The sequence below is a fragment of the Periweissella fabaria genome (assembly GCF_918814575.1).
GTDB classification, from domain to species: Bacteria; Bacillota; Bacilli; order Lactobacillales; family Lactobacillaceae; genus Periweissella; species Periweissella fabaria.
The window spans coordinates 1-57,671 of record NZ_CAKKNS010000004.1; the positions used below are offsets into that span (position 1 = coordinate 1).

48 protein-coding genes, 1 tRNA gene, 1 rRNA gene and 1 pseudogene (1 of these 51 running past the window's edge) are annotated in these 57,671 nt (G+C 37.8%); 10 read left to right on the forward strand and 41 right to left on the reverse strand.

The window, feature by feature from the left end; genetic code table 11:
* Nucleotides 1–54: 54 nt before the first annotated feature.
* Both LQZ75_RS05030 and LQZ75_RS05035 read right to left on the reverse strand, forming a co-directional pair.
* Nucleotides 55–1,623: ribosomal RNA gene (locus tag LQZ75_RS05030) — 16S ribosomal RNA — on the reverse strand.
* Nucleotides 1,624–2,160: 537 nt separating this feature from the next.
* Nucleotides 2,161–3,996 (reverse strand): APC family permease, encoded by a 1,836-nt coding sequence (locus LQZ75_RS05035; protein ID WP_230096745.1) that lies wholly within the window; start codon nt 3,994–3,996, stop codon nt 2,161–2,163.
* Nucleotides 3,997–4,219: 223 nt separating this feature from the next.
* On the opposite strand from LQZ75_RS05035, the gene LQZ75_RS05040 reads away from it, so the two are divergent.
* Entirely contained in the window at nt 4,220–4,855 is a 636-nt protein-coding gene (locus tag LQZ75_RS05040; RefSeq protein WP_230096746.1) for a deoxynucleoside kinase, read from the forward strand.
* Nucleotides 4,856–4,930: 75 nt separating this feature from the next.
* On the opposite strand, the gene LQZ75_RS05045 is transcribed toward LQZ75_RS05040, so the two are convergent.
* The 4 genes from LQZ75_RS05045 to LQZ75_RS05060 all read right to left on the reverse strand — a co-directional run bounded on the left by LQZ75_RS05045 (nt 4,931) and on the right by LQZ75_RS05060 (nt 9,585).
* The gene (locus LQZ75_RS05045; RefSeq protein WP_230096747.1) at nt 4,931–5,347 is read right to left on the reverse strand and encodes a universal stress protein; all 417 of its coding nucleotides are present in this window, start codon (nt 5,345–5,347) and stop codon (nt 4,931–4,933) included.
* A 190-nt stretch (nt 5,348–5,537) separates the two neighbouring features.
* Nucleotides 5,538–7,319 carry an ABC transporter ATP-binding protein gene (locus LQZ75_RS05050; RefSeq protein ID WP_230096748.1) on the reverse strand — a complete coding sequence of 594 codons (1,782 nt, stop codon included), beginning with the start codon at nt 7,317–7,319 and terminating at the stop codon, nt 5,538–5,540.
* A 1-nt stretch (nt 7,320) separates the two neighbouring features.
* Nucleotides 7,321–9,033, reverse strand: coding sequence for an ABC transporter ATP-binding protein (locus tag LQZ75_RS05055; protein ID WP_230096749.1), 1,713 nt, complete (start codon nt 9,031–9,033; stop codon nt 7,321–7,323).
* 87 nt (nt 9,034–9,120) lie between these two features.
* The gene (locus tag LQZ75_RS05060) at nt 9,121–9,585 is read right to left on the reverse strand and encodes an 8-oxo-dGTP diphosphatase (RefSeq protein WP_230096750.1); all 465 of its coding nucleotides are present in this window, start codon (nt 9,583–9,585) and stop codon (nt 9,121–9,123) included.
* Nucleotides 9,586–9,724: 139 nt separating this feature from the next.
* Here LQZ75_RS05060 and LQZ75_RS05065 point away from each other — a divergent pair, with 139 nt between their 5' ends.
* Nucleotides 9,725–10,054 carry a VOC family protein gene (locus tag LQZ75_RS05065; protein WP_230096751.1) on the forward strand — a complete coding sequence of 110 codons (330 nt, stop codon included), beginning with the start codon at nt 9,725–9,727 and terminating at the stop codon, nt 10,052–10,054.
* Nucleotides 10,055–10,201: 147 nt separating this feature from the next.
* Nucleotides 10,202–10,456, forward strand: coding sequence for an NUMOD4 domain-containing protein (locus LQZ75_RS05070; protein WP_230096752.1), 255 nt, complete (start codon nt 10,202–10,204; stop codon nt 10,454–10,456).
* 51 nt (nt 10,457–10,507) lie between these two features.
* On the opposite strand, the gene LQZ75_RS05075 is transcribed toward LQZ75_RS05070, so the two are convergent.
* Nucleotides 10,508–11,449, reverse strand: a complete 942-nt coding sequence (locus LQZ75_RS05075) for an alpha/beta hydrolase (protein WP_230096753.1) — start codon at nt 11,447–11,449, stop codon at nt 10,508–10,510.
* A gap of 170 nt (nt 11,450–11,619) precedes the next feature.
* On the opposite strand from LQZ75_RS05075, the gene LQZ75_RS05080 reads away from it, so the two are divergent.
* From LQZ75_RS05080 to LQZ75_RS05090, 3 genes are read left to right on the forward strand one after another with little or no spacing between them, the layout of a single operon-like run.
* Nucleotides 11,620–13,425, forward strand: coding sequence for a M3 family oligoendopeptidase (locus LQZ75_RS05080; protein WP_230096754.1), 1,806 nt, complete (start codon nt 11,620–11,622; stop codon nt 13,423–13,425).
* A gap of 16 nt (nt 13,426–13,441) precedes the next feature.
* Nucleotides 13,442–13,849 (forward strand): helix-turn-helix domain-containing protein, encoded by a 408-nt coding sequence (locus LQZ75_RS05085; protein WP_230096755.1) that lies wholly within the window; start codon nt 13,442–13,444, stop codon nt 13,847–13,849.
* Between the two features lie 19 nt (nt 13,850–13,868).
* Entirely contained in the window at nt 13,869–14,711 is an 843-nt protein-coding gene (locus tag LQZ75_RS05090) for an SAM-dependent methyltransferase (protein WP_230096756.1), read from the forward strand.
* An 89-nt stretch (nt 14,712–14,800) separates the two neighbouring features.
* Here the strand turns inward: LQZ75_RS05090 and LQZ75_RS05095 are convergent, their stop codons facing one another.
* The 15 genes from LQZ75_RS05095 to LQZ75_RS05165 form a co-directional block, all read right to left on the reverse strand.
* Nucleotides 14,801–16,687: a M13 family metallopeptidase gene (locus tag LQZ75_RS05095; protein WP_230096757.1), complete on the reverse strand. Its 1,887-nt coding sequence runs from the start codon at nt 16,685–16,687 to the stop codon at nt 14,801–14,803.
* Nucleotides 16,688–16,863: 176 nt separating this feature from the next.
* Nucleotides 16,864–18,663, reverse strand: a complete 1,800-nt coding sequence (locus LQZ75_RS05100; protein WP_230096758.1) for an oligopeptide ABC transporter substrate-binding protein — start codon at nt 18,661–18,663, stop codon at nt 16,864–16,866.
* A 286-nt stretch (nt 18,664–18,949) separates the two neighbouring features.
* Nucleotides 18,950–20,743, reverse strand: a complete 1,794-nt coding sequence (locus LQZ75_RS05105) for an oligopeptide ABC transporter substrate-binding protein (RefSeq protein ID WP_230096759.1) — start codon at nt 20,741–20,743, stop codon at nt 18,950–18,952.
* A 245-nt stretch (nt 20,744–20,988) separates the two neighbouring features.
* Nucleotides 20,989–21,933 carry an ABC transporter permease gene (locus LQZ75_RS05110; protein ID WP_230096760.1) on the reverse strand — a complete coding sequence of 315 codons (945 nt, stop codon included), beginning with the start codon at nt 21,931–21,933 and terminating at the stop codon, nt 20,989–20,991.
* A gap of 15 nt (nt 21,934–21,948) precedes the next feature.
* The gene (opp4B, locus tag LQZ75_RS05115; protein ID WP_230096761.1) at nt 21,949–22,908 is read right to left on the reverse strand and encodes an oligopeptide ABC transporter permease; all 960 of its coding nucleotides are present in this window, start codon (nt 22,906–22,908) and stop codon (nt 21,949–21,951) included.
* A 1-nt stretch (nt 22,909) separates the two neighbouring features.
* The gene (locus LQZ75_RS05120) at nt 22,910–23,869 is read right to left on the reverse strand and encodes an ABC transporter ATP-binding protein (protein WP_230096762.1); all 960 of its coding nucleotides are present in this window, start codon (nt 23,867–23,869) and stop codon (nt 22,910–22,912) included.
* A gap of 23 nt (nt 23,870–23,892) precedes the next feature.
* Nucleotides 23,893–24,882 (reverse strand): ABC transporter ATP-binding protein, encoded by a 990-nt coding sequence (locus tag LQZ75_RS05125; RefSeq protein ID WP_230096763.1) that lies wholly within the window; start codon nt 24,880–24,882, stop codon nt 23,893–23,895.
* Between the two features lie 240 nt (nt 24,883–25,122).
* On the reverse strand, nt 25,123–25,785 hold the full coding sequence (locus LQZ75_RS05130) for an amino acid ABC transporter permease (RefSeq protein ID WP_230096764.1): 663 nt from the start codon (nt 25,783–25,785) through the stop codon (nt 25,123–25,125).
* Nucleotides 25,786–25,800: 15 nt separating this feature from the next.
* Complete coding sequence (locus LQZ75_RS05135) at nt 25,801–26,436, reverse strand: amino acid ABC transporter permease (RefSeq protein ID WP_230096765.1); 636 nt, start codon at nt 26,434–26,436, stop codon at nt 25,801–25,803.
* Nucleotides 26,429–27,268, reverse strand: a complete 840-nt coding sequence (locus LQZ75_RS05140; RefSeq protein WP_230096766.1) for a transporter substrate-binding domain-containing protein — start codon at nt 27,266–27,268, stop codon at nt 26,429–26,431. Before LQZ75_RS05140 ends, LQZ75_RS05135 begins: the two co-directional genes overlap by 8 nt.
* Before the next feature lie 33 nt (nt 27,269–27,301).
* The gene (locus tag LQZ75_RS05145) at nt 27,302–28,039 is read right to left on the reverse strand and encodes an amino acid ABC transporter ATP-binding protein (protein WP_284707487.1); all 738 of its coding nucleotides are present in this window, start codon (nt 28,037–28,039) and stop codon (nt 27,302–27,304) included.
* Nucleotides 28,040–28,219: 180 nt separating this feature from the next.
* Nucleotides 28,220–29,017, reverse strand: coding sequence for a DUF6681 family protein (locus LQZ75_RS05150; RefSeq protein WP_230096767.1), 798 nt, complete (start codon nt 29,015–29,017; stop codon nt 28,220–28,222).
* A gap of 18 nt (nt 29,018–29,035) precedes the next feature.
* Nucleotides 29,036–29,524 carry a hypothetical protein gene (locus tag LQZ75_RS05155; protein WP_230096768.1) on the reverse strand — a complete coding sequence of 163 codons (489 nt, stop codon included), beginning with the start codon at nt 29,522–29,524 and terminating at the stop codon, nt 29,036–29,038.
* Nucleotides 29,525–29,610: 86 nt separating this feature from the next.
* The gene (locus tag LQZ75_RS05160; protein WP_230096769.1) at nt 29,611–30,177 is read right to left on the reverse strand and encodes a guanylate kinase; all 567 of its coding nucleotides are present in this window, start codon (nt 30,175–30,177) and stop codon (nt 29,611–29,613) included.
* A gap of 186 nt (nt 30,178–30,363) precedes the next feature.
* Nucleotides 30,364–31,770, reverse strand: coding sequence for an APC family permease (locus tag LQZ75_RS05165; RefSeq protein ID WP_230096770.1), 1,407 nt, complete (start codon nt 31,768–31,770; stop codon nt 30,364–30,366).
* A 421-nt stretch (nt 31,771–32,191) separates the two neighbouring features.
* Between LQZ75_RS05165 and LQZ75_RS05170 the strand changes: the two genes are divergently transcribed.
* Nucleotides 32,192–34,600, forward strand: coding sequence for a Xaa-Pro dipeptidyl-peptidase (locus tag LQZ75_RS05170; RefSeq protein WP_230096771.1), 2,409 nt, complete (start codon nt 32,192–32,194; stop codon nt 34,598–34,600).
* Nucleotides 34,601–34,711: 111 nt separating this feature from the next.
* On the opposite strand, the gene LQZ75_RS05175 is transcribed toward LQZ75_RS05170, so the two are convergent.
* From LQZ75_RS05175 to LQZ75_RS05185, 3 genes are all read right to left on the reverse strand, one after another.
* Nucleotides 34,712–35,260: a biotin transporter BioY gene (locus LQZ75_RS05175; RefSeq protein ID WP_230096772.1), complete on the reverse strand. Its 549-nt coding sequence runs from the start codon at nt 35,258–35,260 to the stop codon at nt 34,712–34,714.
* A complete protein-coding gene (locus LQZ75_RS05180; protein WP_230096773.1) occupies nt 35,253–36,215 on the reverse strand; it encodes a biotin--[acetyl-CoA-carboxylase] ligase in 963 nt (320 codons plus the stop codon). The genes LQZ75_RS05175 and LQZ75_RS05180 overlap by 8 nt, the downstream gene beginning before the upstream one ends.
* Nucleotides 36,216–36,324: 109 nt before the next feature.
* Nucleotides 36,325–37,230 carry a proline iminopeptidase-family hydrolase gene (locus LQZ75_RS05185; protein WP_230096774.1) on the reverse strand — a complete coding sequence of 302 codons (906 nt, stop codon included), beginning with the start codon at nt 37,228–37,230 and terminating at the stop codon, nt 36,325–36,327.
* 132 nt (nt 37,231–37,362) lie between these two features.
* On the opposite strand from LQZ75_RS05185, the gene LQZ75_RS05190 reads away from it, so the two are divergent.
* Nucleotides 37,363–38,217: an alpha/beta hydrolase gene (locus LQZ75_RS05190; protein WP_230096775.1), complete on the forward strand. Its 855-nt coding sequence runs from the start codon at nt 37,363–37,365 to the stop codon at nt 38,215–38,217.
* A 72-nt stretch (nt 38,218–38,289) separates the two neighbouring features.
* Here LQZ75_RS05190 and LQZ75_RS05195 read toward each other — a convergent pair whose 3' ends face one another.
* From LQZ75_RS05195 to LQZ75_RS05245, 11 genes are all read right to left on the reverse strand, one after another.
* The gene (locus tag LQZ75_RS05195; RefSeq protein WP_230096776.1) at nt 38,290–38,925 is read right to left on the reverse strand and encodes a DUF421 domain-containing protein; all 636 of its coding nucleotides are present in this window, start codon (nt 38,923–38,925) and stop codon (nt 38,290–38,292) included.
* A 4-nt stretch (nt 38,926–38,929) separates the two neighbouring features.
* Nucleotides 38,930–39,379: a DUF3290 domain-containing protein gene (locus tag LQZ75_RS05200; protein WP_230096777.1), complete on the reverse strand. Its 450-nt coding sequence runs from the start codon at nt 39,377–39,379 to the stop codon at nt 38,930–38,932.
* A gap of 84 nt (nt 39,380–39,463) precedes the next feature.
* Entirely contained in the window at nt 39,464–39,889 is a 426-nt protein-coding gene (locus tag LQZ75_RS05205) for a type II toxin-antitoxin system PemK/MazF family toxin (RefSeq protein ID WP_230096778.1), read from the reverse strand.
* 1 nt (nt 39,890) lies between these two features.
* Entirely contained in the window at nt 39,891–41,012 is a 1,122-nt protein-coding gene (alr, locus tag LQZ75_RS05210; RefSeq protein ID WP_230096779.1) for an alanine racemase, read from the reverse strand.
* A 26-nt stretch (nt 41,013–41,038) separates the two neighbouring features.
* On the reverse strand, nt 41,039–41,395 hold the full coding sequence (gene acpS / locus LQZ75_RS05215; protein WP_230096780.1) for a holo-ACP synthase: 357 nt from the start codon (nt 41,393–41,395) through the stop codon (nt 41,039–41,041).
* A gap of 198 nt (nt 41,396–41,593) precedes the next feature.
* A complete protein-coding gene (cshA, locus tag LQZ75_RS05220) occupies nt 41,594–43,192 on the reverse strand; it encodes a degradosome RNA helicase CshA (RefSeq protein ID WP_284707488.1) in 1,599 nt (532 codons plus the stop codon).
* Nucleotides 43,193–43,611: 419 nt separating this feature from the next.
* On the reverse strand, nt 43,612–44,142 hold the full coding sequence (locus tag LQZ75_RS05225; protein WP_230096781.1) for a phosphatidylglycerophosphatase A family protein: 531 nt from the start codon (nt 44,140–44,142) through the stop codon (nt 43,612–43,614).
* Nucleotides 44,143–44,222: 80 nt separating this feature from the next.
* Nucleotides 44,223–45,464: a sensor histidine kinase gene (locus LQZ75_RS05230; RefSeq protein WP_230096782.1), complete on the reverse strand. Its 1,242-nt coding sequence runs from the start codon at nt 45,462–45,464 to the stop codon at nt 44,223–44,225.
* On the reverse strand, nt 45,457–46,146 hold the full coding sequence (locus LQZ75_RS05235; RefSeq protein WP_230096783.1) for a response regulator transcription factor: 690 nt from the start codon (nt 46,144–46,146) through the stop codon (nt 45,457–45,459). The genes LQZ75_RS05230 and LQZ75_RS05235 overlap by 8 nt, the downstream gene beginning before the upstream one ends.
* 143 nt (nt 46,147–46,289) lie before the next feature.
* Nucleotides 46,290–47,228 (reverse strand): nucleoside hydrolase, encoded by a 939-nt coding sequence (locus tag LQZ75_RS05240; protein ID WP_230096784.1) that lies wholly within the window; start codon nt 47,226–47,228, stop codon nt 46,290–46,292.
* Between the two features lie 71 nt (nt 47,229–47,299).
* Complete coding sequence (locus LQZ75_RS05245) at nt 47,300–47,812, reverse strand: TetR/AcrR family transcriptional regulator (protein WP_230096785.1); 513 nt, start codon at nt 47,810–47,812, stop codon at nt 47,300–47,302.
* Nucleotides 47,813–47,919: 107 nt separating this feature from the next.
* Here LQZ75_RS05245 and LQZ75_RS05250 point away from each other — a divergent pair, with 107 nt between their 5' ends.
* Nucleotides 47,920–50,514 (forward strand): efflux RND transporter permease subunit, encoded by a 2,595-nt coding sequence (locus LQZ75_RS05250; protein ID WP_230096786.1) that lies wholly within the window; start codon nt 47,920–47,922, stop codon nt 50,512–50,514.
* 56 nt (nt 50,515–50,570) lie between these two features.
* Here LQZ75_RS05250 and LQZ75_RS05255 read toward each other — a convergent pair.
* Nucleotides 50,571–51,933: pseudogene (locus tag LQZ75_RS05255) on the reverse strand (cytosine permease).
* 228 nt (nt 51,934–52,161) lie between these two features.
* Here LQZ75_RS05255 and codA point away from each other — a divergent pair.
* Nucleotides 52,162–53,397, forward strand: coding sequence for a cytosine deaminase (codA, locus tag LQZ75_RS05260; protein WP_230096787.1), 1,236 nt, complete (start codon nt 52,162–52,164; stop codon nt 53,395–53,397).
* A gap of 148 nt (nt 53,398–53,545) precedes the next feature.
* On the opposite strand, the gene LQZ75_RS05265 is transcribed toward codA, so the two are convergent.
* From LQZ75_RS05265 to LQZ75_RS05280, 4 genes are all read right to left on the reverse strand, one after another.
* Nucleotides 53,546–53,629: transfer RNA gene (locus LQZ75_RS05265), tRNA-Leu, on the reverse strand.
* An 81-nt stretch (nt 53,630–53,710) separates the two neighbouring features.
* Nucleotides 53,711–54,160: a SprT family protein gene (locus LQZ75_RS05270; protein ID WP_230096788.1), complete on the reverse strand. Its 450-nt coding sequence runs from the start codon at nt 54,158–54,160 to the stop codon at nt 53,711–53,713.
* A complete protein-coding gene (locus LQZ75_RS05275) occupies nt 54,153–56,312 on the reverse strand; it encodes a Tex family protein (protein WP_230096789.1) in 2,160 nt (719 codons plus the stop codon). Before LQZ75_RS05275 ends, LQZ75_RS05270 begins: the two co-directional genes overlap by 8 nt.
* Before the next feature lie 90 nt (nt 56,313–56,402).
* A protein-coding gene (locus tag LQZ75_RS05280; protein ID WP_230096790.1) for an LTA synthase family protein crosses the window boundary here: on the reverse strand, nt 56,403–57,671 show its 3' portion. It continues 936 nt past the right edge of the window; only the last 1,269 of its 2,205 coding nucleotides appear in the window; its start codon lies beyond the right edge, outside the window; it ends in the stop codon at nt 56,403–56,405.

Here is a 57,671-nt window from a genome sequence, read left to right on the forward strand (position 1 = left end):
CTCTCAAAACTAAATAAAGTTTTAACAATGCGTAAGTTTCCGTATTATCCTTAGAAAGGAGGTGATCCAGCCGCAGGTTCTCCTACGGCTACCTTGTTACGACTTCACCCTAATCATCTATCCCACCTTAGGCGGCTGGCTCCCGAAGGTTACCCCACCGACTTTGGGTGTTACAAACTCTCATGGTGTGACGGGCGGTGTGTACAAGGCCCGGGAACGTATTCACCGCGGCGTGCTGATCCGCGATTACTAGCGATTCCGACTTCATGTAGTCGAGTTGCAGACTACAATCCGAACTGAGAATGGCTTTAAGAGATTAGCTTACCCTCGCGAGTTTGCGACTCGTTGTACCATCCATTGTAGCACGTGTGTAGCCCAGGTCATAAGGGGCATGATGATTTGACGTCATCCCCACCTTCCTCCGGTTTATCACCGGCAGTCTCATTAGAGTGCCCAACTTAATGCTGGCAACTAATGATAAGGGTTGCGCTCGTTGCGGGACTTAACCCAACATCTCACGACACGAGCTGACGACAACCATGCACCACCTGTCATTCCGTCCCCGAAGGGAACTCTTAATCTCTTAAGATAGCGAAAGATGTCAAGACCTGGTAAGGTTCTTCGCGTTGCTTCGAATTAAACCACATGCTCCACCGCTTGTGCGGGCCCCCGTCAATTCCTTTGAGTTTCAACCTTGCGGTCGTACTCCCCAGGCGGAATGCTTAATGCGTTAGCTGCGTCACTAAAGGGCGGAAACCCTCTAACAACTAGCATTCATCGTTTACGGTGTGGACTACCAGGGTATCTAATCCTGTTTGCTACCCACACTTTCGAGCCTCAGCGTCAGTTACAGTCCAGAGAGCCGCCTTCGCCTCTGGTGTTCTTCCATATATCTACGCATTTCACCGCTACACATGGAGTTCCACTCTCCTCTACTGCACTCAAGTCATCCAGTTTCCGATGCAATTCTACGGTTGAGCCGTAGGCTTTCACATCAGACTTAAATAACCGCCTGCGCTCGCTTTACGCCCAATAAATCCGGATAACGCTTGGGACATACGTATTACCGCGGCTGCTGGCACGTATTTAGCCGTCCCTTTCTGATAAGATACCGTCACTCAATGAATAGTTACCCTCACTGACGTTCTTCTCTTATAACAGTGTTTTACGAGCCGAAACCCTTCATCACACACGCGGCGTTGCTCCATCAGACTTTCGTCCATTGTGGAAGATTCCCTACTGCTGCCTCCCGTAGGAGTTTGGACCGTGTCTCAGTTCCAATGTGGCCGATCAGTCTCTCAACTCGGCTATGTATCATCGCCATGGTGAGCCATTACCTCACCATCTAGCTAATACACCGCGGGACCATCTCTTAGTGATAGCAGAACCATCTTTCAAACTTTCATCATGCGATGAAAGTTATTATACGGTATTAGCATCTGTTTCCAAATGTTATCCCCTGCTAAGAGGTAGGTTTCCCACGTGTTACTCACCCGTTCGCCACTCGCTGCATTGCAATTAAATTGAAGCAAGCTTCTCAATAATTGCCACAGCGCGTTCGACTTGCATGTATTAGGCACGCCGCCAGCGTTCATCCTGAGCCAGGATCAAACTCTCATTTTAAAAATGATGTCTGTTGACTCATTTGTTATCCGCTTCAAACATCGGGGAGATGTTTGAAGCATAATTTACTAGCGAAATTGACATTCGCAAATTTGTTTAACTCTGAAATCTAGTTTCAAAGTACTTACACATTTGATTGTCAAAACTTTATTCAGTTTTCAAAGATCTACGTTGCCGTTAACAACTTAATATGTCGTAACAATATTCATTAATAATACTTGATGTTTCAAACAATGTCAACACCTTTTTGAAATTGCTTTGAAATCAAAATTTGATGTTTGTTATTTGTTATTTGTTTGAGACAACTTAAATATAATACCGCGTCCCTAAATAAAAGACAACCTTTTTTTGAATTTATTTTATTTTAATCATTATTCCCAGATTAAACGTCACATAATTAGCCCTTACATCAGGTAAATTTTACCTGCAGTACCCATTTTACAATTAAGTTCATGAACTAAATAGCAACAAAAAAGATCGGAAGAACATTTCTTCCGACCTTTTGAAATTTATTTTAGTAACACTCAATACTTAAAATTATTCTTTTAAGTGATAGTAATACGTTGAAATCGTCACATCATCTCGTGTATTTAACACTGCCCGTAATCGAAAACTAGTTTGGTTATGCAAAATATTTTGCCAACCCTTCTTCGGCGTAAATTGTGGCACGATAATCGTTGTTGAATGATTTCGTTCCTTAGCCTTTTTAGCAATGACATCTACAAAGCGCACTGTTGGAGCCGCAATTGAACGATATGATGAATGGATATCAACATAGCGTACATCAGGAAATTCCGCCTTAAATTCTGCGGCAGTCCGATGTTCTTTGGTCGGATCGGTATCAAATGAAACGTGCATTGCAACAACATAGTCCCCAATTGAGCGCGCATAGTCAATAGCCCCTGCTGTAACTCGAGTTACGTTTGAAACCAAGACAATTACTGTTGACCCAGAATAATTAACCCGTTGAATAGGTTGTTCTGAAACTAAGCGTAATTGACGAGCGACATTCCGATAGTGTTTGTTGATTTTTAAGAACATGTAAATAAGTGCTGGCATGATAATTAAGTATGGCCAAACGTTGGTGAAGTGTAGCGCAAACAAAATTAAAACTAAAACACCTGAGATAATGGCACCAATCGCATTAATAACTGACTTAGTAATCCATCCCCGACCACGTTCGCGATACCAGTGAATAATCATTCCTGATTGACTCAACGTAAACGGTACAAACACCCCCACAGCATACAATGGAATTAACTTATCAGTTTGCCCATTAAAAATGGCAATCAAGATAATCGCCCCAACAGCTAAAGAAACAATCCCATTTGAGTAACCTAAACGATCACCTTTATCCATGTACATATGTGGCATAAACTTGTCTTTAGCTAAGTTATACGCCAACATTGGAAACGCTGAGAAACCAGTATTAGCCGCAACTGCCAAAATCATCGCTGTTGCTAGTTGTAATAGATAGAAGAAAATTCCATGACCAAATGTTTTAATCCCAATTTGAGCTAAAACCGTCACATGTCCATTAGGCCGGATACCATACCAATATGATAAGAATGTAATCCCGGCAAAAAAGAAAGCCAAAATTGTAGCCATGATTGCTAATGTAGCTGCCGCATTTTTAGGTTTGGGATCTTTAAAATTAGGCACAGCATTACTAATTGCTTCTACTCCGGTTAATGAAGATGAACCACTAGAAAACGCCCGTAAAAATAATACAATACTCATCCCGGCAAATGAATGTCCCACTGCTAATGGCGCAGAAAATTCAACATGACCGGTCACAATATTGTAAAATCCGATGATAATCATCAACGAAATCATCACAACAAAGGAGTATACTGGCACCATTAAAAATGATGCTGATTCACGAACCCCACGTAGATTAAGGCACATTACTAAAATCACAATGACAATCGAAATCGGTACTGTTTGTCCTTGCAGCGCTGGAATTGCAGACGTAATCGCCTCTGTCCCAGCTGTTACAGATACCGCAACTGTTAACATATAGTCAACTAGCAATGAACCACCCGCAACTAAACCCAGGTTACGCCCCCAATTGGTTGAAGCGACCATATACGCACCACCACCACCAGGATAAGCGTGAATAATCATGCGATATGATAACGTAATTGCTGCTAATAAAATTAACACCAACATCGCAACTGGAATTTGAAACCACATTGCTGAAGCAGATACGGCCAAAAGCACCGCAGTAATTTGTTCAGTCCCATACGCAACTGATGACAACGCATCAGATGATAATAAGGCCAACGCTTTAAACTTCGATAAAGATTGGTTACCTTCATCCAAAGTTTTCAACGGCTTCCCAATAATCAGTCGTTTTAGATAACGCCACATTATAAAAGTTCTCCTTAGAAACAATTTAGAGCGCACATTAAATTTGTGCTAAATAATATCAATACCAAGGCAATTTTACGCTTTTTACCTATATAAGCAACCCCTTGTTAGCAACATAATTACTCTGTAACTAAAATACGGGATTAAACGCTAGATTGCAATTGTAGTCGTTGATAATTTCAGCTACAATTAATTATGAATTTTTTAGACAAGGAAGGACATTATGGTGATTATTACAGCTGGTATGATTGGTGTCGGAAAAACAACATTAACAGGTCTCATTGCAGACCATCTTGACACACAAGCATTTTTTGAACCCGTAGGAGAAAATCCGGTACTCCCACTTTTTTACGCAAATCCAAAACAATATGCCTTTTTATTACAAATTTATTTTTTAAATAAACGTTTTGGTATGATTAAATCTGCTTTAGCAGACAACAACAATGTCCTTGATCGTTCAATCTATGAAGATGCGTTATTCACCAAAGAAAATAATAAAGAAGGTAATATTTCTGATACTGAATTAGATGTTTACCTCTCATTATTAGATAACATGATGGCCGAATTACAACAATTACCTAAAAAGGCTCCTGATTTATTAGTGTATGCAGAAACTGACTTTGAAACGATTCTTTACCGCATTCGTAAACGTGGGCGTGATTACGAACAATTTGATAATAATGAAGAACTTCGTGATTATTATTTCAAAATGTGGAGCGCTTATAAGCAATGGTTTGATGAGTATGACGTTTCACCAAAACTTAAAATCGATTTACAAAAATATGATTTAGAATTACCCGAAAATCAAGCAATTGTCCTCAAAATGATTGACGATGAATTAGCTAAAGTTCGTTCATAATAAAAAAGGATGCATTAGCATCCTTTTTTATTTGTTTATTTATGCCCGGACAACTAAGACGTCAACGTTAGCATGTTACACAATAAAGTGTGCGTTTGAACCAATCAAAACCCGTTCAACAACGTTGGTCCCAGTTGCCCCAATAACTACTAAGTCAGCATCGTATTTAGTCACTAAATCTTCAGCGAGTGCTGTTTTAGAATTGCCCTTTGTTACTTCCAAAATAACATTTTGAATACCTGCCGCTTTAGCTTGTTGTACTAAGACTTCACCGCTATCTTGTAGGCGTCCTAACATATCAACCTCAGCAGCTTTGTTAATATAAGATGCCCCTAATGCCATCCCCATTCCAACGTAACGATCAGAATTTAAAATACTAGCAATGATTAAGGTTGCTTCATTTTGTTTTGCCAATTCCACCGCTCGGTCAAATGCTTCTCGAGCTTGTGATGAACCATCAACTCCAACGAGAATCTTTTGATATCTTTTCATAAGTAACCCCCCATTACAATAATCAGTACCTTACAAACTTAATAAGTAAGCATTCCGTATTTTGAGCTCACTTATCTACTCACATTATAACGCTTTTGTCATTATTAACTAATATATTTACATACAAAAAGGCCCAGCTTAGATACTCCTTAGTAGTTATCCAAGCTGGACCTTTTTTATTTAATTAAGTTTACTCAAAAACCATTTGGTTATTATACAATTCGGCGTAAAATCCATTTTCAGCCAGCAACTCATGGTGGTTACCTTCTTCAATGATATTACCGTCCTTGAGAACAACAATCTTATCGGCATTTAAAATAGTCTTCAAACGGTGCGCAATTACAAAACTAGTCCGACCTTTAATCACGTTATCCATTGCTTTTTGAATGCGGGCTTCTGTGACCGTATCAACATTAGACGTTGCTTCATCTAAAATCAATAAATCCGGATTAGTTAAAATTGTCCGCGCAATTGAAATCAATTGCTTTTGACCAGTTGAGAAAACTGAATTTTCATCCGTAACTTTCGTATCATAGCCATCTTCTAAGCTCATGATAAAGTCATGAATATTGGCTTCTTCAGCTGCGGCATACATTTGCTCATCAGTTGCATCAGGCTTACCAAAAACAATATTATCTCGGATTGTACCACTAAAGAGAACTGATTCTTGCAAGACAATCCCAACGTGATCGCGTAATGAATCAATATCCATTTCACGGACATCCACACCATCAAACTTAACCGAACCACCCGTAACATCATAGAATCGATTAAGTAAATTCATCACCGTAGTTTTCCCAGAACCAGTTGGCCCCACTAAGGCAACCATCTGACCTTTATCAACTTCAATTGAAATACCGTGTAAGATTTCACGATTAGCATCATAGCCAAAATGAACGTCATCTAACATAATCTTACTCTTGAGATTATCAATATGTTTCCCATTAGTTGGATTAATTTCATTTGGTTCAACCATCACTTCATTAATTCGACGAGCCCCTGTTAAAGCAAGTTGTAACATGTTATACATTGAGGTTAATTGGGTAATTGGTTGGTAGTATTGTTGTGAATATTGAACAAAGATAACCACTAACCCAAGGGCTGTAGCTCGACTCATATCACCATGTAAGGCTAAATATGAACCAAAGAAAATGACAACAGCCGTATTAATCAATGACATTCCTTGCATTAATGGGAAAAGCATTCCTGAATATACTTGGCCGGTAAATGTCGCTTGCCGCACCCGTTCGTTATGTTCAAGGAAGTTATCCACAGATTCTTTTTGCAACCCGTTAGTAATAATTACGCGTTCACCAGTAATTTGTTCATTAATATAACCGTTTAAACGGCCAACTTCATCTTGTTGTAAATCAACATATTTACGTGCTTTTCGAATCATGAAAAAAGCAATCAAAATGGTAATTGGGGTACTGGCAACCGTAACCCAAGCCAATTCGGCACTTTCACGAAACATCATAATTAAAATTCCAATCATCAACGTAATATTTGAGAATAATTGAAATAGTCCTTGGTTCATCGCATTAAAGATATTATCCAAATCAGACGTAAAGCGTGATAGGATTTCACCATCTTTGTGTGAATCAAAATACTTAATCGTCATTTTTTGAAGTTTTTGAAAAAGGCCAACCCGCATCGCATTCGTAGAATAACCTGTAATGCGTGAAATCACTAAACTTGAAATAAACATTGCCACGGCATTAAAGAGAAAAAACATTAACATCATCATTAATGCATGATGAAAATCCGTTTTTGAGGCTAAATTATGTGTCATCGGATTAAGCCGTAATTCAACATATTTAGCCAAATCCGTGATGGCATTTCCCATAAAAATTGGTGCTTTTACTTGTAAATACGTTGAGACAATCGTTAAAACAAATACAAAAGCAATCCCTAATTTGTATTGTTTCAAATACTGCACAAAAAATTTCGTACCTTGTTTAAATTCTTGCATCTTAAACCTCCAATGCCTTTTGGGTTTGGTAGATTTCTTGGTAAGCCTTATTATTAGCGACTAACTCTTGGTGCGTTCCTTCACCAACAATCTTACCTTCATCCAAAACGATAATCTTATCTGCATTAATCACTGACGCAATCTTTTCAGCAATCACAAAGGTTGTTGAACCTGCCAACTCACGATCAAGGGCTTCTTTAACTAATTTTTCTGATTTTGCATCCAAAGCTGATGTTGAATCATCTAAAATCAAAATTTTAGGCGAACCAATTACCCCACGAGCAATTGAGAGCCGTTGCTTTTGTCCCCCTGAGAAGTTAGCTGAACGTTCTTCAACTGGTGCATCATACTGTTTATCAAGTTTTTCAATAAATTCTGATGCCTGGGCAATATCTGCGGCCCGTTTCATATCTTCAAGGGTTGCATCACGTTTACCTTGACGTAAATTATCAGCAATCGTTCCTGAAAACAAGGTTGCCCGTTGTAAAACAAACGACACTGCTTTACGCAATGATTTTTCATTAACGTTCTTTAAATCAGCCCCATCAATCAACACTTCCCCTTCAGTTGGATCAAAAAGACGTGGAATTAACTGCGCCAATGTTGATTTACCAGAACCAGTTGCCCCGACAATCCCGATCATTTGCCCAGCTTGAGCCGTAAATGAAATATCTTTTAAAGTTGGACTTTCATCGCCTGGATAAGTAAATGAAACGTTTTTGAATTCAACGTTTCCGACAATATCTTTTTCAGGTGTATCGCCATACGTCAAAGTGTTTTTGGTTTTTAAAATTTCATTCAACCGGCTTAATGAAACCATCCCACGTGATGCAAAAGTCATCATCATTCCACCAATGATAATGGCCATCATAATTTGGGCTAAGTAGTTAATATATGAAGTAACCGCTGCTAAGGCAGTTGGGTCACTATCAACCATTTTACCAACAAAGAAAATCGCACCGGTAATAGTTAAGTTGGCAATTAACATGAACGCCGGCACAATTACTGAAAACCAGTTACCAATAACAATATTTAGATCCCGCATGTCATCAGATACTTTAGTAAATCGTTTAATTTCGTTGTCTTCTTGAACAAATGATTTAACTACTCGGACACCGCCTAAGTTTTCCTTAGCCAATGTATTCACATGATCAATTGATTTTTGCATCTTACCAAAATTACGACCCATGCGGCCAAATGATACTCCAGCCACTGCCACAATTAGGACAATCATGACAATAATAATCCACCATAATTTAGGTAGTGTAACAATCGCTAAAATAAATGCCCCCACAAAAATAATCGGAATTCGCATTAACGTTTGCAAGAACATCATCATTAAGTTTTGCACTTGATTAATATCATTCGTTAACCGGACAACTAAGTTACTGGCCGCAAACTTTTCAATATTTTCAAATGAAAAGTTTTGAATTTTCCGGTAAACTTCCTCCCGAACATCGGCAGCCACTCCTTGAGCAACTTTAGCGGCAAAAATCGTATTAATTGCCCCACCAATTAAGCCAACAATTGCGATAATAATAAGTTCCAAACCTAATTTATCAACTTCATGTGTATTATTTTTGATAATTGCTTCAAGCACTTTTTGTAATAACTTTGGTTGCCACAACATCGACAACGCCATAATAGTAACTGAAATAAAGGCCCATAAAATATCAAACCGATATTTCTTACCATGTCTAATCAATATTTCCACAAGAGTTCCTCACTTTTTTTATGATAATAGTATTCTACGCTTCTTTTATTGGAAAAGCATAAATTAGTTACAAAAAAATAGTAAATTTCATTGCCAAATAGTTTCCCATTGTCCGGCCATATTGCGATTTTTTAAAGCTAATGCTGAAATATCAGGATTATCAAAAACAGGTAACATCTCTTTAAAAGTCTTTGGAAGTACATAATCATCAAGTTGCTCACGGGTCGTCCAAAAAATAGCCCCTTCCTTAGAAGCTTTAATTTCACCATGATATGCGGTCGCTTTAAATAAAAAGACGATATACCGTGCACCATCAGCTAATGGCCATTCTTTAATACCAACTAAACTTGGTTTATTTATTTCAAGCCCCGTCTCTTCACGAACTTCACGAATCGCTGATTCAACAATCGTCTCATTTACTTCAACATGCCCACCAGGAAAAGTTACTCCCGGCCACTTCGGATTACGTCGGTCCTCCACTAAAATTTGCCCCGTTTGTGGATTTTCAATCATAATCATATTAGTAATTTCAATTGCTTGATACCGTGCCATTGCATTTTCCTCTTTTCGAATTTGTACTTTATTTTACTGAATGTTCTTTAATAAGCAAGTTTTCGATACATAATCCCCACGCCATTTTAAGATTTTCAATGCTATACTAGTTCTATATAAATTTTTACAAGGAGTTACCATGAAACCAAAAAAAATCAGCACCCACGTCATTCCGGTTAGTAATCCTGCTCGCGCCTTTCGTTTTTTCCATGAAGTATTTGACGTTCCCGCTTTTGAGGAAACAAATACAAATAAATATCTTGTCCTTGAACAAGAACGATTAGCCTTTATTACTGGCGAACCAACCGAGTTAGAGTTAACTGTTAAGGATCATTTCGAAACGGTACAAAATCACTTAGCAAGCTACTATGTAACCATCTTAAGTATCGAAGAAGCACGTTTAAAAAAGATGATTGTTACGATCGAAGATTTTGAAAAGAATAAAATACGAATTATTTGCAATAAATAAACGTATTCTTTACATTTTTATATTTCTTTTACAAACTATAAAGTTATCAAAAGTTGAAACGTTCGTATTTTAATGGTATAGTTAACTTACCAAACAAGCTTTGGGTTAAGATTCTACCAAATTGAATACAATATGGAGCGTTTTGATATGAAAAATTTGCGAGCAATCCCTGGTTTTGAAGGCCATTATGGCATGAGTAGTACTGGTGATGTCTATCGCCTATCAACTGTTGACCAACGTGGTCATAAACGAAATCAACGCTCACTTAGAGCAAGTATGCACGGACGTGGTTATTTATACGTTCGCCTCAGCCTTCACGGTGAAAGAAAAATGTATAGCTTGAACACATTAATTCGGAAGACTTTTCCTGAAGCAACAACTTTACTAAGTGTTGTTTCGTAATCATTTAACGCAACAAAAAATCCCATGAAAAATTTCATGGGATTTTTTAGTTTAGTGGAAGTAGCGATCCAAGAAACTTTGGACTTTACTTGCGTACATCACCGGATTTTTTTCAAATGACATCGCATGGCCAACTCCTGGTAAGACCCATAATTCTTTAGGCCCTTGCGTTGCTGCATAGTTTTTGTAAACCATTTCTGTTGGCACAAACTTATCTGCTCCACCATGAATAAACATCATTGGGAGGTGATTTTTGTGTAATTGCTTAATCGAACTGGCTTCACCATATGAGTAACCCGCCCGGACTTTTGAAATGCCAGACACAATATCAACCAATGGGAACCGTGGAACTAATGGTAAATGATACATTGATTGCGCTTGGAAATTAATTTCGTTTTTAACAGTATCATAACCGCAATCTTCAATGAAAACTTTCACGTTATTAGGCAATTTTTCACCCGCCGTCATCATAGTGGTTGCCCCACCCATTGATACTCCAAACATCGCAATTTGAACTTGGGGATTTTTTTGGACAATTTGATTGATCCAACGAACATAGTCTTTGCGGTCAGTCCAACCAAAGCCAATCAAGTTACCTTGTGATTGACCGGCTGCTCGATCATCTGGAATCAAAACATTATAGCCAAGATTTAAAAACATCTGACCGTACATCGCCATTTTATTTTTATTACCCGCAAACCCATGAGCAATCACAACCGTCTTGTTAGTTGGTTTTGGATTAGCGACATACCATGCCTCTAATTTTAAACCGTCGGGAGTTGTCTGATACCAAATTTCCTTATGTTGCTTATTAAAAGTGGCGTCATAAATGTAAGTTGGATTATTTTTCTTAACTGATGCATTATTAATGAATGCTTTAGGTGCACGAACTTCAGCCACATGGAAAAAATACATACCACTTCCAACTAGCACAATTGCGATAACGGCAACAATTCCAGCAATCCACATCATGATTTTTTTTGATTTACTCATTATATTTTGAACTTCCTTTAATTTCTAATCACTCGGTCAAATAGTATACTATGTTAACAATATTCAAAATATTATACATTAATCTCCGCATGGATTCCAGTTGTAATAAAAGGTTATTTATTTTCATTAAAATGTTATAATAATTCTAATTAATCAATGGAGGACTACACATGACTTACTCTCAAAACTGGGATTTAGATAGTATTTTCCCGGGGGGTGTTAATTCACCTGAACTTGCCCAAAAATTAGAATTACTCAAAGAACAAATTAAAACATTCGCAAGTGCCGTTACTAATTATGTGGTAACTGCCGATGATGCTAGCTTCACTAACTTTGTTGCGCTAACTAATCAAGCGCAAATAATCGAAGCCGGCCTCCTCCAAGTTGGGGTTTTTATCACTGCCTTAATGTCTGATGACTTTACTAATAGCAGCCTTAGTGCTAAAGCTAGTGAAATTGATGCCCTAGAAGCTAGTTATGCTAAGCCTCGCTCACAATTCAAAAAGTTACTAGCAACCATTGATGATCCTACATGGTCAAATATCCTTGATGTACCAACATTAAAAGCAATTGATTTTGCCTTAAATGAAATGCGCCAAGAAGCCAACGAATTATTAGATGATGCCACGGAAGAACTACTTACACAATTAGGCCTTGATGGCATTAATGCGTGGAGCAGTCACTACGATACCATTGCTGCTGGCTTAACAATGCCGTTTACTGATGAACATGGTGCTACAACCACTATCTCAGCTGGACAAGCGCTCAATCACCTTGAAGGCTATCCCGATGCCCAAGTACGTGAAAAATTATTAGCTGGTTATGAAAAGATGTGGGGCCAAGCCGATGGTCTCGTGGCGGATACGTTAAATCACTTAGCGGGATTCCGTTTAACCGATTACAAAGCCCATGGTGTCACTGACTTTTTGAAAAAGCCATTAGAATTAAACCGTATGAGCCAAGCAACCTTAGATACGATGTGGCAAGTGGTTAGTGATAATAAAGCAATGCTCACCAAATACTTTGCCCGTAAGGCTCAATTAATGGGTAAACAAGCGCTGGGCTTCCAAGATATTTATGCGCCGGTCCACGTTGGTGAATTTAAGAACCAAGAACTTTCATACGATGATGCTGCAGAATTTATTATGGCTAATTTTGCTCAATTTTCACCAAAAATGGCCGCCCTTGCGAAGACAGCTTTTGAAAAACGGTGGATTGAATCAGAAAACCGGCCTGGTAAACAACCGGGTGGCTATATGGAAAGTGTCCCTGAATTAGGTGAATCACGCATTTTCTTAACTTTTACAGGCTCACAAAATGATGCAGCTACCATTGCTCACGAGCTTGGTCATGCGTTCCACAGTTCTGTTTTGACTGATTTGCCATTCTGGCGTGGTAACTATGCCATGAACGTTGCTGAAACTGCCTCAACATTTGCCGAATTAGTCGTCAATGACGCTAAAGTAAAAGCGGCCACCAACGATGCTGAAAAAGTTACGTTACTAGATGCTAAATTAAATAATCCGGTAGCAATGTTCATGAACATCCATGCTCGCTACTTATTTGAAACTAAATTCTATAAATTACGCCAAGAAAAAGTACTAACACCTGATGAATTAAGTACTTTAATGGATGAAGCCCAACACGAAGCATTTGCTAATAGTCTTGATACTTACCATCCCCACTTCTGGGCAAGTAAACTGCACTTCTACATTGACAGCGTACCATTCTACAACTTCCCATACACGTTTGGTTACCTCTTTAGCTTAGGTATCTATGCTAAAGCGCAAACCACTGAAAACTTCGAAGAACAATACATTGCCTTATTACGTGACACTGCCAATATGTCAACCGAAGAATTAGCGCAAAAGCACCTCGGCGTTGATTTAACGCAACCCGCCTTCTGGCAAGCTGGGGCCGATTTAGTTGCTAAAGATATTAACGAATTCTTAGCGCTTACCGAACAATTTATTTAATTAGGAGGTTGATTCGATGTTCCCTGAACGCTTACGCGCACTTCGCCGGGGCCGTCATATCACACTCGAAGCACTCGCTGAAGCACTTAACGAACACCTAAGTCCCCAAGAAAAACCTAATACAGCTTCACAAATTGGGAACTGGGAACGTGGTGTGCGCACACCTTCATATATTGAAGTCAAAAAAATTGCCACCTATTTCAATGTCTCTTTGGACTATTTAGTTGGTCATTCACAGCACACAGAAATTGATTTAGCGATGTTGTTTTTATCTGAGAGTTTGTTATCCTTTAATAAAGAACCCCTTGATAACCAAGATCGATACGAGATTTTCCAACTCATCGATGGTTATCTTCACGGTAAATCAAGTCGGCATAATAATGTTCCGATAGACCATCAAGAAGCCCTTGATTTAGACTTTTAATAAATTTTAGGATATTAATATGCAGGCCAAAAAGCTAAAAAAATTAAAAAAAAACCTCAAACAAAATAATGCGACACCGGTCAGTTATATCGATCGCATTTTGAGTTATCAAAAGTTATATGACGCGATTTTACCAATTAAATTATTACTTAATCACGTCTTGAATGCTGACCATCGTTTACAAAATGGCCTTGAACCACAACCATTACCACCCCTCTTGCTACCAGATAATATTCAAGATATTATCTACGAGTATGTTAATACTCAATATGCTGCTAAAGATCCACGTGGTGATGCACTATGGAATCAACTAACCACTCCATTAGCTAGCTTAGACCATGACTTACGTGATTTTCGTGATCATTTATCAGAGCAATATGGCATGTGGGCCTATACGAACGCCGTTTTCTTGCAAGACTTAAGTAATTATTTAGCTGGCGCATCAGTTTTAGAAATTATGGCTGGTAATGGTTATATTTCCGCTGGCTTACGTGCCCGCAAATTGACTAAAGCTGTCTACACGACCGATGACACGAGTTGGCTTAGTGAAAATGCAACTGGGCATCATACCGTAACTACCGTTGAGTCATTGGATGCCCTTGCGGCTATTGAAAAATACGGTCAAGAAGTTGATTATGTAATTATGTCTTGGTCACCAGATGGCGTAGATATCGATTGGCAAATCCTTCAAAAATTACGTGCGGAATACCCAACCATTAAGTTTTTAGTAATTGGTGAAAAAGATGGGGCGACTGATTCTGCGATTTTTTGGCAAAATGCTAAATTAACGCTTGTCCCTGAATTAAATACTCATTATCATCCTTTTGATTTAATTAATGAACAAGTTTATTTAGTTAAATAATTTCTACAAAAAAGCCTTCGTAATAAGCAGTTGCTTATTACGAAGGCTTTTTATTTTTAAATCCATCAATCAGGATTATTTCATTTTTACTACCAAATTTGAACCCGGGCTTCTGGATTTCGCCACATCTTATCTGTTGATGTCACATTAAAGGTTGTAAAGAAATCATCAAAGTTTGTTACTTGCACATTGGCCCGTAGGCGAGCTGGTGCGTGAACATCAACTTTTGATAATAATTTCATGTATTCTTTGGAAGCATTCATCCGCCATACGGTTGCCCAGTTAGTAAAGAAATCAGTCAAACTAACCTCAGCTTCACCCTTGGCCGCTTCAAGGGCAACACTCATTCCCCCAACATCGGCGACATTCTCAGAAACAACTAATTTACCATTAACAGTTGATCCATCACTATCCAAACCGTCAAATTCTTCAATCATCGCTGCGGTCCGCTTTTCAAAAGCGGCAAAATCCGCATCCGTCCACCATGAATTCAAGTTACCCTTTTCATCAAAACGAGCACCATTAGTATCAAAAGCATGTGATATTTCATGGGCAATTACGGCGCCAATACCGCCATAATTTGCTGACTTACTTTGATCCAAACTATAAAACGGTGCTTGGAGAATTGCTGCTGGAAAGACAATAATATTATGGAACGGATGGTAGTAAGCATTAACCATATCAGCGGGCATTTCCCATTCAGACTTATCTGGTGCTAACTTAAATTGTGAAAAGTTGTGACTAACTTGAATTGCTCGGAAACGTAAAGCATTGGCCAATAATCCGGCTGCTTCATCAACGACAAATAATGTATATCGAGCGGGAATTGTATCTGGGTAGCCAACATTTAACCCAATTGTTGAGAGCTTTAAAATTGCTTTTTTCTTCGTATCAGTACTTAACCAAATATTATTTTCAAGGCGTTCTTGATACACCCCAATCATTTTTTTGACCATATCAAGTACATCGGCTTTAGCTGTTTCACCAAAATACTTCCGACCATAATAATCACCTACAACGGGACTAAAGGCCCCATGAGCTAAGCTAAAGGCAGCTTTTTCTGATGAACGGGCTTCTGCAGTTCCACTCAATGCACGTCCAAAAGCACCACTAGCAATGCGAATTTCATCGCTAAGGTAACTTGCTAAATCTGCAACAACCGCTAAAATCAATTTAGCTTTAATACCAGCAAAATTGTCTTCATTAACAATCTGGTCATAGTTTTGCCAGAAACGAACATCCGTTACATTAATCAGCGTTGGTTTAGCATCGATTAATGCGGGAATAATCGCCGCTAAATCAATATGACTGGCTTGTTTAGTAAATTCGATAAAGTCTTGTGGATTGTAAAGTTTCCAATAATCACTTTTAGCTTCATTTGAAAGCACATATTGGGCAACGATTTTATCAAATTCGATGGCTTGTTGCACAATGTGATGTGCTTCTTCAGTTGCATAGCCATACATTTCTAGTAATGGAACATAACTAGCTTCAAATAAGCCAAAAAGCTCAGCTGCATCGCCACCTTCTTCATAATAAGTCGTATCGGGCAATAACGTTCCCATGGCATCGGCATGCAAAATATTCCGAGATGTGTCGTGCATATCCTGATCAACATACACTGGAAGGATACCGGTTGGCAGACCGGCCAATTTTAAATCAACTAATTGCGCTTGCAAATCAGCTAGTGAGTTTAACTTTTCATATTTTTGCAGAATTGGTTGAGCTGGTTGCGCACCTTTAGCATTCCGGGTTGCCCAATCACTCGTTAACCGATAATACTTAACAAATTCACCCAACATCCCTGTGGCTGAATTATCTTGTAACATCGTAGTAAAATCTGCCAATTCTTGTTGCTCAATTTTAATATCAATTTCGTCAAAGGCCCCAATCCGTGGACGGTCCGCTGGGATTTCGGTATTAGCTAACCAATCCGCGTTGACGTGTTCATATAAATCGTCTTGAATCTTAACCATATAAATATACCCTCTTTTCCAAAATCTAATTGTGTCGTTTTAACTTATCCGAAAACTAAAACCGGACTATCTAGTAGCAGATAATCCGGTTAGTTTGAACGGACTTTAAAAGAAACATGAGTATCTTCTAACTACTTATTAATAGTTTGTCACATTCACAAGTATTAAGCTAGTAATTATTTAGGTGTCTTAGCTGTAACACCGACATTGAGCCAACGGGTATTGTTATCCGCATTTTCATTAGTCCAACCAACAACTCGTTTGTTAACTGGGTACCAGTCAAGGGTGTAGGTAAGTGGAATAACAAAAGCTTGTTTTTGCATGTATGTTTGCATTTCATAAAAGGCTTTTTGGCGAACTTCTGGATTAATTGCTGCTTCAGAATCAATTTTTTCCAAAATGTTGGTAAATTCAGGACTTGTAAAGTGCCCAAAGTTACTTTGAGTCCCTGCCCCAAATAATGAGATTAATGATGGATCTGTCGTATCAGCCCAGCCACCAATTGTAAGATCCCAATCGTTGCTAGTTCCGCTTTGCATTGCTTGGGCCCACGTATTAAAGTCCGTCAAGCGATCGTGGTAGAGAACCACATCAACCCCAATTTGCTTCCATTGTTGAATATAGTTTTGGGCGACTGCCTGGGCGTTTGAGTTACCTGAACGAGCCATAAATACTAACTTAAATGGCTTGCCATTGGTGTTCAAGCGATATTGATGTTTAGCATCCCACTTAAAGCCTGCCTTATCAAGTAAGTTATTAGCTTTCTTAATGTCTAATGGGAAGCCCTTAACTGATGAATCATGCGCATCTTTAAATGGAGGCACAATTACCGTATTGGCACGCGTTGCTAAACCATAATTAAATTTCTGGTTAACTTGGTCCACATTCATAGCATAGCCCATTGCTTGACGAAGGGCTACATTTTGAAGGGGTGTCTTTCGGTCTTGAACATTAACGGACTTACTAGCATCATAGTGTCCTAAGTTATAAGACAAGTAATAGAATGAAAGTGACTGATCACCTGTTTGAACATAGTCTTTAATGTTTTTAACGGTTGGGTAGGCAGTTGCTGGCATTTGATAAGCGATATCATATTTTTTATCTTTCAATGCAGCGGCAATTGTTGATGTTGATACTACTGAAGTCACAATCTTTTTAAGTTTTGGCTTTTGACCATACCAGTATGGGTTAGGAACATATGATACTGATTGGCCTGCGACCACGCTTGAAATCTTGTATGGGCCATATGAAAGTGGCGCTTGGCGAATTTGTTTTGAACCTGCTAAGTCACCTGGCTTAATATCTTTCAAGTAATGATAAGGTTCGGCTGATTCAAGATAGTACCCTGAACCTGAGTTCCACATTCCTGGTGTCATATGATTAAATTGAATTTTAATTGAATTTCCATCCTCACCATCAGGATATGTAATTCCCGAAATCGTTTGCGCTTTTCCTTCATGGAAAGCTTGTAAGCCAACAATATTAGCTAATGAATCGGTATACAATTGTGATTGGTAAGCATTGTTAGCAATAATTTCATATGGGAATTCCAAATCTTTGGCAGTAACTGGCTTACCATCTGACCACTTGAGTCCCTTATGTAATGTAATTGTCGCTGTTTTATCCGCTTTATTAAGTTTAATATTTGCCTGTCCACCATCAATAATCTTAAATTGTGAGGTAGTCTTAAACAACGTGCCATAAACACCAGCTACTGGTTCCGTTAAAAATTGATCAACTAAATCTTGTTGTAGCACTGGTGCAAAAATCCCTTGAAATGGCGTGTCTTGAACCATTGCAATATTTAACGTTCCATCTTTAACGGGTGCTTCTTTATTGTCATATGCTAACTTCAAATTACCAACAGAGGCTGTTGGTGTACTAGAAGCACCTTTATTTCCACAGCCTGCTAATACTAACGAAAATAATGCTGTTGTGGCTGCCAAGCCAGTAAAATACTTTGTTGCTTTTTTCATAAACATCTCCCCGTACTTTCATCATCTTTACTTAATACTTAACCTTCGCTAATGTTTTAGCTATGCCCCATATATTAGCAACTCTTTCCACAAATGCAATCTAATTTTAATGGTAATCTCATTTCAAAAGAGTTTTTTCTCATAAAAATCCTCAAAGAGTCGCAATATCAGCATTTTTATAAAGTTTAAAAAACATAAAGAATCGTTTAATATTTTTTCTATACAAAGATAACTTAAATTAAAAAACAAGCATTGCAAAAGCAATACTTGTTTTAAATGCTGTTTATTATTTAGTTGAATCAGCTGAGACACCAATTCCAGCCCAGTAGTTCAAACCAGTATCATTGGCGTTTGACCATCCAACAACTCGTGAGTTAACTGGAACCCAGTCAAGTGAGAATGATGTTGGAATAACGGCAGCTTGATCTTGCATGTATTCTTGGTAAGCATAGAATGCTTTTTGACGAACCTTAGGATCGATTGCGGCTGGCGCGTCAACGGCGTTAAGCAAACTAGTCAACTTAGGTGTTGTAAAGTGTCCGAAGTTATAAGGAGCACCCTTTGAGTACAAGTCCATTTGTGATGGATCTGATGAAACTGACCATGCACCACTAGTGAAGTCCCAGTCGTTGTTGTTACCACCAGTCATGATTTGACCCCAGCTATTAAAGTCAGTCAAACGATCGTGGTAAAGCGCTACATGAACCCCAATTTGTTTCCATTGTTGGATGTAGTTTTGGGCAACGGCTTCAGCGTTAGCATTACCTGAACGAGCTAAGTAAACTAACTTAAATGGTTTGCCTTCTGGAGTTGTACGGTATTCGTGTTTTGAATCCCACTTGTATCCTGCCTTATCAAGAATGCTATCAGCTTTCTTGATATCTAATGGGTAACCCTTAACAGAAGGATCATTTGCTTCCTTGAAGACCGGTACAATTGTTGAGTTGGCACGGGTTGCAAGACCATTGTTAAACTTCTTGTTAACTTGGTCAACATTCATTGCGTATCCCATGGCTTGACGAAGTGCTTTGTCTTGTAATGGTGTCTTACGATCTTGCACATTTTCTGATGCCTTAGTGTCATAGTGTCCTAAGTTAAAGGCAACGTATGAGAATGAAAGTGATTGGTCACCAGTTTGAACATAGTCTTTCAAGCCTTTAACTGTTGGGAAAGCAGTTGATGGCATTTGGTATGCAACATCATACTTCTTAGACTTCAATGCAGTTGCTGCAGTTGCAGTTGAAACAACAGTTGAAGTAATGCGCTTAAGTTTAGGTTGTGGACCCTTCCAGAATGGGTTTGGTACATAGGTTACTGATTGTCCAGCGACAACTTTAGAAACCTTGTATGGTCCAAACGCAAGTGGGGCTTGACGAACTTGCTTAGAAGCCGCTAAGTCGCCAGGCTTAACATCTTTCAAGTAGTGGTATGGTTCAATTGATTCAAGGTAGTAACCTGAACCTGATTGCCACATACCTGGTGTCATGTGATCAAATTGAATCTTAATTGAGTTACCATTTTCACCATCTGGGAAAGTGATTCCAGAAATAGTTTTGGCCTTACCACTGTGGTAATCAGCCAAACCTTTAATGTTTGCTAATGAATCAGTATACCGTTGTGATTGGTACGCTGGGTTAGCTGTAATTTCGTATGGGAATTCCAAATCTTTAGCAGTTACTGCCTTACCATCTGACCAAGTAAGGCCCTTACGAATTGTGATTGTCGCAGTTTTGCTTGCTTTGTCCAATTTAAGATTAGCAGCACCACCATCAACAATTTTGAATGAATTAGTTGTGTTAAATAAACCTGTACCAGTTGGTGATTGGAGGTATGAATCAGTCAAATCATTTGATAATTCAGATGCAAAAATTCCTTGGAACGGTGTATCTTGGACCATAGCAATGTTCAAAGTACCATCTTTAATTGCTTTATCCTTGTTGTCATAAGCAAGCTTCAAAGAACCTAACGAAGCTGATTCTGTACCATTTTGTGCACTCTTATTACCACATCCGGCAAGCACAACAGAGAACAATGCCGCTGCTGCTGCAAGACCAGTAATATATTTAGTAGATTTCTTCATAAACTAAAACCCCATACTTTCATCATAATTACTAAGAGATTTGAAATCATCCATCTAAATGATTTCTTCTATGTCGAATATATTATCACTTCAATTTCAAAGTTGCAATGCTTTTTTAATTTTATTTTAATATTAAACTCATTTAGATAGGTTTTTTATGAAAAAAAGGTGATTATTCTCATTTTAAACAAGAATAATCACCTTTTTTTAAATAACGGAATTAAAAAATTAGCAAATTGCAATTTTTATCCTAGACGTTGACGTGCATCAGCTGCCCGACGGAAAACTTGACCAACAAATGAGATTCCCACACAGATTACGATAATAAAGATTACTGGTGGTACCCAAACATATGGCTTAGTTGCAAGCACCGTTGGATCCGTTGCTGCTGAGACCATTGTCCCTAATGATGGGGTCCCATTTGGTAACCCAAAACCTAAGAATGACAATGTTGTTTCAATCCCAATGTTTCCTGCAAAGTTCAACGTTGTATCAACGATAATAAGTGATGCTAAGTTTGGTAAAATTTCACGGAACATAATCATAAAGTTACTTGAACCAGATGTTTTTGATGCCCGAACATAATCTCGATCAGCTTCTGAAAGCACTTTTGACCGGATTAACCGCGTTGTTCCTTGCCATGCAAAGAGCCCAATAATCCAAATCAATGTCCATTCATTGTACTTAGGCACAATTGAAACCAATACGATAATAATCATAAGAAATGGTAACACAATCCAGAAGTCAATAACCCGCATAATGATTGTATCAACGATTCCGCGGAAGTATCCGGTAATTAAACCTACAATAACCCCAAAGAATTGGCCAATGATACTAATCATAAAGGCAATCATCAATGAATTACGTGCAGACGCAATTAACATCTTAACTTGATCACGCCCTTGTTCATCGGTTCCTAAAAGGTGACCTTGTGTGCCTGGTGTTAAGTATTGATCAATGATATTAACGTTAGTAACTGCTGAGCGTGGAATGAAGAAGGCCCAAATAATAACCGTTACAAAAACAACTGCTAATATAATGGCTGACACTAAGGCCACTTTATCCTTCAAAAATTCCCGTTTAATGGTACGCCACGTAGAAGGAGTTTCAACAATGACGGCACCGTCTTTAATTTCTGGCACTTTGCCTTGTACAGATTGCTGTACTTGTGTTTCATTTTTTTCTGACATAATTACTCCTCCTTTCTATTCAATGCGAATCCGTGGATCAACCAAGCTCAAGATAATATCTGATAGTAATGATCCAAATAACGCTAAGATACCGGTAAATAAGACAATTGCCGTTACCACTGAGTAATCACGTGATGTGATTGCGGTAATAAATAATTGCCCCATCCCTGGGTATGAGAAAACTTGTTCAATAACCACAGAACCACCAATTAATCCCGTAATTTGGAATCCTGCAAAGGCCGCAATTGGTAATAATGAGTTACGGAAGATGTGCCGTGAGTACACTTTATTAGTTGGCACCCCTTTTGACCGTGCTGTTCGTACATAATCTTGTGATTTAGCATCAATAATTTCTGAACGTAAGTATTGGACCGTTGAAGTCGTTCCAAGAACCCCGGCTAAAATACCTGGTAAAATCATGTGATAGAAGCGTGATGCTGTTTCTTCAAAGAAACCTGAAGCATTGATGCTAATAGTTCCAGAAGTTGGGAACCAGTTTAATTGGTACCCAAAAATGTAGAGTCCTAGTAGGAAAACAACAAAAGTTGGTAATCCAAACGTAAAGTAGTTAAAAATTGTAATGGCGCGGTCACGACGAGAACCGTCAAAACGTCCAGCCGTCATCCCCAATGGAATTGCCACAGCGTATGAAACAATCAATGAAAGTAATGACAACCAGACGGTGTTACCAATCCGGTTACCAAGGACCGTTACAACAGGTTGCTTCAATGTGTAACTTTGACCCAAGTTACCATGGAATAAGTTGACAATCCAGTGCCAGTATTGAACATACCAAGGATCAAACAGACCCGCAGCACGCTTTAAAGCTTCAATTTGCTTGGGATCGGTGTTAGGTCCGATTGTTCCAGAGAATGGGTCCCCAGGCATTAATTTAGCTAATATGAACACCAAAGCTGAAAGGATTACGATTTGTGGAATCATAATCAAAACGCGGCGAATAATCGTTTTCCACATATTACTTACCTGCCCCTTCTGAAATATTTGTTGGTGGGGTTGAAACCCAGTGTGTATCTGAAATTTGGTGCATTGGGTACGCTAAGCCATCTTGGTCATAAAAGTGTGACCGCTTTTCTTGATATTCAGCTTCAACTTGCGCCCGTTTTGCTTTGTTTGCATCCCGATTTGCAATATCGATTTGTGGAATGGCTGAAAGTAACCGTTTAGTGTAAATATGTTGTGGGTTGTTATAAATATCTTCCCGCGTGCCGAGTTCAACAAACCGGCCTAAGTGCATAATGGCAATATTTTTAGTCATGTGACGCACAACCCCAAGGTCATGCGAAATAAATAAGAATGAAATTCCTAATTCTTTTTGAATCCGTTTCATAAAGTTCAATACTTGCGCTTGAATTGATAAATCTAGCGCTGAAACTGGTTCATCGGCAATGATTAATTTAGGATTAGTGGCAATTGCACGCGCAATCCCAATCCGTTGCCGTTGTCCACCAGAAAATTGGTGGGGATATTGGAACATCGCATTTTTTGATAAACCAACAATGTCCAATAATTGAATCACTCGTTGCTTTTCACTTTCTTTATCCATCTTGTCGAAATTCCGAATTGGTTCGGCAATGATTTGATAAATTGTCTTTTTAGGATTAAGTGATGAAAGTGAATCTTGGAAGATCATTTGAACGTCTTTATTATATTTCATCTTACGACGAACACTTGGTTTACTTACATCTTCACCATTGAATAAAATTTGACCACTCGTAATCTTTTCAAGACCAACAATGGCTTTACCAATTGTTGATTTACCTGAACCTGATTCACCAACTAATCCGTATGTCTTACCAGCCTCAATCGTAAATGAAATTCCATCTGCGGCGTAGACATAATCTGTAATACGGTTCCAGAAACCTGATCGAATCGGGTAGTGAACCTTTAAATCTTTAATTTCCATTAATACTGTCATATTGCACGTCTCCTACTCACTACCTAGAGCTCATCTTTAAATTTAAATTCACGCCAACTCTCACCACGTACATAGTGGTTAGGGGCAATTTCTTTCAAGACTGGATGTCCAACGTCCGGTTTCGTCCACGGAATTCGTGGTGCAAATAAATCAGAATTGCGATCCATATCTTTAATAGAAGGAACTGCGCCTTCAACAACATATAATTCATCATCTTCAGAATCAATTGTTGGCATTGCACGTAATAAGGAACGTGTGTAGGGGTGCTTGGCATCATTAAATAATGTTGCAACTGGGGCTTGTTCGACAATTTCACCAGCATACATTACCGCAACTGTATCCGCTACTTCTGCCACAACCCCTAAATCGTGGGTAATCAAAATGATTCCGGCATGGTTTTCACGTTGAATATCTTTTAATAAGTCCAAGATTTGCGCTTGAATTGTAACATCCAAGGCCGTTGTTGGTTCATCGGCAATAATTAATTGAGGTTTGTTAGCAATCGCAATGGCGATAATAATCCGTTGGCGCATTCCACCAGATAATTGGTGGGGGAATTGCTTAGCGACCCGTTCTGGGTGTGGAATCCCAACTTGATTAAGTAATTCATGCACGCGGGCTTGCTTTTGATCTTCAGTCATATCTGAGTGAACATCTAGACTTTCTTTAATTTGATCACCAATGCGAATCAATGGATTCAAGGCGGCCAAAGGATCTTGGAAAATCATTCCCATTTCATCCCCACGGATATCATTAAATTCATCTTCTGATAATTCCAAAATTTCTTTATTTTGGAAGTTAATCTCACCAGTAATTTTTGTTGCATTCATATTATGTAACCCAATTACTGTTGTGGCTAACGTTGACTTACCTGAACCTGATTCACCAACAATGGCTAAGACTTCATCACGGTGAAGTTCAAGGCTAACATCATCAATAGCTGTGTAAAATTCACCATTAATTTTGAAAGCCACTGAAACACCGTTGATTGATAATAAAGTTTCTTCCTTCATATTTAATCACTCACACTTCGTTTCAATTAGAATTTTATTAGAAATATAATATCTCAAGTTTACTAAAATTTTTCTCATAATAAAAGCATTTTTTTTAATTTTCATTTTAATTTAAAAATAAAAATCGCCGAAAAACGCCAATTAACAGGCTTTTAACGACGATTCTTTTTATTATAAATTTCTCTTAAAACATATTTAGCACGACAAACGCCAATTATTTTTATTATAGTAGTTTAATAATTAAGCCGTTTTATTGCCTCGGCGACCAAACCATGTTCCAACTAATGATAAACAGTAATTAACAATAAAGTACATTACTGCAATGGCTAAAAACATTGGAATCATGTAACTATTATTTTGTCCATAAATTATTTGGGCGTGGTACGTCAATTCTGGTAAAACAATAATTGTAGCCAATGACGTATCCTTAATTAACGAAATCAATTGGCTCACTAATGGTGGAATCATACGCTTATATGCTTGCGGTAAAATAATATGCCACATGGTTTGTGCCCCTGTAAGACCATTGGCACGGGCTCCTTCTGTTTGGCCGATTGGTACCGAAATAATTCCGGAACGGACAATTTCAGCAATCATCGCCGCTTCAAAAACAGTTAAAGCAGCAATTGCAGATGTCATAATATTTAACCGAATACCAAAGTTAGGTAAACCAAAATACGTGAAGAAAATAATTAACAACAATGGTAAATTACGTAAAATATCAACAATAAAGCCAACTACCATTGAAATAACCGGAAATTTAGCATACCGAATAACCCCTAAAAACGAGCCAATCACAAAACTTAATGCGCCGGAAATTAACGAAACTTCGATTGTAATCCATAACCCCTTTAATAAGAAAATGAGGTTAATTGATGTATAAGCATTTAAAAATTCTTGCATCTCATACCCTCCTTTCTACGCGAGTTTATTTTCTAGATAACGCATGTAATAGCTCAATGGTAAGGTAATTACTAAGTAAAATAACCCAACCACCACATACGTATCAATCGTATCAAACGTTGTTGAAGCAATTTCATTTCCTTGATACATTAAATCAAATCCAGCCACAAAGGCTAAAATTGAGGAATTCTTAACAAGATTAATGAATTGATTACCAAGAGGTGGAATCACAATTTTAAACGCTTGCGGTAATACGATGATTCGCATGGTCTGCCAATATGTTAATCCATTCGCGCGGGCCCCTTCTGTTTGGCCTTTATCAACGGCTAAAATCCCTGCCCGCACAGTTTCAGCAATAAACGCTGAGGTATAGAGTGCTAAGCCAATGGTACCGGCTACTAGACCACTCATCTTAACAAATTGTGTCACAACTACATAAAAAAACATTGTAACTACTAACAACGGAATATTACGAAAAATTTGAATATAAATATGGGCAATTGTATTCACCAATTTATTTGGCACAATTTCAAGGATTGCAAAGCCGGTCCCTAAAATCATTGAGATTATAAGGGCAATGATACTTGATAGTAAGGTAATTCCAAATCCGTGAACGAAATCTGACCAATGAGTTGTTAAAATATTAATCATTTAATAACGTCCTCCAATTAAATCCTGGCACATTACTGAACCATTTTTTGACTAAGCGATCATAGGTACCATCTTTATGAATCGCCGCAATTGCTTTGTTAATAGCATTTTTTAATTCAGCTTGATTTTTATCAATCGCCACACTATATGGTTCTTTGGTAAAAGTACCACCAACAACACGCGTAGTTGGATTTTGTTCTGACATCCCGTACAAAATTCCGTTATCAGTTGTTAACGCATCACCTTGTCCTGATTTTAAAGCCGTCAGTGCTTGTGCATAATCTTGTAATTGTAACACGTGTGCTTTAGGAGCTACTTTTTTGATATTGATTACTGAATTTGACCCAACAGTTCCTAATACCGTCACACCTTTATGATTTAAATCATTAACATCTTTAATTTTGCTACCTTTAACAACTAGCAATGATTGGCCCGCATTAAAATATGGTTTTGAAAAATCAACAATTTTAGCCCGCTCAGGTGTTCCCGTCATAGTAGCAATAATTGCTTGAATATTACCATTTTTTAACAGCGGAATCCGCGTTTGTGACGTTACTTGAACAAACACCGGCTTGGCTTTGGGATCGATACGCTTGGTAATTTCTTTAGCCATATCAACATCGAAGCCTTCAATTTTACCGGTTTTAATATTCATCAAACCAAACAAACGAGTATCGGCTTTAACTCCCCAAACCATTTGTTTACTAGTATTAACCTTATCATATTCATTTTGCTTGGTTAGTGCCGTTTCATTACCACATGCACTTAGGGTTAAGAGCATGAGCATCAAGAAAGTCACTAACCCAAACAATTTATATTTGCGTACTGGCATTCAAACATCTCCTTTTCACTTGTATTAGTAATACTAGTGGTTTAACACTTGGCTCAGGAATTTCTTAGCCCGTTCTTCTTTTGGATTTTCAAAGAATTCCTTAGCACCACTTTTTTCAATAATTGTTCCATCCGCCATAAAGATTACTTGATCGGCCACTTGCTTAGCAAAGCCCATTTCATGGGTTACCACAACCATGGTCATATCTGAATCACGCGCAATTTTTTTCATAACTTCCAAAACATCCCCAATCATTTCGGGATCAAGGGCACTGGTTGGTTCATCAAAAAGTAATACCTTAGGTTTCATAGCTAATGAGCGCGCAATCGCTACCCGTTGTTCTTGACCACCAGAAAGCATGTTAGGATAACTATTACCTTTATCTGCTAACCCCACCATTTCCAATAATTTTTCGGCCAGTTCCCGATTTTCTTTTTCATCACGCTTAAGAACAATTCGAGGGGCTAACATAATATTTTCTAAGACCGTTTTGTTTGCGTATAAATTAAAGTGTTGAAATACCATTCCAACATTTTTACGTAATAAATTCATATCAGTTTTCTTTTTGGCAAGATTTTCACCGTGAACAATTAAATCTCCAGATTGAATTTGCTCCAATCCATTAATTGTCCGAATCAATGTTGATTTACCTGAACCTGATGGTCCAATCAAAACAACAGTTTTACCTTCTTCAATCTCCAAGTTAATATTTTTTAACGCATGAAAATTACCGTAATATTTTTCCACGTTTTTAAACTCGATCATTGCCATAAATAAACCTCCTAAAAATCATCTAGATTGTTTAATTTAAAAATTCAGCGGTGCTAAACTTTTAAATTTTAATCGTTATTAGAAATTTTAAATTTTTCTTTAACCCTTAGTTTATACGGTGTGTCTAATTTATGCAAAAAAAAAACTCTTTTCCGTAGAAATGAGTTTTTTCATTTTTTACTATTTTAAGCGATAAGCAACTTCCACCTTCAAGGTGTATGGATAAGCAGTTTCAATAAAACTACTACGTGTCATCGTTTTTCCTAAACCACCATTTACAATAATTGAAGCTAAGAAAACATCAGAATTTTTCAAGGCTGTTGCGACATCCGCTAAGCCAACCCGTGAAATTTCACCTAGGCGTACTGCTTGCATCTCATTAATTCCACCATAAATAACCAAATGAGTTCCTTCCATAACTAATTTAGCAAATGGGACTGTACTTCCTGGATGGTTAGCATAAATGGGCTTATCGTGGTCCAAAACTAATTGTTGGCGTAATTCGCGATCAGTCATTTTTTGATAATCTTGACTGATTAACCCTAAATTAAGCATTTGTTGGGCAACCGCTTGAATATTCGCCTCTTCATCACTATTACTCTTAACTGCAGTTGGTAAAACTTGTTGTTCTCGGTAAACCCCATTATTAGGTCCTACCACTTGTTGGGTATTTTGCTTAGCATCAGCTGCTTGCGTATTTCCAACAACTTTTTCAAAGTGTGGTGAAATATCAAAGTGGGCCTTTTTTTCGGTAAAATAATACATAAAATTTAAATAAATAACATACATCAAACCAATAAAGGCCGCAACTAATCCAAAGCCTCGCAAGTACCGTTGCGCCGTAATAAAACTAATCCCAATATATAAAATATACCAAGAACCTCCAAAACCAAGGATGGTATATAAACGGCCTTTAAACTTAGTATTAACATTGAAAAAACCAACATATTGATTTAATAAACCTAAAATCGTTAGCATCTTATTTTCCTTCCTATATTATTTATTAGTTGAAACACTACTTTGTTGAGCTGACGTTCCTTGTCCAGCTGGTGCCTTGTTTTCTGCTGGTGCACTACTTGACTGAGCAGGTGCTTGTTTTGATTCTTGGTCACCACTATCTGTTGAGTTTGTACTTGAACTTGTACTTGCATCGGTATTTTTATCGGTGTTTGAACTTGAAGTTGCTGGGTTACTTGAGCTTGATTTTTGGTCCTCTTGTTGGTCATTGGTAGTAGAACTAGAAGTCGCACTACTTGATGAACTAGATACCTCACTGCTTGAAGTTTCACTTGACGAATCAACACTAGAACTACTCTTAGCATCGTTGTCACTACTTGAAACTGGTGCACTAGGTGCTACCCGTTGAACGGGGTGTCCTTGATTAGTATTAGTTACTTGATTGACAACAACATTCGCTGCACTAAGAGCTAAAATAATTGATACTACGGCCACAGGGGTCATAAATGGTGGAGTTCGATAATTCATTTTTTATATCTCCTTAAATAAATCACACAATTTGTTACATTATCACATAGCTTGTATAGAATAGCATCTAAACCCTATAAAACCTATTAAATATTTTCTAATTTTAGGGATTGCATCAAATCTTTAATTTGTGTTTTTGCAGCTGTTAAATCATCATTTAAAATCACATGCACCGGATGATTATTGAGCTGCGGGGTTACTAAATCACGCTGAAAATCATCACTCGCTAGCCGTTGTTTTATTCTTTCAGGTTGATCACCCCGTTGCACTAAACGTTGCGCCAAAATCGTACTATTTGAAACGGTTACATAGACAATAATTGTTTGTGCTCCTAACTGATCAGCATATGTTTGGGCACCTTTAGTGTCTAATACAATTACCGCATCATTCCCAGTATGCCACACTAACTCTAAGGCCTCCCGTGAGGATCCATAACGATGACCAGCATATTCCACTTGTTCCAAATAATGTTTTTGCGCAAAAGTTGTTTCATTTTCAAAATAATAATCTTGCCCATCAATTTCACCTTTACGGGGAGACCGTGTTGTATGGGTTATTACTTTTTTCAAATTAAATTCCTGTTGGAGGTAGTGGGCAATCGTTGTTTTGCCTGCACCAGTTGGTCCGGTAATCACAAAAATCTTTCGTTGCATGTGTTCATTTCCTAAGTATTTTTATTTCTTATTATAAATGATTTTAACGATCCACATACGATTTATTTTATTTAATCCTACTATATACAAAAAAACATAGGTTTAAGCATGCGCAACCTATGTTTTTCTTACATATTATATTAATGGTAATTCCAGTGTTTCATCACCCACGAATTAGCATCAGTTTTATTTATCATTCAAATGAGACCGACGCATCCCGTAACCAAGGTAGATTAGAATTCCAATCACAAACCAAATCCCCCCAGCAATCAAGGTTGTCTTTTGTAACGTTGTCATTAAGTATAGTGAAACTAGTGCTGAGGCAATTGGTAAAACTGGGACTAATGGCATTTTGTAGCCATCATTTTTAATTGTCTTATTTTTCCGTAATAAGATAACACCCAATGATACAAAGATAAATGCCAGTAATGTTCCCATATTAACTAGTTCGGCCAATTGACCAAGGGGAACTAAGCCAGCCATTATTGAAACAATAATAACAACTACGATTAAGGCTTTCTTTGGTAACCCATTTTTTTCATCAATTTCACCTAAAAATGGTGGTAATAAACGATCACGTCCCATGGCGTATAATAATCGTGAACCAGCAAAGACCATCGCCATTAAACTAGTAAACATTCCCGCTAATGCCCCAATTGTTAAGAGGTATGCAATTCCGCGTTGACCAACTCGTTCTAGAGCAAATGCAACAGGATCACTAACATTTAAGTGTGTGTAGTGGACCATTCCAGTTAAGACAAACCCAACTAACGCGTAGAGAATTGCTGCAACAATCAATGTCCCAATAATCCCGATTGGCATGTTACGTTTAACATTTTTGGTTTCAGCCGCGGATGATGACACCGCATCAAAACCTAAGAAAGCAAAGAATACACTCGCTGCTCCAGCAAAAACACCTTGAATTCCAAAAGCACCATGCGCACGTGGTGGAATAATTGGTGAGTAATTATCAGCCTTAATGTAGAAAAAGCCAACGACAATAAATAAAACAATAATTGCAATTTTAAGTAACACCATTAAACGTTGGACAGCACTTGATGTTTGCTTTCCTTTAGTCAACAACCAGCCGACAAAAATTAAAATTAAAATTGCCACCACATTTAAGTATGAACCATGACTTGGATCAAATGAACCCGCAATAGCGGTTGGAATTTGAAAAAGTGGTTTTACAAAGTAACTAAAGTAAGCCGACCATCCAGTGGCAATAGCGGCGACCGCTAATAAGTATTCTAAAATCAGTGCCCAACCAAGGACCCAACCAATAACCTCACCATATAATAAATTACCGTAAGCGTAGGCTGAACCGGCAACTGGCATTGCTGAAGCTAACTCAGCGTAAGCCATAGCAGCTAAAGCACAAATAATAGCAGCAATAATAAAACTAAATACAATTGCCGGACCAGCCGTGGTTGCGGCAACCGTTCCTGGTAAAATAAAAATCCCGGTACCGATAACGGCCCCAATTCCCATACTTAATAAATCTTTAGCACCTAAAACTTTCGTCAAGTGCATGTCTTCGTTCAAGTAATTTTCTAAACTGTCTTTCTTGAACATTCTCTGTATAATACTCATACTCGATACTCCTATCAAAGTTAAATTTTCTGACAAAAAAAGGACGTCCGCAAGCTAGATAAATACTAAGCATACAGGCGTCCAAATTAATTACAATTTGACTAGGTTTGATAAGAGGTTTCATCAGGCCATTCCGGATACTTAGTAACAAGTAAACCCGCATGGCAAAATGATCTTGGCATCCGGATTTACATCTCGAAATAACCAAAATAAAAGTTTGATTTAACTGTATTTACATTTTTAATCATACTCTTAAACTTCCTTCTCTATTAGATGTTTTTAACTATACACATTTCATTCTAAGAAAGCAAGCTTTTTTTAAGTTTTCATATTTCACGCGCCACCAAACGGGTTTTTTATTAATTCTCATGAACTTTTAATGTATAATGTAGCTAATATACTTTTAAAAAGAGGTTTCTTTATGAAAAACAATCAATTTGCCCTATTGCCTGTTGATTCTAGCCAAGTTCTTGCGGAACTCAAACTAACCAAGTTTGTGGATGAACATGTTTTAGCAGCAACAACCATTCCCCATGCGTTCCAACTTTTATTAGAAAAAACATTCCCTGAAGTTGAAGATCAATCAGCTCTAAACACTAAATTAAGTACCTTGTTAGCCACGCCTAAATGTGACGTTTATACTTGGATTACATCCGCTAAGTTAATTACAGCTGATGTTTTCTACCGGATTGCTTTACAATTACTTGAATTTCTACCTGAAGTTGATTTTGATATTGATAATCCATTAGCCGCAATGGATAAAATGCATTTACCAACCGTTCAAACAAACCAATTTGATCGTGAAACCCTCTATGAAGCATGGTATTTATTACTTAATACCCATACTAAAAACGGTAAAAGTTTGCTTGACCGCCTAGCAACACGTGGCTATTTCCAACCTTTCATGTATGAAGCAGATACACCCCGCCCACTATTTTTCAATGGTAAGGCACAACCAGTTTTTGATACTCGCAACTTATTACACGAAGTCGTTTATATTGAAACTGACTTTGATACGGATAACGATGGCCAACGTGACTTAGTTAAAGCCGAAATTGTCCGCCCTATTGATGCTGACTTACAAGTCCCTGTCTTATTCACCGCATCACCATATAATCAAGGTACAAATGATGAGCATGGTGAAAAACTAACCCATAACGTTAATGTTCCATTAACACATAAAAAACCAACTGAGTTAGCCTACACTACAATTGAACATCATGCCAACCTTGAAACAACCATTGCACCACGTGAAATCGCTGCTGAAGTTGATACGGCAACAGAAACATTTGCCCGAGAACAAAGCTATACCCTCAATGATTACTTCTTAGCTCGTGGTTATGCGGTTATCTATTCTGCGGGTATTGGTTCCAAAGATTCAGAAGGTTTACAAACAACTGGTGATGAATATGAAGTTGCCAGTGCTAAAGCCGTTGTTGAATGGGTTCATGGTGATCGGGTGGCCTTCACTAATAAAACCGATAACTTGGCTATTAAAGCAACTTGGTCAAATGGTAAAGTTGCCATGACTGGTCGGTCATACCTTGGGACTTTAGCAACTGCTGTGGCTACTACTGGTGTTGCCGGTTTAGAAACAATTGTTTCTGAAGCCGCGATTTCTTCATGGTATGACTACTATCGGTCAAATGGATTAGTAATTGCCCCAGGTGGTTATCCTGGTGAAGATGCTGATGTGTTAGCAGAAGAAACTTTCTCACGACGCAAGCAACCTGGTGATTTTTATCGTATTAAAGATCAATATCAAGCATATCTTGACCAAATGGGGATTGACCAAGACCGCGATACTGGATCATATAATGCATTCTGGGATGCTCGAAATTACTTAAAAGATGTTGCTAACATTAAAGCTGATATCATCATGGTCCACGGTCTTAATGACTGGAACGTTAAACCTGAACAAGTAAACAATCTTTGGCACGCACTTGACGCAGCCCCCGTTAATAAAAAAATCATTCTCCACCAAGGTGAACACATTTATATCAATGCCATGCGTTCAATTGACTTTACAGACATGATGAATTTATGGTTTGCCCACAAACTATATGGTTTGGACAATCACGCCCCTGAATTACTGCCAAATGTGTTAATCCAAGATAACGTAACTCCTGAAACATGGCATGCCGAAAAAGATTGGGACGCCGTTACAGATAAAAAAATATTATATCTAAACAACGGTCAATTAAGTAATACAGCAGGTGATCGTAAAATCAGTTTCATGGATCAAGTCGGTGAAGAAGCTTTTAAAGCTTACACAAACGACATCGCTGCATGGGATCATTTGCTTAAAGCACCTAAATCCGCATTATCAACTAATCGCGCTTTATTCCAAACAGTACCGCTTGAACGGGCTGAAATTATTGACGGTCGCGTTACTGTTAAATTACGCCTAAAAAGTTCGGTTAACTTCGGGATGATCAGTTGTCAATTAGTCGATTATGGTGATGCTAAACGCTTTAATATTAAGCCCACGCCCCTTGGTGTCAAACTTGATAGCGGCTTCCAATGGCGTGAAGATACTTTAAATGAATTCACTCTAGCAAGTAAAGCAACACCATTTAAAATGATTAGTAAAGGTCACATCAACTTGCAAAACCGAACTAATGCATGGCAAGCTGATGAATTACGTGCTGATCAATATGTTGACGTTGAACTAGCATTGCAACCGACATATTATCACTTACCAGCTGGTCACCAATTAGGATTAGTAGTATACGCAACTGATTACGGAATGACTGTCCGTGGTAATCAAGATATTACTTACACAATTGATGAAAGTGCTAGTCAAATTAGCATTCCTTTCATTCCTTAATAGCCCCCATTTTAATCACAGGCAATACAAAAGGCCCGGAAAATAACTTTTCCCGGGCCTTTTTGCTATCGCTTAATTTCTGTCATAGCGACTTACTTGGCTAGCTTTTAATTATTTAAAAATACCAAACCGTTGAATAATCTTAGTAGCAACTAGCGTCACAATAATTACTTTAACAATTGCTAATGGTATAAAGACGACCATACCAGCATATAATGCTTGGATGACTGGTACATGAATCCATAGCGCATAAACAATCGTACCGAGTAATAATTGTAATAACGCCGCCACTAAGTTAACCAAACCAATTTGCCACCAACGATGATATTTAACAATCACTAAACTAACAACTGCTACATAAACAAAAAAGCCAAATAAGTAGCCTGCATTGGGACCAAAAAGAACAGTTAAACCAGTACTACCACCAGCAAATACTGGCAAACCAATGGCTCCTAAAATCAAATACAACCCAACGGTGCTCATACTTATTTTAGGACGGGCAATACTAGCAAATAACCCTAATGCTAGGGTTTGGCCTGTAAAAGGTACAATACCAAAAGGAATTGAAATTTGGGCAAAAATTGCTAAAAATACTGCAAATTCAGCGGCCAGAATTAACGTCCGAACATTCGCTTGTTTCTTACTCGTTGGTTTATCCATGATATTCTCCATCTAAAAGTTTTACTTTAGTAATTTCACCACCATTGAATATTTGAACACCCGTTGTTGTTGCCACAACTAAAGCTCCTTGGTTATCAATATCAACTACGCGGCCTTGAATTAATTTACCCCGTTGATCTAATACGATTTCATGACCGATTACTAATGAGTGTTCCCGATAATAAGCCAATAAAGCTGGTGTCAATTCACCCATTAATACTTGATACATTTCATCGATTAATCGTGCGACTAATAAATTACGATCTAAATCTTGTAAATTAAGTGAGCCCGCTTTGGCTTGCATTTCGATTGGAAAATTACTGGTGGTTAAATTAATGCCAATACCGACAATCACGTAACTCAATGAACCCGTTTCAAAATCAGTAATTCCTTCCGTCATAATCCCGGCAATCTTGCCATTTTCATAAATTAAATCATTAACCCACTTTATTTGTAATTTAACATGATACAAAGATTCAAATATTTTCACAACCGCTACCGCAGCCCCAGTTGTCAACAATCCGCTCGTTACATTTTTATTTGCCATCGGTAGCAACAAACTAATATAAACCCCGGTATCTTTTGGACTATAATATTGGCGGCCATAGCGCCCATATCCGGCCGTCTGTTGGTTAGCAATAATTGCTAACGGCCGACTCGGATTTTCTGTTGCTAGTTGCTTGGCTAACTTATTCGTTGAATCAATTGTTTGGAACACTTGGACCTGTAAACTATGCTGTAAGTGAACTGCAATCTGTTCGGCTGACAAATTTTTCGTACCTAAATACCGGTAGCCACGCCGATGTTGGCTTTCAATCAGATAGCCTTCTGCTTGTAATTGTTTAATAACTTTCCAGACCGCATTACGACTAACTTGATAACGTGTTGCTAATTGTTCTCCACTAGTATCCTCATCAGTATGCTGCATTAAATATGATAAAATTTCTGTTTTCAATTTTAGTCACCTTTTTTTTACTATATCAGTGACTAAAATGATACTATACCTCACGTTAAATTTCAAGACTAGCAAAAAACCGCACCCATATTAGGTACGGTCATAACTATTATTTAAAAGTGTTCTTTTCAACATCGTTAATAAATTGTGCTAAATTATCATAGTATACATCGGGATTATCCATCATAGCATGGTGGCCAGCATCTGGGGTAATGGCCAAGCGCGCATGTGGAATTTGTTTAGCCATCCGTTCAGCAGTTGCGACTGGCATGGTCTCATGACCTCCAAAAGTCACTAATGTTGGTACTGTAATATTTTGAATTTGATCACGTAAATCGAATTCTTTTAATTTTCCTGTGACCACAAATTCATTATCACCTTGGAATGGACCGTACACATCAGTTGCCATAGTTGAAATTAAGTGGGTTGGTAAAACTGGTTGCTTACGGTCAACATATTGCTCGTTGAGAATTTGCACATAACTTTGATATTGTGCATCTTCCCAATTACCAGCTGCTTCCACAGTCTTCATGTAAGCAACTGCGTCCGCCGGCAATGCTTCTTCACGTCGTTGATTAATCGAAACAACATATTCCTCAATATTATCTGTCATTGATGAAATAATGGCCCCTTTTAAATGTTGGCCATATTTCAAAGCATATAATTGAGTTAACGCACCACCCCAACTTTGACCAATCAAATAGAAGTCATCAATCCCTAATTTTTGTCGAACTTCTTCAACTTCATCAATATAATAATCATATGTTAAAATATTAGCATTTTTAGGATCAGAAAAATCTGGTTGATCAGAATACCATGATCCTAATTGATCATACATATGCACTTGAATATCTAAGCCACGTGCCGCTAAACGTTTAGCGGTATCTTCCCAATATTCATGATTTCCACCAGGGCCACCATGCAGTGCTAATAAGTGAATTTTACCGGAACCTTGTGTATTGGTCCAAAGATGATACCCATTGTCTAATTCAATAATCGTTGTGCCTGTCTTCATAATCGAAACCCCTTTTAATTTATTATCACTTATAAGGTAGTATAGCACTTTTGATAACGAGTAAAAATTTTAGCCGCATGTAAATTTAGTAAACAAGGTATAATAAACTTATGCCAATCTAGGAGGTCTGACATGTTCAATAAAAAATATCTATTGGCGCTTTTACCTATCATGCTTTTTTTAATTCTAAGTGGCTGTACGTCAGCCAAGCAATTAGTCAAAAAAGCTCCTGTTGATGCCCAATTCACGGATAACCCAACTTTATTTTTACATGGTTTTGGCGGGGATGCAGATTCAATGAAACCCATGATTAAATCAATTGAAGCAGCTAAACTTGGGACCGAAGTTGAAACGATTCACGTTCGTGCCAACGATACATTAACAACCAGTGGTACCCTAACTGCTAAACGGAATAATCCCCTCATTAACATTGTTTTCGATGATAGTACCAATGGAAACCCTGCCCATAATGCAGTTGTCTTGCAGGCAATCCTTAAAAAACTACATCGCCAATACCATTTCAAACAATTCAATGTCGTTGCGCATTCAATGGGAAATAGCACATTGGCAGAATATTTACTAAACAATGCTAATAATCCTGAATTACCAACTTTAAATAAGTACGTTGCCATTGCTAGTATCTCAAATAGCTTTATGGGTGGTAATAGTGGTAATACGCAAGCTAGCCGTTCACCACTTACCGCAACTGGTGAACCAACGATTAAAAGTGATATGTTCACGCATATTAGTAAGCTCCATACCACCTTCCCAAAAACCACACATGTCTTAAATATTTTTGGTAACCTCGATGATGGTTCTAATTCAGATGGAAGGGTCCCAACTAACTCAGCCCAAGCACTCAAATATTTAACAACACACGGTGCATCCTACCAACAGCAAGAGTTTATTGGTGCTGATGCGCAACACTCTAAATTAAAACGTAATCCCAAAGTTGAAAAGGCGGTTATGAAATTTCTTTTCGAATAAGGTATTAACCATAAATAAAAAGATCGTAATTACTAAGTTAGCTAAAACTTGGTAATTACGACCTTTTTCATATTAACTAATATAATTATGAATAATCAAATGACCATTAACATATTCTGCTAAATATATTTTCCGGACATCGTGTTGTTTTTGACTTTTTAACTGATCGTGTAACCATAATTCATCACGTTTAATCAAACTAAGCGCATCAAAATCGACTTGTCCATCTACAATAATTGGGTAAATAATATTATCTTCACCAAATTTGATAATTGTTATTTGCCCATTTTGTTCAAGAATTGCGCGTTTAACTTGATTGATTTCATAAATTCCTTGCATCCGGAGCTTAAACATTAACTCATTAGCTGACATACCAACTTTCAAACAACTACTGATATTTAACTTACCACGTTCAACTAAGCTAATTGGCCGCCCGTCAATGACAAAGCGCACATATCGATTATGTTCCTTGGCAAATTTAACAATTAAAACTAGTAGGGTCCAAATAACTAATACTAAGAAAAATTGTAGAACTGAAATACTATCATTATAAATAACACCCCCAATAATACCCCCAAGCACATAATTTTGCACTTGATCCAATGCTGAAGTCGGTGCTAAATTACCCTTTCCCAACAAATTAATTTGTAGAATTAGACATAATATCCCTAAAGCAAGCTTAATAATAATCGGACTATATAGTTGCATACTGTTAACCTTCCTCTCTTACAATCGTCACTTTAACCAATAAATGCGTCCGAACCAAAACATATGATGACTGATCTGCAGTTAGTTTAATTTGATAATAACTTGATCCCAATTTAACAATTATTCCATCGGTAAGTTGGGTCGCATTTACATAGACATCTTTAACGTTAAGATGCCGTTCTGCTGCAATGGCCTTCACAAAATTAATCATTTGTGTTGATTGGGTATCTTGGCTTTTCAACTTCGTATAGTCGGTATATTGTAATCCAAACATAAAAGTTAAAAATAAAAAGATGATAATACTTAAATCGCGATATTTTCGTTTTAGGCGCTTAAATATGTACAAACTTGTTAAAATAATAAAACTTAACACCGCTAACCCAATGATAAATGTTTGTAAATAATTATTTACCGCTGCTTGATGTTCTAAATATGTTAGATCATAAAAATTCATAATTTCTCCTGAGAATATTCACTCTACACAAACAAGCTCCACAATTATCAGCCGTAACCGTTAATAATTATGGAGCCCGTGTATTTATTTATTTTCTGGTGTATCCACCATCTCTAAATGTTCACTAGACCGATTTACTTCTTCGTAAGTCCGACTATCCGTTACTAATCCTAGACTAATCGCAAGTCCGACATCAACTTTACTCATAACCTCAGTATCTAAATGTGAAACTCGATCTTTAAGACGACTCTTATCAATCGTGCGTAACTGTTCTAGTAAAATGACTGAATCTTTAGCAATCCCCTCTTCGGTTGGCAAAAGAATATGGGTTGGTAATTTTGATTTTGATGCCTTGGCAGTGATTGCCGCAACAATTACTGTTGGTGAATAATAATTCCCCATATTATTTTGTACAATCACAACAGGTCGTGTGCCCCCTTGTTCAGAACCAGTTACCGGTGAAAGGTCAGCGTAATAAATATCACCACGCTTGATTTCAGTCTTTGCCATCCTATTTTACCTCGCGTTTAATTCTCGTTGAAAGATTCGTTACGATTTCATAGGGAATAGTATTAGCATACGTTGCCAATTCTACAAGTGATAAGTTTTGGCCGCCATTTTCACCGACAATTGTTACTTCTGTACCAACAGCATACTTTTTAGGTAACCGAATCATCATCTGATCCATGGTAACACGACCTACTATTTCGGCTTTTTGACCGTCGACAAGGACATGATAACCTTGCATACGTCGAAGAAAGCCATCGGCGTAGCCAATTGGCAATGTTGCAATCCACTCATTTTCAGTGGCTTGGTAAGTGGCCCCATAGCTAACTGACTTCCCCTTGGCCAGTTGCTTCACAAATACCATCTCTGTAGTTAATGATAACACGGGTTTTAACATTGGTGCAGATAAATCTGTCCCTGATGGGTTAAACCCATACATGCCCGCTCCTAAACGTAAAACATTAGTTTGCATCGCTTTAGGATGCCAAATAGTAGCCGCCGAATTAGCTGCATGAACATATTTAGGTAAAGGATTAACCACACTAATAGCTTCCTCCCAGTTGGCTACTTGGCTATCAAAATAAGCCTCGTCAACCGCATCAGCCGTTGCAAAGTGTGTAAACATTCCTTCAAAATTAAATTCCCGTGGATGGTTACGTAAAAATTTCACCATTTCACTTAAATCAACTGGATTTTGTGCGCCAATCCGCCCCATTCCAGTGTCGACTGCTAAATGAACCTTTAATGGCGGAATATCTTCACTATCTAAAATTGGTTGTGCTGCTTTAAGCCAGTCTAAATCACCAACGGTTAAAGAAATCCCATTAATCGCTGCATCAACAATATATTCAATTGAAGTAATCCCTAATACAAGAACCGGTTCCTTTTCATAACCTAATTCACGTACTTCTAAAGCTTCATCTAAAATGGCAACTGCAAACCCGGTTACTCCCGCTTGTTTTGCCATTTGTGTAATTTCACGAACTCCATGTCCGTATGCATTAGCCTTAACAACTGCAAAAACATTAATATCATCTGCAAACGGTGCTTTGGCAACATTAATGTTATGTACCAATGCATCTGTATCTAATGTAATTTTGGTTGGCCGATGAATCCCAATTGCCATATCTATATTTCACCTCTATATTATCACTACACTTGTTCTAAAATAACTTCTGTCATCACTAATTTATCTGTGTGTGTAATTGACACATGTGCTCGCCCGGTAAACGGATGCTTCGTAAATACTGGTTGCCCTACTTCATTGTTGATGATTTCTAAATCTAAAAAACTTAATTCCCGACCGATTCCGGTACCAAAAGCCTTACTATAGGCTTCTTTGGCTGACCAACGACCAGCAACAAATTCCGCAGCATGCATTCCTTTAAATTTCGTCAATTCACTCTGTTCCCGAGGAGTTAAAAATTTAGCCATAAATTCAGGTTTGCGAACGGTTAAATCCCATACCCGATCAATGTCAGCTAAATCAATTCCCAATCCATAAATCATGGTTACTCCAACATTTATATAACTTTTATTTTATTTATCAGTTCATTATACCAAATAACAAAACTATAAGATAATATTACCGAAAATTTTATTGTTGATTATTTACTAAATTTTACCAATCAACAAAAAGAGCGCATCAGGTTTACACCTAGTGCGCTCTTCATATATTCATAGAATATTAGGTTTAACAACTCCTAATTAGTCGTTGTTGTTTTCGTGAATTGTGAATGGTCGACGACCGTGTGAACCGTTACCGTTACCACGGAATCCACCACGTTTTTCGCCATCACGGCCACCACGGTAGCCGCCTTCACGACGACCTTCACCACGGCCACCTTCGCGACGATCGCCACCACGACCGCCTTCACGACGACCACGGTAACCACCTTCACGACGATCACCACCGCGACGATCACCACCACGACGATCACCACCACGACGGTTTCCGCCACGGTAGCCACCACCATTACCCTTCTTACGAGGTAATGGACGTTCTGGTGTAATCTTAACTGGTACTGCTTCTGAATCTGGACGTGCAGCAGCAGTTAATAATGCAGCAGCCAATGTTTCAGAATCATATTGGTTAACCAAGTTAGCGATTTGTTCTTCGATACCTTCAGTCTTAGTACGACCAATGATATTTTCAACTTCACCAAGAGCAGTTGCAATACGCCCAGCTAAAGCTTCTTCCTTTGTAGGTGGCTTCAATGGCAACATCCGCTTCTTAGTTAACTTTTCAATATCACGTAAGTAATCAATTTCACTTGGTGATACAAAAGTTAATGAAGTTCCGTGAGCACCGGCACGACCAGTACGGCCAATACGGTGAACATAGCTTTCTGGATCTTGAGGAATATCGTAGTTGTAAACGTGAGTAACGTCCTTGATATCCAAACCACGAGCAGCCACATCAGTTGCTACAAGGATGTCAAGTTCGCCACCCTTGAATTGACGAAGAACCTTCATCCGCATTTGTTGTGATAAGTCACCGTGAATACCAGCAGCACGGTAACCGCGTGCTTCAAGACCCTTAGCTAATTCATCAACACGACGCTTAGTACGACCGAAGATGATTGTCAAGTTAGGGTTTTGAACGTCGAATAAACGAGTCATAACATCAAACTTTTCAAATTCTTTAGTCTTAACGTAGTATTGATCAACTAAATCAGTTGTCAATTCTTTGGCTTCAATTTTAATGTGTTTAGGATCTTGCATAAATTGCACACCAATACGCTTGATAGCTGGTGGCATCGTAGCTGAGAACAACATTGTTTGACGTTCTGCAGGTACGGCTTTCAAGATTGATTCAATATCATCTAAGAATCCCATGTCAAGCATTTCATCGGCTTCATCAAGAACCAAGTTCTTAATTGAGTCAAGCTTAACAGTCTTACGGTTCAAGTGGTCAAGTAAACGACCAGGAGTACCAACTAAGATGTTGGGGTGGTTTTTCAAACCATTGATTTGTTTACGGATGTCAGAACCACCGTAAACTACTTGTACTTTAACCCGCTTATCGCGACCAAGTTGGTACAATTCTTCTTGTGTTTGAATAGCCAATTCACGTGTTGGTGAAATGATTAAGGCTTGCAAACCACCTTGTGGATCGATGTTTTCTAAGATTGGTAACCCAAAGGCAGCTGTTTTACCAGTACCAGTTTGGGCTTGTCCAATCACATCGATTCCTTGTAAAGTCAACGGAATTGTTTGTTCTTGGATTGGGGTTGCTTCAACATAGCCATGTTTTTCGATGGCTGTCAACAGGTCTTGTGTAAGACCGAGTTCTGAAAATTTCAAAATATTTCCTCCATATACATGAAGCTTGCATTACTAACTGGCTACGAAAAATCCGTTCCGCTTAAAGCGCACAGCAGCTGAGCTTGCTTCAACTTACAACATATAACTTATCAAGTATACTTTCGTTTGCTATAGATAGCAAGGAATTAAAACAATTTATTACTAATAATTACAATAATTACCTTACCTCATTTTACATTTTTCAATCCTATCAATGCCAATATTTAAACACATTTCGCTATTTCCTCTGATATTTATAATTAGATAAATTTTATAAGCATCGTTATAACCATAACCAAAAAGTGCGACCTCCCCTCAAAATACTGTACCTACCACCACATACCTTTAGCTGTATAGCCCATTACGGTATCTGTCAGTAGTGCTCGTATTTTCCCAAGGGAGTGTCGCACTCTACTTATTTAATCCTTTATTCCAAAATTATCATGCACTTCTTGAGGATGGCTATGGGCAATCCGAGCTGCCGCCGCGGCAGCAATTGCCCCTACTAAGTCATCAGCAAACGTATTCACACGACCACCCTTATGTTGATTTAAGCGCCCAATCAATTGCGGTTTAACTTTATCTAAATACCCATAATTAGTAATCCCAATTGAGCCATACACCGAAGTAATCCCCATCGCAATTTGTTCATCGATCCCATACAGACCTTCATCATTTTCGACAATTGTTTGGAGTGGTTCGGGTAATAACTTTTCATTAGCTAGTGAATCCAATGCTAAGCCTGTTAAAATCGCATTTTGAACTTCCCGCTTAGCCAATACATGTTCCACTGCATCAGTTGCCAATGCTGGTGTCAATTGTAAGATATAATCTTTTTGTAAATCATACACAATTTCACCAATCTCACTTGGTGTGATATCGTGAATTGCTAATTGTTGAATCACATGATCATGTAAATCTAGATATGGTTTAGTTTCAGTTTTATTCATTGATACTTCCTTTCATTAGGCCTTCATTGTACTACGGCTTTATCAATTTTAATGCAATAACAAGTAAAGATTTATATCCCCTACTTGATTGGTAGTGAGATTCTAAACGTTGTGCCTTGCGGCTTGAAATCTTCAACGACAATTTTCCCTTTATGAATATCGACAATCCACTGTGCAATTGACAATCCTAAACCAGTTCCACCAGTCGCCCGTGAACCAGATTTATCTTCCCGATAAAAGCGGTCAAATACATGCTTCTTACCTTCATCAGATATCCCTCGGCCAGTATCATTAACAGCAATAATTAATTGCTTATTTTTGATACTAGTCTCCAAGCTAATGGCTTGGCCTGGCTCCGTATACTTAAGAGCATTATCAAGTAAGATAACTAGTAATTGGTGAATTCGTTGCCGATCAAACATAACTGTTCCGGTTGCTGCTAAATTAGTTGTAAATTGTTTATCATCTAACTGCGCAATCTCACTATACGGTTCAATAACTTGATTAATAAACGTAGCTAATTCAATTGGTTCACGATTAATTACCGCCATGTTTGAATGTGCCTTAGCAAGCGTCAACATATCTGCTGATAGTGAATTTAATCGGCGTATTTCAGATAATGCCATTATGACACCATCGTATTGGTCTTTAATTTGAGCATTGGGTTTAGTCAACAATAGTTCTAATTTATTTTGAATAATTGTTAACGGTGTCTTTAACTCATGCGCGGCACTATTAACAAAATCTTGTTGTTGCTGCCAAGCTTTTAATACTGGTCGCATATAGCGTTGCGATAACTGCCAGCTTACAAAAATAGTCAAGGTTGTAAATGCTAGAAAGGCTACAAACATCACCCGAGCAAAACTTGAGACACTTTGACGTTCTGATGTAATATTTTCCATCAAAAGGGCATAAGTTGCCGTCTGGACTCCGTCGGTAACCGGATTTGGAAGCTTAACAAGCACCGACCGGAAATAGACCGAACCATTCAAGCGAATATTATGAATCTCATTGACACCATCTTTATCCATTCGAATTTTAGCCAACGGTGTACTACGATCACCCAATTCATTGAAATTAACAATATTACCTTTATCATTAAATAACAACGAAAGGGTTTTAAAATTTGCCGGATTAGGCAACGTATTTTCTGTCCGTAAATTATAGGCGGCCGTCCGTAAATCATTATCCGCTGAGCGATATAAAATTTGCCTAAAGGTTAATAAAACAATCATCCCTAAGACTGCAAAAATCATCGAAAAAACTACCGCTTCACTAATAAACATCCGTAAACGCTGTTTGTTATTAACTAGTTCACTCATCGCTTTCCTCTAGGATAAACCCAATGTTTCGTAAAGTTTTAATCAAATGTTCTTCACCAACTGATTCTAACTTGCGACGTAAATTATTAATATAAATATTAACTACGTTCATTGTCGTATCAGAATCAATGCCCCAGATACGATCAAAAATTTGTTCACGGGTCACAATAATATTCTTATTTTGAATTAAGTAAGCTAAAATATCAAATTCTTTCCCGACCAGTTTCAAAATTTCACCACCAACCGCAACACTACGATTTTCAAGATTCATTTCAACTCGACCTGTCCGTAATTGGTGATCTTCAGAATATACCCCAGCCCGCCGTAGTAAGGCTTGGACACGTACAATTAATTCTTCTCGATGAAATGGTTTTGTTAAGTAATCATCAGCACCAATATTAAAACCGACAATTTTGTCATCTAGACTATCTTTAGCCGTTAAAATTAAAACCGGGGTTGAAATTTCATGCCCCCGAATATGTTTAATTACATCAAGACCATTTTGTAGTGGTAACATCAAATCACAAATAATTAAATCATATGGTGCTTCTAAAGCTTGATATTCACCATCTTCACCATCAAAGGCTTGGTCAATATCAGCAAAATCACCTAACATCGCTTTAATATCATTCGATAAATCGTGTTCATCTTCAATTAATAAAATTTTGATTGCTTGTTTCATTAGTCGTCTCCCAACTATACTTTCGCTAAATATATTTTAACGTATCTTCACTTAAAAAACTCTAATCGTATGTATTGTTTTTAGAGTACGGTGACTAAATTAAAGGAATATAAAAAAACATGCATTTACTGCATGTTTTTTTATTATTGCGCACGTTTAATAACCATTTCTAAAAATTCAAAGAAAGCATCGTGATTAACATCATATACGAAATTAACTGGCCGGCCAGTTGGTGTCACAAACGTACGCCCACGACTTTGACCAGTTGTAATAACATCACAATTAACAACTTTGGTCTTCGTTAACGTCGGATTTAACATATGGGCGGTCGTTAACACATCCCATAAAAAATATGTTGAATTTGTTTCAAAATGCGTCAACGTTGGAACAATTGCATACCCTTGGCCGATAAAATCAAGGCCTACATATTGGCGTTGCTTAGCCCAACGTAACCGGTCAGCATTAGTTAATGGTACTTGATGAGTACTTTCAAGCGCCACCATATCAATTTCAATTTGGGTATCCCAAACTCGTTTTACTGCTTGTGGGTCCCAAAAAGCATTCCATTCTGCTGTATTATCTTGTTCGGGTTCCGCAATATTTCCGACACCAAATGTTCCCCCCATCCAATACAAGCGAGCAATCTTAGCTTCAATTGCTGGATTAACATCAAGTGCAGCTGCTAAATCACTTAACGGACCTGTAAATAACAACGTTACGGGTTCATCAGCTGCCATTAACTTATCAACTAAATCCAAATGGGCGGGTTGATTGGCAATTTGGACTTCACCAGTCCCAAATTCATTTAAAATTGGTAACGCATCAACGGTAAATGAATCCATCCGCCACTCTTTTGGAAATGGATCATTAGTTTTAGCCGTTGAAGCCGCCACCGTAAGTTGTTTATTTTTACCAAAGCGATTAATAATCTTTTGACTAGCCGCAACCCCAGGTTCTAAATATGAATCGGCGGGCACATCCCCCACTCCAATTAATTCAACCTCTGGTGATTCAAGTAACATCAACAATGATACTAAATCATCAACCCCAGCATCATGATTAAAATAAACGGATTTACGCATTATCAAACACCTCATTTTTTATTATTATCTTCATTATACCCTAAAAAATTAATTATAAGTTTGACAATCAACTAATCATTCGTGTTTAGATAGTGTTTCTCTGCAAAAATTATAATATCCTCCTTCGAAATCACTGTTGGATTTTCAATCCAAGCACTAAAAATCGCCACCACCGTACGATATATTAATTCCGCTTCAGCCGGACTTTCAAGATTTATACCACGAAAATTAGTTAATCCAATATATTTAATGCGTTCAAATAATAATTGTTGAAATACATATTTAAAATCATCCACTTGATTAAGAATATGTTGAAATAATTTGAAATTTCCCTCAATAACATCAAAAATCCGTTGCATTTCCACCACAACCCCGTTTGGCTCATTACTAATTTCTGATAATTTAACTCGCACAATTTCACCAATTAGGTCATTGTATGCCGGAAAATGTCGATAAAAAGTACTTCGATTAATCCTAGCTGCATTGCTAATTTTTTCCACACTAACTTTATTTTTTTGATTTGATACTAATAACTCTTCTGCGACAGTTAATATCTTTTGATGGGTCTGTTCATATTTTTTCATAATTATATGATACCAAAATGCGACACTCGTTGCATTTTGATGCTTACATCCCCTTTGACTTTTATTTAAAATAAACCATATTAATTTTTAATTTAGGAGTGAAAAAGATGATTCAAAAAATTTTTAGGCAATTTAGCGATAAGATTATCCGCTATCCCAAAGTAGTCATTACGATTATCGCAGTCATCACGGCGGTATTAGCCTTAGGTTTACCTAAGATTCAGCTTAAGATGGGAAATGACGTTTTTGTTAATGCACATTCCGTTGTCTATCAAAATACACAAAAAGCACAAAAATCTTTTGGCGGTGATAACGCTTATCTGCTATTTAGTGCCAAGCATGGTTCTGTAATAAATCACGAAACCTTTGCGGCGATTGCTGATTTTGAAAAGCAATTACATGATGTACCACATATCAGCCATACAACTAGTGTGATTACACTGTTAAATCAACAATTAAAATCAACCGGCGCTACTAAACTCGCTAATAACACTAATCTATCACCAACAAAGCAACATAAGTTACAAGCTGACATTATGGCTAATTTAAGTCCAACTGCTAAAGCTCGTATCCAACAACATTTATTAACTAGCCTGACTACTGAACAAAAGGCCCAATTACAAACTTATACGCTTAGTTTGTTAACTTCAACTCAGCAACTTACCATTGCTCATCAAGGTTCTACTGCTAATTTAACGAGTATTTTAACTAAACCACAGCAAAAACAACTAAATCAATACACCCAACAGTTATTAACCAAACAACAACAAGCACAACTCGCCCAAAGTATGCTCGCATACTTACCTAGTGTGGAAAAGATGTCAACGTCGTTACTGCAAGATTTAATTCTCGACAATGGTCATGTTAACTCTAATCTTGCAACATTATTACCAAAAGATGGCCAACATCTATTATTATTAGCAACTCTTGATAAAGCCGATATGGATAGTGATGTCCAACTAGTTAATGCTTTAAATAAAACGATTAATCAACACCCAATCAAAAATATTACGATTCGTGTTGCGGGTCAACCTGCAATTTTAGGCAATATTTCTGGTGAAGTTATGACAACCATGGCTATTATGCTTGGACTCGCCGTTATCATGATGGTACTTATTTTAGCTTTAGTATTCCATGTCCGCCGCCGCTTATTATCATTACTTTTTGTCTTAATTGGGCTCATTTGGTCATTTGGAATTATGGGTTGGTTTAATATTTCATTAACTCTGGCAACGATGGCAACTTTACCAATTCTAATTGGTTTAGGAACTGACTTTGGGGTACAATTTCAAAATCGCTATGAAGAAGAGTATCGTAAACATCCAATTGCAACTGATGCAATTAAACAAGCAATTGTGGCAATGGGGCCCGGTGTCGGCAGTGCTTTACTTGTTATGATGTGTACATTTCTAACCATGTTTTTATCAAAAGCACCTCTCATGCAACAATTTGGTTTAACCCTCGCTATCGGGGTTCTAGCGGTTTATATCGTTGAATTTTTCTTAATGTTTGCCACATTACGGCTCCTTGATCGTAAAAATATACCTGTAAAAGCAACGCACCAAAATAATTTCATTAGTAACCTCCTCGCAATTTATGCCCGCTTTGTTACTAAACACGCCTTCATTGTCGTGTTATTAGGTATAGTCGTTGGAATTGCCGGTTTCACCGTGGAACATAATGTTCCCGTTGAAACAGACTTAATGAACATGATTCCTAAAAAAATGCCAGCACTTGAAAATACTAAATATCTGCAAAAACAGGTGGGGTCAACTAATTACATTACTTATTTAGTTGAAGCACCAAATGTCACTCGTAAATCAACTTTGTTAGCAACTGATAAATTAACTACGCAAATTGTTAACAAGCATACTGATATTATTGATGCTACGACCATTACTAGTACGTATCACCAAATGTTTGGTTCATTTACCACTACCTCACAACCACAAATTAACGCAAACATTGCTAGTTTACCGGCGGCATTACGTCAACAAATGATTAGTCATAATCATCATTACGCCATGATCCAATTTAAAGTTGGTAGCCACTTATCTTCAGCGGACCAAAATAAATTAATGAAGCGTATTACGCGTGAATTTAATACAGCAACAGCACATCAAAATTATCAAATTGTACCCGCTGGTGCGCAAGTCCTCATGTTAGTTGGTCTGGATAACATTTCATCTAACCGAACTTTAATGATGTTAGCAGGCATTATGGTAATTGTTATTTTACTAACATTAATCTATCGCCGTTTTAGTCATGCGTTATTACCAGCCTTCCCAATTATCGTTGTTCTTGGGGTTTCACCACTAACTTTATATTTATTAGGTCAATCATACAATCCCCTCACGTTAGGTTTAAGTGCCTTAGTGCTCGGTATTGGAACTGAATTCACCATCCTAATTATTGAACGCTACCGTGAAGAATTAATGCAAGGTCAATCAGTCCGAGAAGCCGTTATCCAAGCGGTGCAATCAGTCGGTCAAGCAATTACCGTTTCTGGTCTTACTGTAATTGGTGGTTTCTTTGCTATTATCTTTGTTAGTTTCCCGGTCTTAAGTTCATTTGTGTTAATTACGGTTTTAGATACCGCTTTCTCACTTTTAGCTGCATTAACTTTATTACCAGCCATTATCGTATTGACTCAAGGTAAAGTCGATAATAAGCTCAGCCCACAAGGGATTGTTACCAAATAAAAAATAACCTCCTAATAGCCTAAGTTGCTATTAGGAGGTTATTTTTTATTATTAAATCAAGCTTTTTTATTTTGACCAATTTTAGCTACTAAGAAATAAATCATACCCGTAATAATCATCGTAATAAATGTTGCCCCAATACTATCTTTAATTGCTGGGATCATTGAAATACCAAAAAATATTATAACCCCAATAATCCACGTTCCTACCGCCAAAATATTAAATCCACCTTGATACCAGTACTTACCGTTTACTTTAGTAAATTCTGTAGTTTCATACTTTTGGTGACGAATAATAAAGAAATCTACTAAAAAAAATAGCGATTTCTGGGCCAAGAAACATCCCAATTAAATCAAGAAAACTTGTAAATGCATCCAAGAAAGTAGCAAAAAACAAAGGTACAAATGATACAAAAGTCGCAATAATTGTAACAATCCATAATGCGGGAGTTAGATCTAATTTTTTGAACATATTCGTCAATGCTGAACCAGCGGCCATTAAATTAACCGCATTGGCAGTTGTTGATGTAATAACAATTACAAGTAATGCAATAATACCCAAGCCTAATTTGGATGCAATTGTTGACGGATCCGAATTATTTGGATCATAGCTATTAAGGGTAATGGCCGTCGCAATTGTAGCGAATAAACCAATGAAAGCAAACCAAAACAAGCCAATGTTTGCACCCAAGAATGACGTTGTTGTTGCTGCCTTAGCGTTAGGTGTAAAGCGTGAAAAATCAGCAGCAGCAGTAACCCAAGCTAAATTAAATGCTGCTAACACATCGATGGCATTCCCGAAACTTAAACGAATATTGGCTTTAGGTTGCCAATGTGCAATCGATGTAAAAGAAACGTGTTGAAAGACAACAATTGTTTCCCAAATTACAAAAACAAAAACAAGAATAATTCCGATTCGTTCAATCATTTGAATTGATCGTTGACCTAACGAAATTGAAATTAAATGTAGAATACCCATAATTAAAATTCCAATTGTAATACCTAAATAGCCATGATTTTGATATATTGCCAATCCAAAAACATCATGTAAAATAACACTAATTGAAATTGCGGCAATAAATGTATTGGCAGCTGTCCAACCAATAAATTGAACAACATTGATAATTGACGGAATAAAAGAGCCTTTTAATCCAAATGATGCGCGTGTTAAAGCCATTGCTGGTAAACCGGTTTTATATCCCATATAACTTGCAAAACCTAAACAAATATATGATAAAATCCCTGCAACTATTAAAGCGGTCGCACCTGTCCACATACCAGCAGCTGCAATTACACCACCGATATACCAAGTTCCGTTATTAGCATTTGCACCAATCCAAGTCGCAAACATATCCCAATGTGACATTTTTCTTTGCTCCATCGGGATTGACATCACACGACCAAATTCATTATTACTCATTTTGCGTTTCCTCAGAAATTTATATTTTACCTTTAAAAAACGCCATAAAAAAAGACAGCCGCACACTGTCTTTTTTAAGTTATTAACTAACTTTTGCATTTAAACTGTGCTCTTGTTGGACTCACTGGACCATCTTAAAAAGGTATTTGTATCATTATAGCAAATAAATAAAATTAAGCTATAAAAATGGTATACTTTGATCAACCCACCCTTCAAAGGAGACTTCACATGCTACTACAACAAGTACACATTGAAAATTTTTCAGAATTAAAAGATATTCGCATTGAAAATGCTACATTTACCGCAATCGAAGCACACCTCGAACCGCAAGCTGGTGAAGAAGTAATTGATTTAGCTGGTAAACTTGTGATTCCACCATTCGTTGATCCCCACGTTCATCTTGATTCAACCATGACAGCTGGTGATCCTGAATGGAATGAAAGTGGGACATTGTTTGATGGTATTCGAATTTGGTCAGAACGTAAAAAAACGTTAACGCATGCCGATGTAAAGCAACGTGCAATTGCGGCTTTACGGCTCCAAGCTAGTAACGGTCTCCAATTTGTCCGTTCCCACGTTGATGTCACTGATCCAGATTTAACAGCCTTAAAAGCGTTAATTGAAGTCCGTGAAGAAGTAAAAGATTGGATGACCTTACAATTAGTTGCTTTCCCTCAAGAAGGGATTCTTTCTTTCCCACATGGTAAGGAATTAATGATTGAAGTGGCTGAGCTTGGTGTCGATGCGATCGGTGCCATTCCACACTTTGAATTCACACGAGAATATAGTGTCGAATCATTACACTTCGCCTTTGAAGTAGCCCAAAAATATAACTTACTCATTGATGCCCATACTGATGAAATCGATGACCCAGCCTCTCGCGGCCTTGAAACAATGGCCACTTTGGCTCTTGAATCCGGACTTAAAGAAAAAGTAACCGCCTCACATACTACTGCAATGGGTTCATATAACGATGCGTATGTCTATAAATTAATGCGGCTGCTTAAAATGTCTGATATTAACTTTGTTGCTAATCCTCTAATTAATATGTATCTTGGTGGCCGCTTTGATACTTATCCAAAACGGCGTGGCCTTACCCGAGTCAAAGAACTTGATGCCAATGGGATTAACGTTGCTTTTGGTGAAGATGACATTAAAGATCCTTGGTACCCAATGGGCAATGGTAATATGCTTGATTCACTTCATATGGGGCTTCATGCGACCCAAATTATGGGTTATAGTGAAATTCTTAATTCATATCGCTTCATTACCCATAACGGTGCTAAAGTTATGCACGTAACTGATCAGTATGGTATTGAAGTTGGTAAACCAGCTAACTTACTAGTTTTTAATGCGCCTGATTTCTATACAACTTTAAATGAACGTGATGAAATGCTATATTCCATCCATAATGGGCATATTTTAGTTAGTACTAAACCAGCCAAAAAATATCTCCACTTCTAATGGCGAAACTAAGTATTCAAATGAATTAAATTTAAGAATGCATCTGAAAATTTTATATTTCAGATGCATTTTTTATTATTCACTCCATCGTCCTGGTATTTAAACACAAAAAAACACCAACCTCTGTTGAAGTTGGTGTTTACTATGATGCGGGTGAGAGGGTTCGAACCTCCACGGTATTTCTACCACAGGATCCTTAGTCCTGCGCGTCTGCCAATTCCGCCACACCCGCATGTTGTGTAGCAAGTTGTTATGTTTTAACAACATATATAAATATACCAGACAACTTAGACCTACGCAACACTTTTTTGAATTAAATTGTAATTAATTGTAATTTTCCCTTACAACGGCCACAAACATATCTTTTCAGATCAATTTTACGTTGCCGCCAATAATCAATTTGGCAATGATAACACACATAATGATATTTACGGGCTACCTCATTTTGCTGACTCTTAGGTGCGTAACGTAAGCCAGCCACTTGTTTGAGTAATTGCTTAAATTCACGGCTACCATGTTGATATGCCTGCCCACTTAAGTGTAAATGATAGTGCACTAATTCATGCTTAATCACACCAATTAAGGTTGCCAAGTCATGTTCTGTGTACATCTTGGGATTAATTTCAATATTATGGTCCTGCAACCGATACCGACCACCCGTTGAGCGTAAGCGGCGATTGAAGGTTACTTGATGAACAAAAGGAGCTTCAAAAAAAGCTACTGAAATTTTTTGCACTAACACCTGCAATTCGTCATCAGTCATTGCTTGTTTCCAGTGGTAACAATGACAAACCAATCCGGTCACGTTTTAAGTCAATATCTACGACCCAGACTTTCACCACATCACCAACTGCTAATAAGGCACTAGGATGCTTAATCCGTTGCTTACTCATCCGTGAAATATGCACTAAGCCATCATGTTTAACACCTAAGTCAACAAACGCCCCAAAATCCGTTACATTGCGAACAGTGCCTTCAAGTTCCATCCCCGGTTTTAAATCTTCAATGTGTAAAACATCTGAACGTAAAATAACGCCTGGTAAATCATCGCGAACATCACGACCGGGCTTCAAAAGACTCGCAATAATATCAGCCACCGTAGCCGGTCCCGCTGCTAGTTTCGTTGCTAGTTCTTGCGCATTAACCGTAGCCAATTTTTGCATTGCTGGCGTATTAATATCGGCTAAGGTCAAATCTGAAGCTGCTAAAATTTCCTTAGCTAATGGGTAACTTTCTGGGTGGATATCGGTATTATCAAAAACATTTTTCCCATCCATAATCCGTAAAAAGCCCGCTGCTTGTTCATATGCTTTAGGCCCTAAACGAGGGACCTTTTTTAATTGATTCCGTAAGTTAAACTCACCATTTTCATCACGATATGTCACAATATTTTGCGCAATAGTCTTGTTCAGCCCTGAAATATGCGTTAATAGCGCCACACTGGCCGTATTTAAATTAACCCCAATCTGGTTAACGGCCGTTTCAATAACAGTCCCCACGGTCGCATCAAGCTCCTTAGTTGGTAGATCATGTTGGTACTGTCCAACCCCAATCGCCTTAGCATCGATTTTGATTAATTCGGCTAACGGATCTTGCAAACGACGACCAATTGAAACAGCCGAACGTTCCTCAACATGCAACGTTGGAAATTCTTGACGCGCTTCATCACTTGCTGAATAAACCGACGCTCCCGCTTCATTTACAATGACATAATGGACACCTGCAGGTATGGTTGCTGCCACAAACTCTTCAGACTCACGACTAGCCGTTCCATTACCAATCGCAATTAATTCAACTTGATTTTCACTAATTAATTTTTTAAGTGTTTCAGCAGCGGCTGCGCGGTCTTTAGCATTGGCGGGCTTATGAGGATAAATAACTGTCTTAGCCATAAATTTACCGTTAGCATCAATTACCGCTAACTTACAACCTGTCCGAAATCCGGGATCAAATCCCATCACAACTTGCCCTTTAATTGGCGTTTGCATTAATAAGTGATAGAGATTTTCACCAAAAACATCAATTGCTTGCTGACTAGCATCACTTGTTAAACTAGCCCGAATTTCACGTTCAATGGCGGGTCCAATAAAGCGTTTATAGGCTTCTTGAATAGCATTATCAACAATTGTCCCAGCTGAATTTTTGATTGTTCCAATTTCTTTAAACCGTAAGCGATTCAAAATATCATCGACATTAATTGCAATATCGACTTTTAAAACTTTTTCCCGTTCACCACGATTAATAGCTAGAATTTGATACCCGTTTAATCCTTTTAATGGTGCCCCAAATTCGTAATATTGTTGATAAACACCTTTTTCATCAAGTTCTTTACCACCGTTTTTAACACTACTTTCTAAACGACCTTGTTTCCACGTTAATGTCCGAATCCATTCACGGTGATGTGCATTCTCACTGACTTGTTCGGCAATAATTTCAACTGCCCCAGCTATGACCGCCGTAGTTGTTGGAACATCCGCATTAACATAGTTTTGTGCCGTAACCTCAACATCCCCATTAGGTAATTTAAGTAGCCACTGAGCAAATGGTTCTAAGCCTTGTTCCTTGGCAATCATCGCTTTGGTCCGGCGCTTTTGTTTGAATGGTAAATATAAATCTTCAACAACTTGTAACGTTGATGCATTCGCAATTGCTTTGCTTAAGGCAGCTGTTAAGGCGCCTTGTTCGGTAATTGCTTTAGTAACCGCTGCCTTACGAGCAATTAAATCATTTAACGTTTTAGCCGCGCCCTCGATGTCGCGAATCGCAACTTCATCCAAATTTTGCGTCCGCTCTTTCCGATAACGTGCAATAAACGGAACAGTATTCCCCTCAGCTAACATCGACAAAACATTAGTAACTTGGCTAATTTTTAAATTAAGTTGTTGCGCCACTTGGGCATTAATTTCGGTATCCATATTTGCTCCTCAGTTAATTTAGTATTTTAATTATACCATTTAAAAAAAGCTACATGGGCAACTTACCCACGCAGCTTTTTTACATATTATTTAATTTGAATTACCATCATTAGAACTTGAGCTTGAAGCACTATCGTTAGAACTTGAACTCGAACCACCATCATTAGTGTCAGTTCGGCGAGTCTGTTGAATACGTGAACCGCTCATATCTTTGTGATTCAATTCTGGTGCATTGGTTTGATACAAATCAACCGTTGACTGATCATGATTTTGTGAGAAGATACTCGTTGATTTCAGATGTAAATTATTCTCAATTTTATCTGCTTCCTTGATTCCATTTGGATATACATAATTATAGTTATCCGGGTTAACTTTTGGTAAGCCCGCCGGTTGATAGAATCGCAGTAGATTCTTTTCATTCAATGAATCTGATAAACTCAGCCCTTCTTTAACTTTAGCATTCCAGGCATTAATAGTCTTCATTAAATCCGGTGTTTGGGCTAAAACATCACCCGTTTTAGTATCATAGACCGTTCCATTAATGTAATTATACCAAGGTGATACAAAACCACCATTCCGGAAGGCAACGACTTGACTATGTTGTGGTGACATTAAATCTTGCCCAAACTGGACATACTCACGATTATCAATCCCTAGTAAGTGTTCCAAGGTTGGTAATACATCAATTTCACCACCATATTGATCTTGGACCCCACCATCAGTAAGGCCAGGAATGTGAATAATCAATGGTACTCGTTGTAATTCGGCATTATCATTATCATTCCAGTTCGTGGCATTTTTATCTAAAACAGGAGCTAAACTTGGGTTTTCACTATCTGATATTCCATAGTGATCCCCATATAAAAGCACGACAGAATTGTCATATAAGCCTGATTTCTTCAAATAATCAAAGAATTCTCGTACTGAATCATCCAAATAACGATTTGTGACAAAATAGTTATTAACAAGTTTTGAATCAGTAGTCGTTGTCTTAAAGCCTTTATCGACATCTTCACTATCTAATGAATACGGGAAGTGATTGGTAACCGTAATGTATTTAGCATAGAACGGTTGTTGTAAGTGTTCCAAATATTGAATTGAATCATGGAATAACAACTTATCTTTGAGTCCATATCCAGTCGCTCGATCCCCAGTTGTATCATAATAACTCGCATCATAGAAATAGTTATATCCCATGTTTTTATACGTATTATTACGGTTCCAGAAGGCCGCATTATTCCCATGGAAAACTGCTGATGTATAATCACCTTGTTGTTTTAAAATATCTGGAGCTGCTTGGAATGTTTCATCACTACCAAGCTGTGCGAAAAGTGAACCTTGTGGCAACCCAAAAGTTGA

Bases quoted from the DNA above. Each gene is read 5' to 3' on its own strand.
- LQZ75_RS05035 (WP_230096745.1), bottom strand. From the start codon at position 3,996: ATGTGGCGTTATCTAAAACGACTGATTATTGGGAAGCCGTTGAAAACT.
- LQZ75_RS05040 (WP_230096746.1), top strand. From the start codon at position 4,220: ATGGTGATTATTACAGCTGGTATGATTGGTGTCGGAAAAACAACATTA.
- LQZ75_RS05045 (WP_230096747.1), bottom strand. From the start codon at position 5,347: ATGAAAAGATATCAAAAGATTCTCGTTGGAGTTGATGGTTCATCACAA.
- LQZ75_RS05050 (WP_230096748.1), bottom strand. From the start codon at position 7,319: ATGCAAGAATTTAAACAAGGTACGAAATTTTTTGTGCAGTATTTGAAA.
- LQZ75_RS05060 (WP_230096750.1), bottom strand. From the start codon at position 9,585: ATGGCACGGTATCAAGCAATTGAAATTACTAATATGATTATGATTGAA.
- LQZ75_RS05065 (WP_230096751.1), top strand. From the start codon at position 9,725: ATGAAACCAAAAAAAATCAGCACCCACGTCATTCCGGTTAGTAATCCT.
- LQZ75_RS05070 (WP_230096752.1), top strand. From the start codon at position 10,202: ATGAAAAATTTGCGAGCAATCCCTGGTTTTGAAGGCCATTATGGCATG.
- LQZ75_RS05075 (WP_230096753.1), bottom strand. From the start codon at position 11,449: ATGAGTAAATCAAAAAAAATCATGATGTGGATTGCTGGAATTGTTGCC.
- LQZ75_RS05080 (WP_230096754.1), top strand. From the start codon at position 11,620: ATGACTTACTCTCAAAACTGGGATTTAGATAGTATTTTCCCGGGGGGT.
- LQZ75_RS05085 (WP_230096755.1), top strand. From the start codon at position 13,442: ATGTTCCCTGAACGCTTACGCGCACTTCGCCGGGGCCGTCATATCACA.
- LQZ75_RS05090 (WP_230096756.1), top strand. From the start codon at position 13,869: ATGCAGGCCAAAAAGCTAAAAAAATTAAAAAAAAACCTCAAACAAAAT.
- LQZ75_RS05095 (WP_230096757.1), bottom strand. From the start codon at position 16,687: ATGGTTAAGATTCAAGACGATTTATATGAACACGTCAACGCGGATTGG.
- LQZ75_RS05100 (WP_230096758.1), bottom strand. From the start codon at position 18,663: ATGAAAAAAGCAACAAAGTATTTTACTGGCTTGGCAGCCACAACAGCA.
- LQZ75_RS05105 (WP_230096759.1), bottom strand. From the start codon at position 20,743: ATGAAGAAATCTACTAAATATATTACTGGTCTTGCAGCAGCAGCGGCA.
- LQZ75_RS05110 (WP_230096760.1), bottom strand. From the start codon at position 21,933: ATGTCAGAAAAAAATGAAACACAAGTACAGCAATCTGTACAAGGCAAA.
- opp4B (WP_230096761.1), bottom strand. From the start codon at position 22,908: ATGTGGAAAACGATTATTCGCCGCGTTTTGATTATGATTCCACAAATC.
- LQZ75_RS05120 (WP_230096762.1), bottom strand. From the start codon at position 23,869: ATGACAGTATTAATGGAAATTAAAGATTTAAAGGTTCACTACCCGATT.
- LQZ75_RS05125 (WP_230096763.1), bottom strand. From the start codon at position 24,882: ATGAAGGAAGAAACTTTATTATCAATCAACGGTGTTTCAGTGGCTTTC.
- LQZ75_RS05130 (WP_230096764.1), bottom strand. From the start codon at position 25,785: ATGCAAGAATTTTTAAATGCTTATACATCAATTAACCTCATTTTCTTA.
- LQZ75_RS05135 (WP_230096765.1), bottom strand. From the start codon at position 26,436: ATGATTAATATTTTAACAACTCATTGGTCAGATTTCGTTCACGGATTT.
- LQZ75_RS05140 (WP_230096766.1), bottom strand. From the start codon at position 27,268: ATGCCAGTACGCAAATATAAATTGTTTGGGTTAGTGACTTTCTTGATG.
- LQZ75_RS05145 (WP_284707487.1), bottom strand. From the start codon at position 28,039: ATGGCAATGATCGAGTTTAAAAACGTGGAAAAATATTACGGTAATTTT.
- LQZ75_RS05150 (WP_230096767.1), bottom strand. From the start codon at position 29,017: ATGCTAACGATTTTAGGTTTATTAAATCAATATGTTGGTTTTTTCAAT.
- LQZ75_RS05155 (WP_230096768.1), bottom strand. From the start codon at position 29,524: ATGAATTATCGAACTCCACCATTTATGACCCCTGTGGCCGTAGTATCA.
- LQZ75_RS05160 (WP_230096769.1), bottom strand. From the start codon at position 30,177: ATGCAACGAAAGATTTTTGTGATTACCGGACCAACTGGTGCAGGCAAA.
- LQZ75_RS05165 (WP_230096770.1), bottom strand. From the start codon at position 31,770: ATGAGTATTATACAGAGAATGTTCAAGAAAGACAGTTTAGAAAATTAC.
- LQZ75_RS05170 (WP_230096771.1), top strand. From the start codon at position 32,192: ATGAAAAACAATCAATTTGCCCTATTGCCTGTTGATTCTAGCCAAGTT.
- LQZ75_RS05175 (WP_230096772.1), bottom strand. From the start codon at position 35,260: ATGGATAAACCAACGAGTAAGAAACAAGCGAATGTTCGGACGTTAATT.
- LQZ75_RS05185 (WP_230096774.1), bottom strand. From the start codon at position 37,230: ATGAAGACAGGCACAACGATTATTGAATTAGACAATGGGTATCATCTT.
- LQZ75_RS05190 (WP_230096775.1), top strand. From the start codon at position 37,363: ATGTTCAATAAAAAATATCTATTGGCGCTTTTACCTATCATGCTTTTT.
- LQZ75_RS05195 (WP_230096776.1), bottom strand. From the start codon at position 38,925: ATGCAACTATATAGTCCGATTATTATTAAGCTTGCTTTAGGGATATTA.
- LQZ75_RS05200 (WP_230096777.1), bottom strand. From the start codon at position 39,379: ATGAATTTTTATGATCTAACATATTTAGAACATCAAGCAGCGGTAAAT.
- LQZ75_RS05205 (WP_230096778.1), bottom strand. From the start codon at position 39,889: ATGGCAAAGACTGAAATCAAGCGTGGTGATATTTATTACGCTGACCTT.
- alr (WP_230096779.1), bottom strand. From the start codon at position 41,012: ATGGCAATTGGGATTCATCGGCCAACCAAAATTACATTAGATACAGAT.
- acpS (WP_230096780.1), bottom strand. From the start codon at position 41,395: ATGATTTATGGATTGGGAATTGATTTAGCTGACATTGATCGGGTATGG.
- LQZ75_RS05225 (WP_230096781.1), bottom strand. From the start codon at position 44,142: ATGAATAAAACTGAAACTAAACCATATCTAGATTTACATGATCATGTG.
- LQZ75_RS05230 (WP_230096782.1), bottom strand. From the start codon at position 45,464: ATGAGTGAACTAGTTAATAACAAACAGCGTTTACGGATGTTTATTAGT.
- LQZ75_RS05235 (WP_230096783.1), bottom strand. From the start codon at position 46,146: ATGAAACAAGCAATCAAAATTTTATTAATTGAAGATGAACACGATTTA.
- LQZ75_RS05240 (WP_230096784.1), bottom strand. From the start codon at position 47,228: ATGCGTAAATCCGTTTATTTTAATCATGATGCTGGGGTTGATGATTTA.
- LQZ75_RS05245 (WP_230096785.1), bottom strand. From the start codon at position 47,812: ATGAAAAAATATGAACAGACCCATCAAAAGATATTAACTGTCGCAGAA.
- LQZ75_RS05250 (WP_230096786.1), top strand. From the start codon at position 47,920: ATGATTCAAAAAATTTTTAGGCAATTTAGCGATAAGATTATCCGCTAT.
- codA (WP_230096787.1), top strand. From the start codon at position 52,162: ATGCTACTACAACAAGTACACATTGAAAATTTTTCAGAATTAAAAGAT.
- LQZ75_RS05270 (WP_230096788.1), bottom strand. From the start codon at position 54,160: ATGACTGATGACGAATTGCAGGTGTTAGTGCAAAAAATTTCAGTAGCT.
- LQZ75_RS05275 (WP_230096789.1), bottom strand. From the start codon at position 56,312: ATGGATACCGAAATTAATGCCCAAGTGGCGCAACAACTTAATTTAAAA.